This is a genomic window from Streptomyces sp. NPDC002845 (assembly GCF_053591955.1).
Genome location: NZ_JBSFUU010000083.1, coordinates 1 through 43,991, shown reverse-complemented (window position 1 = coordinate 43,991; position 43,991 = coordinate 1). Strand labels below are relative to the sequence as shown.

Sequence of the window (43,991 nt, the reverse complement as noted above, 5' to 3'; positions counted from 1 at the left end):
GAACGGTGGGGCCCTTCGACATCGTGCCCGGTGAGGCACTGGCGGAGGATACGAGATTCGAACTCGTGAGGGGTTGCCCCCAACACGCTTTCCAACTGGGGTGGTGGGGTGGTGGGGGTCGTTCACCTGCGTTCATGGGTGGCCGACCGCCTGCGCGGGGACGGTTCCGGGTCTCGCCTGAACGGCCGTGAACGGGGCTGAATGAGACGGAAACTGAGACGGGGCCCATCGGGCAACTTGGCGTGCGTGCGTCGGATGTCTCGGTCAAGGCTCGTGTTCGATGGTGCTGACGTCGACGTACTGCTGTACGGCATGACGTCCGCACCGGAGCAGCTCGTCCACGTTGCGTCCTGCAGATGTTGGTGCAGACCTGCCCGTCCTCCCATGACGCCGTCTGGAGCAGGGTGAGTTCTTCCTGTGAAACGCCTGCGGGCTCGCGTAGCTATTCGTAACCTTGAAGAGGGTTCCGATGCCTGGGGAGGCAGAGAGTGGCCAACAAGCTGACGCGTGAGCAGATCGACAAGCTCTACCCAAGCGCCGAAACACAGGAAAGGATCCTTCGGATCGACTTCCTGTCTGATCTTCTCGGATCATGCATTATTTCTGACGCTTACGAGGTTCCGGCCCGACTTACTGCCGCTATCAAGCTTTCTTCTGCCGGTGCGGGGTTGGTTTCACGCGTGCAGAGTAACGCCAATCCTCGCAACGAGTGCACTCTGTCTGCATTCCTGCAAGTCTCTTGGAACGAGCTCCTCATAGACCCAGATGAGACCAACCTTGAGTCCATTGAAAAGGCGATTTCAGACGAGATTAAGAAGGAGAGAATCCTCTTCCCTTACATTTATGGGCGGGAATTGTATGATAAAGCCTTCAGTGAGCTAAGGGACAACAATGACACCCTGACTCACAAGGACACGATGACTTTGCTAGCCGGAGCCCCCCAAGGTGTTTTCCAGTTGCATGATTACGTAACTGGCCCCTGGGGACTCGTCCGGTCCCGAGAAATCAGATACTGCCCACCCTCCGTTTGGGTTCCGCTTTATCACTGCGACGATCTCTCGTGTAAGAGGCTGCATAACGTCCTCCTTGAGACAGGGGCATCGAAAATCTCGAAAGTCCGCACTAAAATGCGAGAGGTGTTGTCCCGGCAAGATAGTGCGGAGAGCGAGTGGGAGGATTTCTTGCGCGACCAGATATCTGCTCACGTTAACCCCTTTTCGTGGAGGCATCCGGCAGGGTTTCCGAGCCTTATCGGCGACGCATTTTCTGCTGCGGAAATTCGTCTGATTCTGCATGACTTGCTCAACTCCACGCAAGGTAAGCTGCGGGCGTCGCTTTCTGGACTTGGGCAAGAGGTAAGAGAGGCTGAGAAGTTTACTGAAGGCCTTAATGAGGCTCAGATGCTCCAACTCATCCTCCTGTGCCGAGACGAGGAGATCATCGATTCACTCGATTCGCTCATCCTGTCTGGAGCCATCGTCATACCGCCCGCTGAAATCCGTAAGTCTCCCAGAGACATCAGGGCGACGGGATACTTTGACCTGGTGCCTGAGTGTGCAAGTGGAGGCGTTAGATTTCTCGGTAGCTCCTCGTTGGCTCTGCTTCGGAGCCGTCATCTGATCTCGAATCTGTTTGATCTAGGGAATCCGACTCAACGTGAGCGGCTTGAATGGCTGATCAGAGGGACGGACGGGGCATCTTTTCAGGAGCAACTGGACCAATTCGTATGTGGTGGTCCGCTTGATGGCGCTCTGGGGTCGCTGATCTTTGATAGTGGTGCAAACCTTAAAGCGGCGGAAAAGTTTGTTGGTATAGGCCCGCGCGCCAGGGAACGCCTATCGAACGAGGAGTCCCTGAGGCGAGCGATCACATGGCGGCTAGGCATTGATGGCCCGTCTGAATCTGACGTGTTGGTCGATTTCCGTCAGTATGGCACCAGGCTTAGGGAACTAGCCATGCGTACCCATACGTACGCGCCAGCCGATCAGGCGGACATTAGAGCGGTTGCCTCTAACTTCTTCGTTAAACTTGAGGGACTGCTTCAGGAGTACCTCAAGCTAGCTACCTGGTCGCTTCTGCGGGATCACTACGCGACATCAGGGTTCGTCTACTCTCCTGATGAGGCGGTCGCATTCACGATTCGGGAACTCAGTAGAGACCAGTCGGATGTTCATTTTTCTAATGACGGCAAATGGACATTGTTTCCCATGATTAGGGGATTCGATATTCTGGCTGATCGCTTGAGACTCTTGAAGTCTGATGAGGCTACACAGCGACCCGTGGGTGATTATCCCAAGGTTCTGCGGTCGGCCTCTCCCTACACGTTCCTCTTCAAGCACATCTATCCCTACCTTGACTTGGATCCGCTCGCTCGACCTCGCATCGTGGCGATGTTGGCTACCGCCTCGCATAAGCTGCATTCGGGCAAGGTAGATGAGATTCGAAATGTCTTGCAGCATACGAATCCTAAATTCCCAACTCAAGATGAAGTATTGGGTGCGATTAATGCTGCAGAAACAGTCCTTGCGGAGGCAGAAGAGGCCGGATTTATTCCGGTTGTTTCGCGCCTTCGTGAATCCCAGACTGACAGCTATGGTAGGCGCACTCTGACGCTGGGGACAGCAAACGGAAAGACGCTTCGTCTAGTTCGCCCCTCGTCCTATTACTTGACGGGCCTTCCTGTACTATCTGAGACTCAATACGTTCTCAGGTCGGCAATCTATGAGAATTCAAGCGAGGTGCTTCGTCTCTCTATCCGTGAGGATTCTGAATACACGAAGCGTTGGTCTGACTATCCTAAGCGTCGCGGTGCCAGTGGAAAGTCAGGTAAGAGCCATCTTGATGCCTAGGTTGGTGCCACGTGCGTGGAGCCGACCGCCCCAGCCACGACGTACCCCTTCTACGGCAAGCGGATGATTGCTGAGCGCGCGGCACGGGCGCTGGCCGGGCTGGAGCGGGGCGGAGACTGGAGCGCAGGCCCGGCCGGGGGCCGGGCCGCGCGCGGTGAGCGGAGCGAGCCGCCTTGAACCCGTAGAGAAAGTTGTAACTCAGTGGGTCTGTTCGGTCTGCTGGGGCTTGAAGTCGTGTATGCAGGCGGGGAGTTCGGCGCCCTGACGGTGTGCCAGTGGGAGGAAGAGCACTGGTCGGATCGTCCACGTGATGCGGGTGTGTCCGTGACTGACTGCCACTGTGCAGGGCTCGGCGCGCATGAGAGCTCTTCTCGTCTCGGCTCGTCCGTCGTGCAGCCACCCCCATGCCTCGTCGGAGGCGTCGGGGTCGAGTGCCGGTGTGATGGTGCGGAGTGCGATCGCTACCCATCTGTCTGCTTGGGGTGCTGAGTACGCGTCGAACGATGCTCGGAGCGCTGGCCGTTGCTGCTCGGTGAGGTCTTCTGTCCAGCACTCGCACCAGTAGCCCCAGCGTGGTTTGTTGATCAGCACGGGTGGTCTCCTCGGCGGGGGCCGGTGAACAGTTCCGCGGTGACCGTGTAGCCGCCGTGGCTGTCGTGGATCACGACCCGGTGGGCGAGCAGGCTGACCATGCCCAGGCCTCGCCCGTGCTCGGCGTCCTCGTCCTGGTGCTCGACCTTCGGGGCTGTGCCGGTGCCTCCGTCGTCCGTGACCGACAGGGCAACCACCTGGGGGGAGACCGCCAGGGCGAGGTGGAAGCTGCCGGAGTCCAGGCCGCTGGCGGTGTGGAGGATCGCGTTCGCGCTCAGCTCGCTGACGATGAGTTCGGCGTCTTCGGCCAGGGGCGAGCCGCGCAGGATGTCACGGGTCCAGCGGCGGGCCCGGCTGACCTCTTCGGGGAAACCTGGGCAAGTGAGCCCCCAGACCCGAGTCTTGCTCGTATACTCGTGCATACAAGTTACTTCGTGCTGGTGGCCGCCATGTGCAGCGGGTTCGGGCTAGACGAGTTTCACGCCGTCGTGGGCGCGGATGGCGGGCGGAGACGTCGCGTCGAGTGCGTCCAGGACGCGGATCGCGTATGCCTCGTCGGCGAGCTCGGAGACTTCCTCGCGGGTGGCCCAGCGCAGTGCGCGGGTCTCGTTCCCGGTGGTGGGCGTGCCGTCGGCGGCCTCGCAGCGGAAGACCAGCGAGACGATCAGGCCCGTCATGTTCTTGTAGACGCCGGTCAGGGTCGCCGGGAGTGCGATCTTGATGCCGGTCTCTTCGAGGACTTCGCGCTGGAGGGCCTCGGGGATGGTTTCCTCGCGTTCGAGGACTCCGCCCGGGGGTTCCCAGTGGCCGTTGTCCCGGCGCTTGATGAGGAGGGCGCGGCCCTGGTCGTCGACGATGACTCCGGCGACGCTCACGGAGTGCGGACGGTCGGTGCTCACGTTCCTCGGCCCTCTCGGCTGGCTAGGCTCTCCACCGTAGCAACAACAATCGCCCACTCGTCTAGATATCTAAAGGAGTACACGTGACCCCTCTCCGTTCCGGCATGCTCGGCGGTCTCGACCCCACGAGTGATCGTGCGGTCTTTCGGCAGATCGCTGACCAGCTGCGTGAGGCCATCGACCGTGGGCGGTTCAAGGAGGGCGAAAAGCTGCCCTCCGAGGCTGAGCTTGTCGAGCATTACGGGGTTTCCCGTATGACGGTCCGAAACTCCTTCTCCGTCCTCCAGGGGGAGGGCCTGGTGCATGCCGAGCACGGCAAGGGGGTGTTTGTGCGGCCCCGGCCGCCCGTGCGGCGGCTCGCTTCGGACCGGTTCGCCCGGCGGCACCGGGAGCAGGGGAAGTCCGCGTTCATCGTGGAGGCGGACGCGGCCGGCAGTCACCCCCAGGTCGACAGCCTGGAGGTCAAGGAGGAGAAGGCCAGTCCGGACGTCTCCGCCCGGCTCGGGTCGGTGCGGCGGGTGCTGGCTCGTCGTCGGCGGTATCTGCTGGACGGGCGGCCGGTCGAGTTCGCCACCTCCTACCTGCCCCTCGACATCGCGCGGGGCACTCCGATCGCCGAGCCCAACCCCGGGCCCGGCGGCATCTACGCCCGGCTTGAGGAACTGGGCCACCATCTCGACCACTTCGAGGAGGAGATCCGGGCCCGGATGCCCTCGCCTGCCGAGGTCAAGACGCTGCGGCTGGCTTCCGGTGTGCCCGTGATCCATCTCGTCCGGACGGCGTTCGACAGCGAGGGGCGGGCCGTGGAGGTCTGCGACACGGTGATGGCGGCGGACGCGTACGTGTTGTCGTACCAGCTCCCGGCGACGTGAGGGCGTGAGTAGCGGTGGTGCGCGGGGCTGGTTCTCCGAACTCGTACACCCCAACAGGCATACTCGTATAGACGAGTGGGCAAGTTGTGCGGCATGGTGGTCCGCGTGATCCCGGAAGTCGGGCTCGCGGATCGCATCTTGTCTAGACGAGTAGATAGGGAAACTTCCTTGCGTACCATCCGTGTTCAGACCTCCGCCGCGACGATCCTGCTCACCGAGGCTCCCGAGCCCAAGGTCCGGGACCGGCAGACGGGCGAGATCGCCAAGGACGCAGTCAGCGGTGAGGCACTGATGACGATCGGCGTCGTCTACATCGAGGACGGCGAGTCGTCCCTGATCAAGGTCACCGTTCCGGAGAGCGGCGTCTCCGAAGGGCTCGCCCTCGGCGCTCCCGTCTCGCTGCCGGGGCTCATCGCCCGGCCGTGGGAGAGCGTGTTCAACGGACAGCAGCGGCACGGCATCGCCTACCGCTCCGCCGCCGTGACTCCGGCCGCCTTCCCGGCCGCCATGGAGGCCACCGCCTGATGACCGACCTGACGACACTCCTGGAAGTGGGTGGTCCCCTCGCCGCACTCGGCGGCGGGGCCGCCTACACCCGGGCCCGACACCCCGGGGTCTACTGGTCCACGGTCGGCCTGCCAATATCCACGGCCCGGCTGCTCAGCTCGTACGGGTCGGTCATGGAGGCCTGCGGGCTGACCGTGGCGCCGTCCCGGCTGCGGGTGCTCGCGGTCAAGGCCACCACTCGGCGGGAGGTGCGGCCCGTACCGCCGCGCCGGGGCATCATCCGGCCCACCTCGACCGGGCTGCGGCTCCGTCTCCGGCTCGCTCCGGGGCAGGAACCCGCCGATGTCGCCGCCTCGGCCGAACGGCTGCGGCATGCCTGGGGCGTTCACGCCGTGTACGTCACGACCGTCAAGCCGGGCGTGGTCGAGCTGCGGTTGGTCGGCTTCGATGTGCTGCGGCGGGTGAGGATGCCCCGGAAGACCGGCGCCGGGTTTCTCAAGGTGCCGGTGGCGCTGCGGGAGGACGTCACGCCTTTCGTACGCGACTACCGCGCTGTTCCGCACCAACTCACCCTCGGCGCAACGTTGTCCGGCAAGTCCATGTACCTGCGGCATCTCGTTGCCGGACTCGCGCGGCAACCGGTCGCGCTGGTCGGCGTCGACTGCAAGAGGGGAGTGGAGTTGGCGCCGTTTGCGCCTCGGCTCTCGGCGCTCGCGACCGATTCGCAGCAAGCCGCCGAGTTGCTGCCTGTGCTCGTCAAGGAGATGGAGGACCGATACGACCTGATCAAGGACCGGCAGGGCATCGCTCCGGACACCCCGGACGAGGAGATCACCTCGGACATCTGGGGCCTGCCCGAGAGCGAACGCCCGGTGCCGATCGTGCTGTTCGTCGACGAGGTGGCCGAACTCTTCCTCATCGCCACGAAGAAGGACGAGGAACGGCGGGACGAGATGGTCACCCAGCTCATCCGGCTCGCCCAACTCGGCCGCGCTGCCGGGATCTACCTGGAGGTCTGCGGACAGCGCTTCGGCGCCGAGCTGGGCAAGGGCGCCACCATGCTCCGGGCCCAGCTCACCGGCCGGGTCTGCCACCGGGTGAACGACGAAGCCTCCGCCAAGATGGCGCTCGGCGACATCGCCCCCGAAGCGGTCGGCGCCGCCTGCTCCATCGCTCCCGAGCTGCCCGGCCTCGCCGTGGCCGGTGACACCTCCGGCGGCTGGTCCCGTATCCGGACGCCGTACCTGTCCCTCGGCGACGCCGCCGAGATCTGCCGGGAATCCGCAGACCTGGCGCCCGACCTCCCCGTGCTCAAGCCGTTTCGGCCCGACGGGCCCGTATGGCCCGTCGAGAACCCGGCCCCGGTCGTCCAGCCCCGCCCGGTGACCGACTGACACTCGCCCTGTCCCAACCCCGGTCGGCGTGACCGCCTCGTGCCAACTCCCTAGCCCTGCCATGCCTGAATCCGGAAGGAGCCGCATCATGCGCGCCCACCTGGCCCGTGTCGACGCGGTGCTCGTCCAAGCCGTCATCGCCGCCGCGCTGTCCTTCGCTCACCTGCACGACATCGCCTTGGCGGCCGGACAAGGCGGCTGGAAAGCGTGGGCCTACCCGATCAGCGTTGACCTGCTGCTCGTCGCCGCCTGGCGCCGACTGCGCCCCGGTACGGCGAAAGCGGCCGGGTGGTGCTGGTTCGTCATCGCCCTCGCCGCCTCCCTCGGGGCGAACGTCGCCACCGCCGGACTGCTCGACCTGGACCAGGTCCCGGCCTGGTTGCGCATCCTCGTCGCGGGCTGGCCGGCGGTCGCGTTCCTCGGCGGAACCCTCCTCGCCCACGGATCACCGAAGCCGACCGGGACTCCCGTGGAGTCCACCGAACCGACCCTGACGGACCAGGAGCCGGAACCAACCGCCGTAGAAGTCGAGCCGCCCTCCGGGGCCGCCGAACTGCCCGCCGCGGAGTCGGCCTCGCCTATGCCGTCCCCGGTACCGCCCGCCCTCGTCGCCCTCGCGCGCAAGGTCGCCGACGACCACCGCGCCCGCATCGGAACCGCCATCGACACCTCGACGCTTCGCGCCCGGCTCGGCGTCCCGATGCCGCTCGCCGAAGCAATCGCCGCTCACCTCACCCCGACAAGGAGCTGAACCATGCCCCTCTTCTGCATCAGCACTGCCGCCGACTACCTCGACGCGGCCCGACAGATGGCCGTGGCCGGTCGTACGGCACTGGCCCGGCTCCTTGCCGAAGAGGCCGCCGACCGCACCCAGGACCTCGACCAGGCCGCGCGCATCCTGCGTGAGTTCCCCGGCCCGAGCCTGCGACAGGAGGACTGATCGTGCCCGCCCCGAACCGCTTCCGCAACGTGATCCGCATCGGCCCCGTCCAGGTCGGCACGTCGTACGACGGCCGGGGTCGAGAGAAGCACACTGCCGCCTGTACGGCTCCGCGCTGCGGCTTCTCCGCCGACTACGACAGCCGGGCCGCCGCCGAGCTGGCCGCCCGTACCCACCGTTGCCCCGTCCGCTGAAAGGCCCCCGAAACCCGTGACCGTCAGCCTGCCGCTCGTCCTCGTCCTCGGCTTCTTCGCCTGGGGAGCGGTCAAGTTCCTCGGCGTCCGTACCTGGATCGTCGTCCTGATCGCCCTCTTCGGCTTCTGGCTCTCGCACACCTTCATGGCACCGGCCATCGAATCCGGCACGCGCTCCGGCGTGGACGTCATAAACGGCTCACATGACTAGACGAGTAGATAAGGAGAGCTTCGCCGTGTTCCTGCCCAAGTACCCCGACAGCCCGACGCCGCCGCCTGCGCATGTCCACACTCCGGCCGATCCGGCGCCCGTACGCCGCACCGGGCTCCCGCCCGTCTCGATCAGCACCGGAGCGGTCGCGGCCGTGGTCGCTGGTGGCGTGGTGCTTACCGCGCTCCTGGCCGCCGTTGCCGTCTCGGCCATCTCCGTGGCCATCGCCGCCGTGGTCCTGCGCTCCCTGATGCGCGACCAGCACCGCCGCTGAACAAGCGTCTACGACTCCCGGGGCGGCCCGACACCGCCAAGCATCGCTGCCCCGGGAGCCCATCCCTCCTGACCAAGCCAGCCAGCCCAGCCAGAAGGAGACAGCCATCTTCACCCGCACCACCCCGCCCCCGCTCCCGGAACTCGCAAGGCTCGCCCAGCACCCTGCCCGGTATCGTCCGGCAGCTCTCCGGGCTCGGCGGCTGCACCCACCCGATCCGCCTCGACGGCCACCGCACCGAGTACGACGTCGACACCCGCACCGGCGAGATCGGCGCCGTCCTCCACCACCTCGACTCGACCGACCTCCCGGCCGGACAACTCCTCGTCCGCTGCAACAACCGCCGCACGACACGCTGTGAGGCCTGCGCGGAGGTCTACCGCCGCGACACCTTCCACCTGATCACCTCCGGCCTGCGCGGTGGCAAGGGCGTCCCGGAACAGGTCGGCGCCCACCCGCGCGTCTTCGCCACCTTCACCGCGCCGAGCTTCGGCCCGGTCCACAACCGCCCTTCAAGCGGTCGCGCCTGCCGCTGCGGCGCCCGCCACGACCAGGACGACACCGAACTCGGCACCCCTCTCGACCCCGACACCTACGACTACGACGCGGCCGTCCTCTGGAACGCCCACGCCGGTCCGCTCTGGCGGCGCTTCTCGACCTACCTGCGCCGGGAGGTCGCCAAGCGCGCGGGCCTGTCCCAGCGGAAGTTCCGCGAGCACGCGCGCGTGTCCTTCGCCAAGGTCGCCGAGTACCAGAAGCGCGGCGCTGTCCACTTCCACGCGGTCATACGCATCGACGGCCCGACCGGCGGAGACACCCCGCCCCCGGCCTGGGCAACCGCCGAGCTGCTCACCGACGCCATCCGCACCGCCACCGCCAAGGTCCGCGTGGACGGCCCGGTCATCGACGGACGCGCCCACACCTTCACCTTCGGCCGCCAACTCGACGTCCGCACCATCCGCTCCGCCGACTTCAACGACGGCCAGGAACTCACCGAGCGGGCCGTAGCGGCGTACATCGCCAAGTACGCCACCAAGGGCGCCGAGACAGCCACGGGAGCTCTCGACCGGCCGCTGAAGTTCGCCGCCGAACTCGCCCAGCTCGACATCAGCGACCACGCCCGCCGCCTCATCCGAACCGCCTGGACCCTCGGCGCACGCAAGGACCTCGAACACCTCCGCCTACGCGCCTGGGCCCACATGCTCGGCTTCCGCGGCCACTTCTCCACCAAGTCCCGCCGCTACTCCACCACCCTCGGTGCCCTCCGCGACGCCCGCGCCGAATGGCGCCGCGCCCAAGCCGCGACGGTCAACGGCCCCGCCCCCGAGACGACGTACGTCCTCGCCCATTGGGTCTTCGCCGGAACCGGCCTCTCCGATGCCGAGACCTGGCTTGCCGAATCCCTCGAACCCGCCCCCGGAACGGAAGGAGAGTCCACCCATGCCTGAGCCGCGCGCAACGGTCACCGTCCTGGAGCCCGCCGACCCTTCAGCGGGCCTGCTGACCGTGGAGGAAGCCGCTCGTCGACTCCGCATCGGCCGTACGACGTGCTTCAAGCTCGTGCTGGCAGGAGAGATCGAGTCGGTGATGGTCGGCCGACTCCGCCGGGTCCCGCCCGAGGCGCTGCGCGCGTACGTGACCAAGCTTCGTCGTCGTCCCGCCTCCGTAGCGGCCTGAGGGGGGCGGACATGGCAGAGAAGAAGCAGGAGAAGCGCACTCGTCAGCCCAACGGGGCCTCGTCCATCTACCTCGGCAAGGACGGAAATGGCACGGCCGAGTGACCGTCGGCGTCCGCGACGACGGCAAGCCCGACCGCCGTCACATCGAGCGCAAGACGAGAGCCGAAGTGACTAAGGCCGTCCGCGAGATGGAACGGGCGCGCGACGCCAAGAAGCTCCGGAAACCGGGCAAGGGCTGGACCGTCCAAAGCTGGCTTGAGCACTGGATCGAGAACATCGCCAAGCCGTACGTCTCCGAGAACACGTACGACGGGTACGAGGTCGACGTCCGCGTACACCTCGTGCCCGGCCTCGGCGCTCACAAGCTCGACCGGTTGGAGCCCGAGCACCTTGAGCGCTTCTACCGGAAGATGCAGGAATCCGGGAGCGCGGCCGGTACCGCTCACCACGCGCACCGAACCATCCGGACCGCCCTCGGCGAGGCAGTACGGCGCGGCCATGTCCCCACCAACGTGGCCGAGATCGCCAAGGCTCCGCGTCTCGAAGAGGAGGACATCGAGCCGTACACGATCGAGGAGGTTCAGAGCCTCCTCGTCGAGGCGGCCAAGCTCCGCAACAGCGCACGGTGGGTCGTCGCCCTGGCGCTCGGGCTCCGGCAAGGGGAAGCGCTCGGCCTGCACTGGGAGGACGTCGACCTGGACGCCGGTTACGTCCGCATCCGCAAGAACCGGCTCCGGCTCAAGTACGCGCACGGCTGCGGAGACGACCCTTGCGGGCGGAAGGCGGGCTACTGCCCCCGGCGCGAGCAGATCCGCCGTGAGCACAAGTCCACCAAGTCCCGTGCCGGGCGGCGCACAGCCGGCTTGCCCGATCCGCTGATCAAGCTCCTCCGCCACCACCAGGACGAGCAGGAGAAGGAACGGATCGAGGCCGGTACCGACTGGGAGGACAAGGGATACGTCTTCGCCTCACCGAGCGGGGGACCTCTCAGCCCCAACACCGACTATCACGTCTGGAAGCGGCTCCTGAAGGACGCGGGCGTACGAGACGGCCGTCTCCATGACGTTCGCCACACCGCCGCGACCGTGCTCCTGATCCTCGGCGTCCCGGACGTCGTGATCGACTCGATCATGGGTTGGGAGCCCGGGGGAGCGGCCCGGATGCGCGCCCGGTACATGCACGTGACCGGGACCATGCTCCGCAAGGTCGCGCAGCAAGTCGGAGACGCGCTCTGGGAGCCGCCGGGGACCGACCGAGGCGCGGCCGACTGAGACGGAAAGTGAGACGGACAACGACGAAGGGCCCCACCGTTCGCGGTGGGGCCCTTCGACATCGTGCCCGGTGAGGCACTGGCGGAGGATACGAGATTCGAACTCGTGAGGGGTTGCCCCCAACACGCTTTCCAAGTCTCCGTCCGGAGGTTCGCGTGGGTTCGTGAGCGGCCCTGACCGGCGGCGGAGCTGCTTCGGGGAGGGCGTCCGGACGCTGCTGAACGGGGGTGAACGAGACCAAGACTGAGACCAGGCGATGGCCCGGATCCGCTGGCCGAGATGGTTGGAGAGCAGTTGCCGGAGCGCCGGGGCGGGCCGGTCCTGATCGCGCTCACGGACAGCATGGAGGAGGTCGGGCTGCGACCGGGGCTCGGGTTCGGCCGCTGGTCGTTCCCATCCGCACGGTCCGTAACGGGCGGCGACGGCGGTACTCGCCGTGCCACTCCGGGTGTTGCGGCGTGCGTCGAGGAAGGGTGATGGGCGGTCGAGGGGGACTGACAGATCCTCATCGCGGTGCTTATGATGCCGGGGATGAAGAAGAACTCCTCTTACGGATCGGGGGAATCGTTCGCGCAAGGTGAGTGCTGATGGCACATCACTTCGCGAACACGATTCCGCCCCACCTGCTGATGTGGCAGCGCGTGCGAGAGTACGCCGTGCCGCCGTCCATGATCGAGACCGCGACCGCACGGCGTGCGGCCGGTGATTGGGCGGGTGCCTGCGCCGCCGCCCGGGTCGACACCGATCTCGATCTGCGCGCCGTGCGCGACCGCCACGGCACCGAGTTCGTCACCCGCCTTCGTGCGGATCTGCGTCGGTTGGCGCCGGATCTGCTCCGTTGGCATATGCCTCGGATCGCTCCCGACGGACGGCTCCGGCCCGGCCTGACCATCTCCCTGAGCCGTTACCGGACTGGCGGCGCCACGCCGTTGCAGCTGGTGGTGCGGACACCGCCGGCCTGGGCGGACGCCGGACAGCGGATCTCCCTGGCCCTGTGGGAGGAGTCCGGGATCGGCACCCCGAGGCACCATCCGCACCCGCATCCCGACCGGCGTTTCCGGCTCGACCTGCACCGGCATCTCTGGGACTCCGGGCGGTGCGGCGAACTGGCGTGGCGGTGCGGTGCGGGCGGGGCGCCGTTCCTGGCGCCGACCGACCGAGCCTACGCGCTCGCCCGGCCGGACGTGCCAGACCTGCCCGATCGGTCCGCCGTCCACGACTGCTCGTGGGCGTTGGCACGGTGGGCCGCCGAGGCCGAGCTGCTGTTGAGGGCCGAGGGTCGCCCTCGCGGGGCCTTCACCGTGCGGCTCGGTGCGCGGAGCCGCGCCGTGCTCGAACTCGTCGCCCCCGACGACAGTCATGCCCCGACGTTCCGGCCGCTTCGGGAGGCGCTGCCTCCGCAGGAGGTCGCGGCGCTTCCGGTGCTGCCGGAGGCGGCGGCCCGGGTCCTTCCGGATCTGGAGCTGCTGCGGGCCGGGCTGGTCGCGTCCGATCGGCTGCATCCGCTCGTCGCCACAGCATTGGCGGTGGCTGCCTCGGTGGCGGCGGCCGACTCGGGACCGGCAGCCGGCCCTCGCCCCCAGCCCGGCGACCCGCACCGAGTGGAGTGCCGGGGCGAGATCCACCGGATCGCGCTGCGGGACGGGGTACTGGCGGCGATCGATCACGACCCGGCACAACTGCGCCGGGAGGAGCTGCTGGTGGCGCTCGGCGGGCCCGCGCTGCCCTGCCTGCGGGCAATCGACGCGGTGCACCGCGATCCGGAGGCACTGCCCGCGGTCCGGGAGCGGATCGGCCACGGTGATGTCGCCGGGGCGCTGAACGTGGTCGAGGGGCTGCTCGGTCCCGGTGCGGTCCTGCGCGACGGGCCGCTCCGGGAGGAGCTGGAGTCGGCTGCGGCCCGCCGCATCGACCACGGACTCTTCCGCTCGGGGCTGGTCGCCGTGCACCCCGCTGCCGGTGCGGTCGGGGGCGGGAACGCCTCCGGCTCGGGGCACGCGGAGCCGGGCCACCGGCCCCGGCTCGACCGCCGTACGCCTGCCGCAATGCGCCTCAAGCGGAGCAGCCGGGCACGGCCCCGTACCGGCCTGGCCTGATAACCGGGCGATCGCCTGACCGGCTGCCCCACCTATGTCCCGCGCTCGCACTGCGCGTTCCGCGCCGCACGACCCCACCACCTCCAGGACGGGCCGTCCCGTTCCGTTCCCTTATCCCACCCCAGGTGATGCCCATGACCTCCAGTACCCTCCTGCCCGCCCCGGTCCCGGCCGTCGGTGCGCCCGCATCCACCCCCGCCGGCGCATCCGCAACCGGCACCCAACTCGTCGTCGCCGAGGACCTCCTGGCCCTGCTGCGGACGACCACCACCGAGCCGCGCCCCGACGAGCAGCTCGAAGCCCTCACCCTGGCTGTCGCGGCCGACCTGCCCGTGCTGCTGTGGGGCGAGCCGGGCATCGGCAAGACCGCGGCCCTGACACAGCTCGCCGCCTCCCTCAACCTGCCGCTGACGACCGTGATCGCCAGCGTCCACGAGCCGACCGATTTCTCCGGGCTGCCCATCGTCGGCGACGACCCGACGGTGCAGGGGGTGCCGATGGCGCCGCCGCAGTGGGCCGTGGAACTCGTTCGGGCCGGGCGGGGATTGCTTTTCCTGGACGAACTCTCCACCGCCACCCCGGCCGTCCAGGCCGCGCTGCTCCGGGTCGTCCTGGAGCGGAGGGTTGGTGCGCTGCAACTGCCGCCGGGAGTACGGATCGTGGCCGCCGCCAATCCGCGCGCGTCGGCGGCGGACGGGTGGGAGCTGAGCCCGCCGCTGGCGAACCGGTTCGTGCATCTGAACTGGGTGCATGACCGGGAGGTGGTGGTGCGCGGGCTGGGCGGGATCTGGCCCCGGGCGGAGCTGCCCCCGCTGGTGCCGGAGCGGCTGCCGGAGGCGGTGGCTTACGCCCGGCGCGCAGTCTGCGGTTTCCTGGAAGCCCGGCCGACGCTGATCCACCGGCTGCCGAACACCGAGACGCGGCGCGGCGGTGCTTGGCCCTCGCCCCGGAGCTGGGAGGCCGCGTTGACCCTGCTGGCCTTCGGCACGGCGGCCTCCGCCTCCCGGGAGGTGATGGCGCTGCTGGTGAGGGGCGCGGTGGGGGACGGGCCAGGGCTCGAACTCCTCGCCCATCTGGACCGGATGGAACTGCCGGACCCGGAGTCGTTGCTGGCCGACCCGGCCTCCGCCAAGCTGCCGGCGCGGGGCGATCTGCGGCAGGCCGCGTTGGAGGCGGTGGTGGCCGCCGTAGGGGCACGGCCGCAGCGGGCGCGGTGGGAGGCGGGCTGGGCGGTGCTGGTCCGGGCGCTGGAGACCGGCGTCCCGGACCTGCTGGTCGCCCCAGCGACGGCGCTGGCCGCGCTGCGGCGTGACGACTGGGAGGTGCCGGAGGCGGTGGAGCGGCTGGCCGGGGTGATCGGTCTCGCCCGGCTGGCGGACCAGTCGGTGGGGCGGGCTGCGGCGGCCGACGCCGGGCGTACGACGGGGGCGCGCCGATGACGGGGGCCGCGAAGCGCCCGGGGCCGCACCCAGTGCCGCGCCCGATGTCCCGGCCCTCGCCGCCGCGCCCGGTGCGGGCCACCGTGCCGAGGCCGCCGGTCGGCTCCGGCTGGCCGTACGGCCGGCCCGGACTCCCTCTGGACATGGAGAAGTTGCTGGCCGCCCGGCTGCACGCGGTGAAGGTCCGCCCCTACCTGGCCGGCGCACTCTTCGCGCTGCACGTGGTGGAGGACCGGTCGGTGCCGACGATGGCGGTGGACGCGCATTGGCGCTGCTACGTCTCCCCCGGCTTCGTGGCACGCACCCCGGTGGAGGAACTGGCGGGCGTCTGGGTGCACGAGGTCTCCCACCTGCTCCGAGACCACCACGGGCGGGGCGAGCGGTATGCGCGGAAGCACGAGGAGTACGGGCCGGGCGAGAGGCTGCGGCGGAACATCGCCGCCGACTTCGAGATCAACGACGACATCTACGGCGACGGTCTGCCCCTGCCTGCCGGGGCGGTGCTGCCGTCGCTGCTGCGGCTGCCCGACGGGCTGCTGATGGAGGAGTACCTGCGGAGGGCGTCGATGTCCGGGCTCGCCGCGGACCTGGCCTGGCTGGACTGCGGCAGTGGGGCCGACGGGCAGGACCGGCCGTGGGAACTCGGACCCCACGGGGCACACGGGCTGAACAAGCAGCAGCGGGACGCGGTTCGCTTCCGGGTCGCCGAGGGGATCAAGGGCCGGCCGGGCGACGCTCCGGAGGGATGGCGCCGGTGGGCGGACGAGGCGTTCCACCCACCGCAGCCGTGGCGGCAGTTGCTGGGGGCGGCGGTCCGCTCCGCAGCGGGTGCGTCGGGAGTGGGCGAGGACCACAGCTACCGGCGTCCGTCCCGCCGATCGGCCGCTGTTCCCGGGGTGCTGCTGCCGAGCCTGCGCCGTATGCCGCCCCGGGTCTGCGTCGTGATCGACACCTCAGGTTCAGTGAGCGACGCCGAGTTGGGCAGCGCGCTGCTGGAGGTGGCGGCGATCTCGCAGGCGGTGGGCGGGCGGCGCGACCTGGTGTCGGTGATCTCCTGCGACGCGGCGGCCGGGGTCGCCGTCCCGCTCTGCCGCGCCGAGAACATCGAACTGGTCGGCGGCGGGGGAACGGATCTGCGCTCCGGTTTCGCCCGGGCGCTCCGCTCCCGGACCCGCCCGGACGTGATCGTCGCTCTGACGGACGGTCAGACGCCCTGGCCCTCCGCACAGCCACCCTGCCGCACCGTCGTCGGTCTCTTCCCCCGTCCAACGAGCGCGGTGGACGAGGAAAACCCCGACTACGCCCCGGACACCCCGCCGCACTGGGCCCGTGTCGTCACCATCAGCTGACAAAGCGCAGTGGCGCGGCACCACGACCGGGATGCTGTTCGTGCGGGCCCTCATCTGACCCTCTGCCAACGTCCTCCGCATCTCGGGGGAAGCTCAGAACTGTTCGTCTGTACGCAGCTGGCTGGCGTTGACTGAGGGGATCCCCAGCGCCTTCATTTCCGCGAGTCGACCGGTGATTGCTGCGGAGAAGTGACGCCAGTCCAACGCTTCCTCGGGCTCTCCAGGGCTGGGGTTGTCCCTGGAGGAGGTGATGTAGCAGGCTGTGTTGTAGAGCCCTTCGTCCAGGAGCCGCTTGCAGAAGATCGCGAAGCGGTCTTGGTAAGACGTGCCCTGCCAGATTTCCTCCGGAGGGTACGCGGGGTTTGAGGCCAACCGAACCGCGCTCCTGGACTTGGGGTGGTCTTCCATGATGAAGAAGTAGCCGAGCCAAGGCCGTGATCCGGGGTACCACTCCGTGAGGGCTGCACGTTGCAGGTCGATCGCGCTCCCCAGAGCTTCCTCGACCCGGTTGTTGTAGTTGTTCCCGAAGGAGGGGCCACCGAGAGCCTTGAGTTCGAAGGCGGCGATGAGGGTGTCTTCGTGGGCGACGACTATGTCCCACTTCTTCAATGGGCGGTAGTAGCCCGGAAGTTCGAGATCCTTGTCTACGCGGATCGCTTCCTTGGGGTACCCGGCGTCCAGGAAGAATTTAGCTATCAGACCGGCGATGCTGTCGAAGTGCTTACCGCCACGGACAGATCCCGCGGTGCCGGCGCCAACGGCATCCTTGATGGCTGACAGATCGTTCTGTGATGCTTTGGCGCCCCAGTACTGAGCGATGGCGTCCTCGAAGTCTTGGCGGGTGACCGTCAAGATCCGTTCCCTCCCTAGTCGGGCAGCTCGACGAGCCCGTAGACACGCAGGGCGGCCTCGGTGGCAGCCTGCACGTCGCGCTTGTCGAACGCTTCCGCCAAGGCGGCTTTGTCACTCTCGCTGATCGCTTCCGGATCGGGCACACGAATCTTGCGGAGGTACTGCGCCTGGAAACGGAGCGTTCCCCCTCGCATCTTGACCGCGTACGCCTCCACGAATGCTTCCGCGACCTTGGACAGCAGCAGGCCACCGAGTACCCGCATGTCCCAGACGTCCGAGACGATGAAGTACAGGTTGTGGTGAGGGTACAGCTGACCTTCATCCAGGACCGGATGGATCGTCAGCTTCATGTCCGGAAACAGCAGCTTGGGGCGTCGCGTCAGGCGGTGGTCGACCTTGTCAATCGTCTTGAACCAGCGCTTGGGCTGCTTGACCGCGATGTAGCGCTTCCGCAGAGCGGCCCCATGCTCCTTGAAGTACGCGGCGAGCCGCGGGTAGGCGGAGAGCTCGACCAAGTCACCTTCGGCCGTCCATGGGTTGACCAGGTAGGTACCGTTCCAGTCCAGGGTGCCGCTCGTGGTGTCGCGGACCATAGCCATGGGCAGCAGCCGTTCGCTCTCCACCAGGTCTTGGTCCCTCGTGAGGAAGACCTTGTCGGCGCCGGTGGCGATGCCGATACCGACACGGGTCCCGGTCTTGTCGTCCTCCAGCAGCTGGAAGCGCTCGGTGAGTTCCTCCAGAAGCGCCAGTCTGGCTGGCGAGGCGGCTGGCCACGAGTCCTCGTCCGGGAACCAGTGCGGCATGCGGGCGGCCTGGAACGCCGTGGTGGTGACCGACTCCGATGAGTCCTTCGCGTACCAGTCGGCGAACTCGCTGGCCTGCGTGCTGCCGAACGCCCGAGTGGTGTCCGCTGCCACCGCCTCGCCCTGGGACCGGTTCGAGATGATCGTGATCGCAGGGTAGGCAGAAACTTGGTCGTCGAAGGCGTCGACGTCATGCATGGCCAGAGCCACGTCCATGCTGAAGCTCTTGGTCACCAGCTGCCGGAGCAGGCGGCCGTACTGGTTGCGCATCCATCGGTCCGCGCAGATGAAGCCCAGCCGTCCTCCTGGACCTAGGCTTCGGAGCGCGACTTCGAAGAAGCCGACGTAGATGTCTGCACGGCCCCCCATGGTGGGGCATGCCTGACGGTAGACCGCCATTCTGTCGGCGGAGACGTCCTCCAGGCGGATGTAGGGCGGGTTGCCGACCACGTAGTCAGCGTGCTGGATTGCTTCGGGCTGAAGCAGGTAGTCACCCTGCTCGACCCAAGATGCCGCCACCTGCTGGGCTTCCGCCGATTGCCAGCCATCGTCGACCAGTTGCTTCTCGACAACTTCGCGGCTCCTTCGGACGTTGCGCTCAAGCAGATCGAGCGCGCTCACGGCTCCGCGTGCGTCACTGATGGGACGCTTCTGCTTGCGGCAGGATGCGCTAATCCGTGACGCCACTGCTCCCAAGAACGCTCCTGAGCCGCATGCCGGCTCAACGAGCTTGACGTCGCAGAGGTCCTTGTCCGGCGTGTATCCCACGAGGTCGAGGATCAGGTCCACAACCCAGCGGCGTGTGAACACCTCACCGTGCTCCACGGCCTCAGCGGGGACAGAGGGGAGGGAATGGAGGGCAGTGTCAAAGAACAGGGGAGTGGCCACGTCCTGACACTACTAGGGAGGATCTCGGCCACGAGAGTTATCCACAGGTCGGCCCGCATGCGCCGCCGCTATCAGCACCTGACCGACTGAGTCCGCAAGGACACGGCGGCCAAGGCCGGCGGGCGGCTTTGGCCCTGGGCTGGCGAGCCACCCGCCGCCTGATCCCACTGCTTGCAGGTGGACTATGCGGGTTCCGACTGTCAACGTTCGGAACCCGCACTCTGCGAAGCGCGCCCGTCGCACTCCGAACTCTGGGGCTTGGCGCCCTTGGCCATGAGCTTCTTATGCCTCTACGGTGAATGCCGCTTCGTACCCGTCGCCGATCTTGATGTCCTCATAAACGACGGTCTGACACAGCCGGTTCCATCGGTTGCCCAGTAGAACAGCAAGTCCCATCGGGCAGGCGAGGAAGAGGTGCATGCGCTGAACTCGGCGGGTGGAGCGGCGGAGGTGATCGCGGATGCCCACTGCCAAGGCGTTGGCGGCGGTGCTGCCGGGGACGGAGCCGTCGTTCGCTTTGCCACTCGGCGGGGCGAGGACGATGAGCTTACCGACCGGGAGGTCCTGTTCGCGTAGGTACTCCAGGACGTCACTGGTGATCTCCGTCGCGACCGCGATGGCGACAGCGATCTCGTCGCCTTGGCCAATCTCGTACTCAGCGACTTCTGGGACCAAAGCGGTCTCAAATGGGTCGTTGGTAGACCAGAGCTGGCTGCCGGCCCTCCCCCGCTGCAGCACTGCGAGGTCGGTCCTGGTGACCATGCGGAAGGTGGTACCAACCAGGAAGGCCGGTGCTAGACGGATGCTGCCCGTGACGGAGACAGCGGTCGTACCGGCGGGGAGGCGTCCAGGCGCGGCCTCAATGTCCGCCTGCAACTGGGCCCAGGTATTCGGCGACAAGGGCCGACGCTTGGTGTATTCGGAGTCGCTTTCGAAGCGTTCGACCCAGTCAATGGCGTGGTCGGCGTCCGGAGCCATCGGGTCTGGCTTGAGGGTGGCGATCGACAGGACGGCCCGAGCGGGGCCGGCCTTGAGGTCCAACTCGTCGACGGCGGTCTCGACCATTGCCAGCGTGAGTTCGCGCTGGCCGTTGCGGACCATCTTGGCGACCCATCCGGCCCCAGCCTCCAACGCCTGCTGATCGTTGTGCAGACCCGCGACGGCCATCAACAGCTGCAGATGCTCCTGATACTTGACCACGTTCACCGACAGGTCGAAGTGCAGAACCGACAGCAGGTCGAGGAGCTCGACCTCGGTCAGACCTGCTTCCTTGGCCCACCGGGTACGTGCCTTACCGCGATCCGACTTGTCTCCGCCGATGGCTGCCTTGGGCATCAGGAGCCCGGTGCGAGCATCGCAGACCTTCACCAGATCATCGGCAGGGTCGGCCGCCCGGTTGGTGACCAGGTGCAGTTCGACGCTGCGGCCGTCTGCGGTCAGTTGCTTCCACGTCCTGGCGATCTTCTTGAGAATCGACGGGCCGCCGCTGTCGGTGGGCTTGGTCAGGTATTCCGCATTGACCGGTGTGGCGCTGTCGACCGCGTACTTGACCTGCTTGTAGGTGTTCGGGGGGACATCGCGCAGCAGGACTACATCGTCGAGATTGCCGACGCCGTCAAGTTCGACGCCGACGGCGCGCACAGGGTTGTGCGAACGGGCGGCGTTCTCACGGAGGAGGGTCAGGCATGCCTCCCAGGCGACGAGCCATTGGTAGTAGTCGCCGGTGGTGCGGACGCTGGTGGGGCCGGGGGCGGGTAGGTGGGCCATCAGCGCTCCTCGGTGAAGACGGGGGTGGGCTCCAGATCCTCGGCAAGGGCGAGGAGGTCCTCGTCCATGACGGGTCGGTCGGGGAAGGCGCGGAAGACGGCTGCCGGGACCAGGCGCTGGGTGAGGTCGGAGAAGGTGTAGCCGGGGCGGTCCTCGGTAGGGCCGGTGAGCTCGACGACCTTGTGGATGGTCTCCGGTCGGATGCCGAGTCCGTCGAGCGCTTGGGTGAGGACCGCGTGGCGCTGCTCGTCGCCGGGGCGGGTGAAGGTGAATGTGGCCGCGGCGCGGCGCATGACGGCCGGGTCGAGAGCGCCGACCCGATTGGTGCACAGCACGATGACGACTGGGAGCGCGGCGCCGGCCAAGCTGTCGATGCCGGCCAAGAACGCGTCGACGCCGGCCCGATCCTCGTGGTGCATCTGCTGGGCCTCGCGGGACTGCACCAGGGCGTCGGCCTCATCGACGACGAGAATCTGCACTGCGCGTGCTCCCCCAGAGCCCGACGCGCGCTTGCCCACCGCGTGCATGTGGGTAAAGGCGTCTCCGATGAGGGAGGTCATCTCGCCGACCAGGCCGCTACCGCGGGTGGCGAGCTTGAGCCGGTACAGGTACACCGGCAGATCGAGCCAGTCGGCGAGGTCGCAGCCGAAAGATTCGGCCAGTGCGGACTTGCCGGAGCCGACGTCGCCGGCGAAAACGAACAGCGGCGCCCTATCTGCGAACAGGGCGAGAGCGGCGACGTTGCCGCCGTGGTACTGCGCGGCCCAGGACCGCAGTCGGCGCGGGTCCGCGAGGAGCGCGGCTTCTTTGCGTAGGCGCAGCTTCGTCTCGTCCAGGCCGACCAGACGGTCGTAGCGGGCGCGTCGAGTGGGCTCGGGCAACTCGATGACGGGGTGGAACAGGTCGTCCTGGCTGGTCACGTGCTCGTTCCTCCTGCGGATGGCGCTGGACTAGTAGGCGACGTAGACGTCGCGTGAGACGCCAGTGCCGTTGCGGGCGTAGCCGTGCCCCGTGGTGCTGGTGCTCGCGAGGGCGCTCGGGGCGGTGCTGGTCGTCCGGGAGATCGGCAGATCCTCCTTGACCTCGGCCTGCTGGCTGCTGGTCAAAAGCGCGAAGGAAGAGCTGTAGGTCAGGAAGCTGTGAAAGGTGTAGCCGGTGAGGCCGACCGGGTCCGGGAAGCTGCCCGGTCGGGAGTCGATGAGCTGGCCTCCGGCCGTGGCCTTATAGCGCAGGCGGAACTTCCAGGCGTTGGTGGCGGTGTCGCGGAAGCCGTAGTCGACGGTGTCGAGATAGCCGTCGCGCAGGAGCAGGGCGACCTCCTCGGCGAACTTCTCGATTCTCTCGAGGGAGGGCTCGCTGTAGAGGTTGTACAGCAGGCGCAGGTCGGCGGCGACTCTGCCTCCGACGTAGCGGGCATCGGTGATCGTGAACGAACCGGAAGCGGATCTGGAGTACGAGCCGGTCATGGTCACTCTCCCGGGAAGGTGGGGCCGAACAGCTCGCGCCAGAGGTCGAGCGCCTCACTCTTCGTGGTCGCGTAAGCGGCCGTCGTGAGGGTGTCGAGGGTGGTCTTGGCGTGGTTGACCAACCGCTGGCGGTCGAACTCGGCGTAGCCGCGAGCGACGTTGTTTTCTGGGTTGACCGCGTCCCAGACCTGGATAGGGTCTGTCGTCGAGCTCACCTCGTCGGCCGTGTAGTAGTCGGTGAAGACGATCGGTGTCTTCAGGCCGGTGCGGACGATGTAGGAGAGCACCTGCTCGATCGCCTGCGGATAGTCGTCGACCTGCAGCGGCTTTCCGTTCCAGCCGACGTCCCAGAGGTGCGCGACCAAGAGTTCAATCAGGAAGGACTTGCAGCGAAGCTGCGGATCGCCCTCCTTGCTCTCGCGGATCCACGCCTTCAGCAGGCGGATCAGCTCCCGGTAGCCGTCGCCGGCCTTCCCCTTGCGCTTTTCGATGAAGCGCAGGTGCAGCGTGACCGAGGTGAGTACCTTGATGCCGCCGCTGGTGACCAGGTAGCCCCGGTCGTCCGGCTCGCCGGTGTAGAGCACGGGCACCACGTCGATCTTCAAGCCGGAGCCCCGCATAGTGATGCCGACCGCGTGGTCGGAGGGCTTGAAGTCCTCTGCGACCTTCGTCTTGCCGTAGACCTCTTTGGAGCGCTCCTCCAGCCAGGCCAGTACCGTCGAGACGTCGATGTCGGGGTCACCGACGCGCAGGTACGCGGCGACATCCGCGTCAGACCCTGTGCCGCGCCTGCGACGGATCGCTGTGTGCTTGGCCGTGCTGCCGGACGCGCGGAGCTTCACCAGGTCGAAGTCCGGGTGGGCGGCGATGTAGTCCTCCAGTCGCTCCCGCAGGTAGTTCACCTGGCGGCGGCGCTCCTTCGCCTCCTCTTTCGGCACGTTCACTTTGTTCTTCGCGAATGCCTTGAGGACCTCGTGGTCGACGTAACTCTCCCCCGCCATAGCTGTTCACCCTTCACCCGAGGAGCCGATCGGTAGGAGAACAGGCTTAGCACGCACCACTGACAAACCCGGACGAAGTTGCGAGGCATGCCCAGGCGCCGATAGCGGACCGTCTGTCGGGTCCTCCGGCTACGCCCGCCACACGAACTGCAACCAAAACTGCAACCACGCACGACGAAGGGCCCCACTGCGAACGGTGGGGCCCTTCGACATCGTGCCCGGTGAGGCACTGGCGGAGGATACGAGATTCGAACTCGTGAGGGGTTGCCCCCAACACGCTTTCCAAGCGTGCGCCCTAGGCCTCTAGGCGAATCCTCCGCCGGAAACATTACATGACGTGGGGGAGTGCTAGCGAACTCGTTCGGGGCCGGGCGATCAGGTAGGCTGGGGCTCAGCCCCTCACGCGGCGCTATCTGACTGAATCCCCCAGGGCCGGAAGGCAGCAAGGGTAGGTTGGCTCTGGCGGGTGCGTGGGGGGTCTTCTGTGTGGAGGCCCGGGCGCCCGGGGCCGGGGTGGGTTCGTGGGCGGTCCCTGTTGTCAGTGGGCGCCTATAACCTCGTATGCGTGTCGTCTCTCGCGCTGTACCGCCGTTATCGCCCGGAGTCGTTCGCCGAGGTCATCGGGCAGGAGCATGTCACTGACCCGCTGCAGCAGGCGCTGCGGAACAACCGGGTCAATCACGCGTACCTGTTCAGCGGTCCGCGTGGGTGCGGGAAGACCACGAGTGCGCGGATCCTGGCGCGGTGTCTGAACTGCGAGCAGGGGCCTACGCCGACGCCGTGCGGGGAGTGCCAGTCGTGCCGGGATCTGGCGCGGAACGGGCCGGGGTCCATTGACGTCATCGAGATCGACGCCGCTTCGCACGGTGGTGTCGATGATGCTCGTGAGCTGCGGGAGAAGGCCTTCTTCGGACCGGCCGGCAGTCGGTACAAGATCTACATCATCGACGAGGCCCACATGGTCACGTCGGCCGGCTTCAACGCGCTGCTGAAGGTCGTGGAGGAGCCGCCGGAGCACCTCAAGTTCATCTTCGCGACGACCGAGCCCGAGAAGGTCATCGGGACCATTCGGTCGCGTACCCACCACTATCCGTTCCGGCTCGTACCGCCGGGGACGCTGCGGGACTACCTCGGCGAGGTGTGTGCCAAGGAGCAGATTCCTGTCGAGGAGGGCGTTCTTCCGCTTGTTGTGCGGGCGGGCGCCGGGTCCGTGCGTGACTCCATGTCCGTCATGGATCAGCTGCTGGCGGGGGCTGCCGCGGACGGTGTGACGTATGCCATGGCCACTTCGCTGCTGGGGTATACGGACGGGTCGCTGCTCGATTCCGTCGTTGAGGCGTTCGCGGCTGGGGACGGGGCTGCCGCGTTCGAAGTCGTGGATCGGGTTATTGAGGGCGGTAATGATCCTCGGCGGTTCGTTGCCGATCTGCTGGAGCGGTTGCGGGATCTTGTGATCCTTGCCGCTGTGCCTGACGCGGCGGAGAAGGGGCTCATTGACGCGCCTGCCGACGTGGTGGAGCGGATGCAGGCCCAGGCCGGTGTTTTCGGTGCCGCCGAGTTGAGCCGGGCCGCCGATCTCGTCAATGAAGGACTGACGGAGATGCGGGGGGCCAATGCGCCGCGGTTGCAGCTCGAGTTGATCTGCGCGCGCGTGATGCTGCCTGCGGCTTACGGCGATGAGCGGTCCGTCATGGCCCGGCTGGATCGGCTGGAGCGGGGGGTCAACTTCTCGGGGGGTGGGGCCGGGCCTGCCATGGGGTACGTGCCTGGGCCCGATGTGCACGGGGGGGCTGGCGGGGGCGCGGTTCATAGCGGTCCCGGTGGTCCAGCTGGTTCAGGTGGTTCGGGTGGTTCGGGTGGTTCGGGTGATCAGGCAAGTCAACCTGGTCCGGCTGTTCCGCCCGGTCCCGCTATTCCGCCGGGAGGTGGGGCCGCTGCGGCTCGGGCTGCCGTGCGGGGGGCTGGCGAACAGGGGGCGGGGGCTCCGCCTGTCGGTTCGCCGGCCGGTACCTCGGCGGGTGCGGTTCCCAGCGCCCCAGCGCCTGTTGCTCCCCCGGCTGCCTCCGCTGCTTCTGCGCCCCCTCCTTCTCCTTCTGAGCCTCCGGCTGCCGCCACGCCCGGTGCCTGGCCTACCGCTACCGCTGCGGGGAGCGGGCGGCGGCCCGGGGGGTGGCCCACCGCGGCGGCCCCGGGCGGGGGGCAGCCGCCCGCGGCATCGGCGCCGCCGGCCGCGCCTTCCCCTGCGGCTCCTGCCCCTGCCCCTGCCCCTGCCCCTTCCGCTCCCGGCCCGGGGGGCGGCGGGCTCGACCCCCGCATGCTCTGGCCGAACATCCTGGAGGCGGTGAAGAACCGCCGCCGGTTCACGTGGATTCTGCTCAGCCAGAACGCGCAGGTGGCCGGGTTCGACGGCACGACCCTGCAGATCGGCTTCGTCAACGCCGGGGCGCGGGACAACTTCGCCGGCAGCGGCAGCGAGGATGTGCTGCGGCAGGCGTTGGTCGAGCAGTTCAACGTGCACTGGAAGATCGAGGCGATCGTCGACGCGTCGGGGGCTTCGGGAACATCCGGGGGGTCTGTGCCCTCGCCGTCCGCCTCCGGCGGGGGGTACGGCGGCTCCGGTGGGTACGGGGGTACCCCGGCCCCGCCGCCGCGTCCGGCCGCGCCTCAGCCGACGGCCCCCGCACCGCGTCAGGCAGCCCCGGCGTCGGCGGCCCCAGCGGCAGCCGCACCGACGCCCGCAGCGCCGCCTGCCGCTCCGACCCCGGCTCCGCCTCCGGAGAACCCGCAGCACTCGCAACAGTCGCAGCGCCCGCCCATCTCCCCCGAGGACGACATCCCCGAGGACGACGATCCCGACCTCAACGAGTCCGCCCTCTCCGGCCACGAGCTGATCGTGCGGGAGCTGGGGGCGACGGTGGTGGAGGAGTTCACCAACGAGTAGGAGGGGTTCACCGAGGATTGGGTCCCCGGAGGCCCCGGACCAGGCCCACGCCCGCCCTGGGCCAGCCCCGCAGCAGCCCCACATCCGCCCCCGTTCGGACGATCCCACAAGCCCCCACTCCACCCCCTTCGGCGGCCCCCACAAAGCCCGCCCTCCCCGCCGGTTAGGCTGACCCCGTGAAGGTCCTCGTCATCGGTAACGGCGCCCGCGAACACGCCCTGTGCCGCTCCCTGTCCCTCGACCCCGACGTCACCGCCCTGCACTGTGCCCCCGGCAACGCGGGCATCGCGGAGGTGGCCGAGCTGCACCGGGTCGACGCGCTCGACGGTGCGGCCGTGGCCGCGCTGGCCACGGAGCTCGGGGCCGGTCTGGTGGTCGTGGGGCCGGAGGCTCCGCTGGTCGCCGGGGTGGCCGACGCCGTGCGCGCGGCCGGGATCCCGTGCTTCGGGCCCTCCAAGGAGGCGGCGCAGCTGGAGGGTTCCAAGGCGTTCGCCAAGGACGTGATGGCGGCGGCGGAGGTGCCCACGGCGCGGTCGTACGTCTGCACGACACCCGCCGAGGTCGACGAGGCGCTGGACGCGTTCGGCGCGCCGTACGTCGTGAAGGACGACGGTCTCGCGGCCGGTAAGGGCGTCGTCGTCACCGGTGACATCGAGCAGGCCACGGCGCATGCGAACGCCTGCGACCGCGTCGTCATCGAGGAGTTCCTCGACGGCCCCGAGGTCTCGCTCTTCGCGATCACCGACGGCGAGACCGTACTGCCGTTGCAGCCCGCACAGGACTTCAAGCGCGCCCTCGACAACGACGAGGGCCCCAACACCGGCGGCATGGGCGCGTACTCCCCGCTGCCCTGGGCCGACCCCAAGCTGGTCGACGAGGTGCTGCAGACCGTACTGCAGCCGACCGTGGACGAGATGCGCCGCCGGGGTACGCCGTTCTCCGGTCTGCTGTACGCGGGACTGGCGATCACCAGCCGTGGTGTACGGGTGATCGAGTTCAACGCCCGCTTCGGCGACCCCGAGACCCAGGTCGTCCTCGCCCGCCTGAAGACCCCGCTCGCGGGTGTGCTGCTCGCGGCCGCCCAGGGCACCCTGGCCCACCTCGAACCCCTGCGCTGGAGTGACGACGCGGCCGTCACCGTGGTCGTGGCCTCGCACAACTACCCCGCCACCCCGCGCACCGGCGACCCGATCACCGGGCTCGACGAGATCGCGGCCCAGGACGCCCCGCACGCGTACGTCCTGCACGCCGGGACGAAGCGCGACGGGGACGCGGTGGTGAGCGCGGGCGGCCGGGTGCTGTCGGTCACAGCCATCGGCGCGGATCTGGCCGAGGCGCGCGAGCTGGCGTACACGGCGGTGGGCCGCATCCGGCTGGAGGGCTCGCAGCACCGCACGGACATCGCGGCGAAGGCGGCGGCAGGAGCGTAAGGGCTACGTCGGCCCCGCAACCCGACGGTTCACCACAAACATCCGATTACGGGTGACTGACTGCGGAATGTCACCCGTGGGTAGAAACCCCAGGCCCCGGATCTCCCAGAGTTCGCAGATTTCCCAGAACTCTCGGAGACCCGGGGCCTCATCCTTGCCCAGCGTCATCCACCTCTCCCCAAAGCCATTCCATCGAGTGACCGCTGCTCCATCCGGCTGACGAGGGACGGGGCCCCAACTAGGGTGCGGCGCAAGCGTTCCGGCACTTGGCCCACCGGCATTGCGATGTCAGTGGTGGGTGCCACAGTGGGGGAGTGAGCAACGCCAGGGCATCTGGCGACGATCACCGTGACGGAGTCCGTTGTGACGGAGTCCGCCGTGGGATGCGTCGCCGAGGGAACGGTAGGGGGTGACACCGGTCGTGAGCGGTATGGGTGTGGAGGTGGGCGCGCAGGGCGCGCGTTCCCGGGCTCTCGCCGTGCTGCGCATCCGCAGCAGGGCGCTGGCCGTCGCCCTGCTGCCCGCGGCCGTCGCCGTCGTCCTGCTCGTGGGCGGGACCACCAGGCATCTCACCGGCGGCGGCTGGTCGGTGGCCCGCTGGATCGTCACCGGTGTCGCCGCCGTCGTCCTTCTCGCCGCCGCGGGCATCGCGCTCGTCGTCGCCCGCGCCCGGCCCGCCATGAGCCCCACGGTCCCGATCGCCGAGGAGTCGGCGCCCGACCTGTACCGCCTGGTCCGCGACCTGGCCGACCGGCTCGACGTCCCCGCCCCCTCCGCCATAGCGCTCACCCCCGACTGCGACAGCTGGCTGGAGGACCGCACGCACCGGTCCCACGGTCCTCCTTCCTCGAACGCACGGTTCCTTCCGCGGGTTCTGGGCCTGGGCCGGGCCCGAGGGGCACCTGTCGGTGGCGATACGAGCAGGAAGACGCCCCCGGAGCCCGAGGGCGGTCCCGTGGGCGGCCCCGAGGGCGGTGCGGACGCGGTCGGCGTACGGGGGACGACGGGGCTGTCGTCGCCGCTGCGGCACCGCACGCCCGCCGCGCCCGTGCTCGTGATCGGCTCACCGTTCCTGTGGTGGATGCGGGTGGGCGAGCTGCGGGCGGTCCTCGCCCCGGTCGTCGCCGGTACGGGACCGTCGGCGCACCCGGACATAGCCGCGGCCCGCCGTTTCGTACGAGGGCTGGACGCGGCCGTGGCCGTGACGGCGGAGCCCGTGCGGGGACGCCTGTCGCGCGGGGCCACCCATGCCGTGTCCCGTACGGTGCTGGCCGGCGTCGGCTGGGTGGCCCGGCTGTTGCTGCGCAGTTGCCGGGGGCACGCGGCGGAGATGGAGCGGGGAGTGGCGGCCGCGGCGGCCGAGCGTGCACAGGCTGTGGATTACGGTCTGCGGATCGTCGCCCAGGAACAGGTCGGCCTGGCCTACGCGGGCTGGGACCGTCTGCTCACGCGTGTCGCCCTGCCCGCCTGGCGGATGGGTCGCTGGCCGTCCCGTCTGGACGCGGGCGTCGTCGCCGCCCTGACCGAGCTCTCGCGCCGTGACCGCCTCGCCGAGGGCTTCGCCTCCCGTCTCGGCGAACGCCCCGCCTGCGACCTCCTCGAAGAGCCCGGCGCGGTCGACGAGGCCGCCTCCCTGCTCGCCGCCCGCCTCTTCCACGGCGGCCCCGCCGAGCCCGGCCCCGACTGGGCCCCGGTCGACTGGAACGAGTACCCGGACGAGGTCGTCGACCGCAAATGGCGCACGGACGCGGCCCGCCTCCACCGGGTCCTGGACGCCCTCGGAGTACGGCACACTCCGGATCCGGTCGTGGCCGCAGCCGGGGGGCCGACCTTGGCGCGGGTGATGGACCACTTGACGGTTCAGGGGGGTGGCGGGGACGGAGGCGGGGTCGCCGGTGGCCCTTGGGGCGAGGAGAGCACCACGAGCACCGCCGACGAGGCCAACGCCGACTCCGGCCCCAGCCCGGCGAGGGGCTTGAACCCCGCTGAGGAGGGCAGCCCCGGCCGCAGGTCTGCCGACGGCTACGAGTCGGCCGGGGCGTACGAGTCCGACCCCGCTAGGGAGTCCGCGCGTGGCGGCGAGCCCGGGCGTGGCGGCGAGCCTGGGCGTGGCGGCGAGCCCGGGCGTGGCGGCGAGCCCGCGCGAGGCGGGGAGCCCACCCGTGCCAGCGAGCAAGGCCGTGTGAGCGAGTCCGCCCGCGCCTACGAGTCCGACCCCGCCAGGAAGCAAGGCCGCGCCAGCGCTCCTGGCCGCGCCGACGAACAGGGCCATGACGACGATTCCGCCCGCGCCGACGATCAAGACCGCGCCAGCGGGTCGGCCCGCGCCCACGAGCCCCACCCCGTCGGCGAACCTGGCCGCGCCGCCGACGAGTCCGACGTCGTTGAGCAGCCTGCCCACGGCGCTGGGGCTGACCGCGCCGACCGGCCCGCCCTCGGTGCTGAGTCTGGCCGTCTCGATCGGCCCGCCCTTGGTGCTGAGCCTGACCGCGTTGAGCAGCCTGCCCACGGCGCTGGGGCTGACCGCGTCGACCGGCCCGCCCTCGGTGCTGAGTCCGACTGTCTCGACCGGTTCGCCCCCGGCCCTGTGCCCCACCACCTCGACCAGCCCGCCCCCGGCGACGACACCGACCCACGCGCCGAGGTCGGCCTCGGCAGTGAGCGCACCGCTGCCCTGGCCGCGGGGCTGACCGCCGAGCTGGCCCGTGAGGAAGCGGCGGCACCCGCAGCCGTAGCGCCCCACCCGGGAGCCGCGGAGCCCCAAGGCCCGGACCGAGCTCTCTGGGACGACGGCTTGTTGCCGCTCTTCCCCCTGCAACCCCCGCGTACCGGCCGCGAACTCCTCACCGACCACGTCACCGCGATGGTGTGCTGCGCCGCGATGGACACGGCCGGCGCGACCCCGGGGCTCGACTGGCTCGACGGCCCCTCGCTCCTCATCAACGGCGAACGAGCGGCCGACCTCGCCCCCCGGGTTCTCACCCTCGTGGAAGACGGCGATCCCGCCCCCCTCCGCGACTGGCTCCGACACCTCGGCATACGCGCCGAAAAACCGGTCCGCCTGGTCTGACCTGCACCGGCGCTCCACCAACGACCGGAGCATCACGCTCCGTTCACGTCAATTAGCGACGAACGGTGACGGACTGCGTGCGTAATGTGATGTGCTGGGACCGATCGCGCACATAGCAAGGGCTTGTCCGACAGAACGCGAGCCCCACGGCAAGAGCCGAAGCAGCACCACGGGGGAACGAGGGAGGGGAACAGGTATGGGGTCTGAGCAGATCCGCCGCTGGGAGTCGGGCGCACTCGCGCACGCCGTGACGGATCCCTTCGGCCAGGGCCCCGTCCCCTGGCTGCGCGGCAGCGAGACGTACTTCGACGACACCGGACAGGTCGTCCCCTGGTACGTGGACCCGGCCGAGGCCCAGCCCCACCCCCGCCCCACCGAAGGCGCGACCAAGGGCCCCCACATCCCCGCCCCCCGAGCCGGAGGCCCCCGCTCGGCCGACGACGTCCGCTGCCAGATCAAGGGTTTCACCGCCACCGGCGCAGCGGCCCCCGGCGAGTCCATCGACTTCCACATCACCGTGGACCCGCCGCAGGAGTTCGGCGTCGACATCTACCGCATCGGCCACTACGCGGGCGACGGCGCCGCCAAGATCACCACCAGCCCCCGCCTCTCCGGCATCGTGCAGCCCCCGCCGCTCACCGCCGACCGCACGGTCTCCTGCCACCACTGGTGGCTGTCCTGGCGCCTGCAGGTCCCGAGTTACTGGCAGCCCGGCGCGTACGTCGCCGTCCTCACCACCGCCGACGGCTACCGCTCCCACGTGCCGTTCACGATCCGCGACGACCACCCGGCGGACCTGCTGGTCCTGCTCCCGGACATCACCTGGCAGGCGTACAACCTCTACCCGGAGGACGGCCGCACCGGCGCCAGCCTCTACCACGCCTGGGACGAGGAAGGCCGTCTCCTCGGCGAGGCGGAGGCCGCGACAACGGTCTCCTTCGACCGCCCGTACGCCGGCGCCGGCCTCCCCCTCCACGTCGGCCACGCCTACGACTTCATCCGCTGGGCCGAGCGCTACGGCTACGACCTCGCTTACGCCGACACCCGCGACCTGCACGCCGGCCGCGTCGACCCCAGCCGCTACCGGGGCCTGGTCTTCCCCGGCCACGACGAGTACTGGTCGACCCAGATGCGCCGCACCACCGAGCTGGCCCGCGACCACGGCACGTCCCTGGTCTTCCTCTCCGCCAACACCATGTACTGGCAGGTGGAGTTGGGCCCCTCCCCGTCCGGCGTCCCCGACCGCCTCCTCACCTGCCGAAAACGCCGCGGGCCGGGGAAACCCGCCCTCTGGCGTGAAATCGACCGCCCCGAGCAGCAGCTGATCGGCATCCAGTACGCGGGCCGGGTCCCCGACCCCCACCCCCTGATCGTGCGCAACGCCGACCACTGGCTGTGGGAGGCGACCGGCGCCCACGAGGGCGACGAGCTCGAAGGCCTGGTCGCGGGCGAGGCCGACCGCTACTTCCCGCGCACCCCGCTCCCCAGGCACGACGGCCGCATCCTGCTCGCGCACTCCCCGTACCGGGACGGCGAGCGCACCCTCCGTCACCAGGAGACCTCCCTCTACCGGGCCCCCTCCGGCGCCTGGGTCTTCGCAGCCGGAACCTTCGCCTGGTCCCCGGCCCTGGACCGCCCCGGCCACGTCGACACTCGTGTCCAGCGAGCCACCGCAAACCTCCTGGACCGCATCTGCAAACGCGACTGACCCGGCCCAGGACCACCCCATACCAGGGCTGCTCCTCCCCATACGGGAGAATCGAGTCACCCTTACAGAACCACGGGGAGGAACCGTGTCCGGATTCGTCGAAAAGCCCGAGCCCGTGCAGGTCTCGGGTCTGGTGCATCTGCACACCGGCAAGGTGCGCGACCTGTACCAGAACGATGCGGGCGACCTCGTGATGGTCGCCAGCAACCGTACGTCCGCGTACGACTGGGTGCTGCCGACCGAGATCCCCGACAAGGGGCGCATCCTCACGCAGCTCTCCCTCTGGTGGTTCGACCAGCTCGCCGACCTGGTCCCGAACCACGTCCTGAGCACCGACCTCCCGCCGGGCGCCCCCGCCGACTGGGAGGGCCGCACGCTGGTCTGCAAGTCCCTGCGCATGGTCCAGGTGGAGTGCGTCGCCCGCGGCTATCTCACCGGTTCGGGCCTCGCCGAGTACCAGGAGACCCGCACCGTCTGCGGCCTCGCCCTCCCTGAGGGCCTCGTCGACGGTTCGGAACTCCCCGCCCCGATCTTCACCCCGGCCACCAAGGCCGCGGTCGGCGAGCACGACGAGAACGTCTCGTACGAGGAGGTCGCCCGCCAGGTCGGCCCCGACACCGCGGCCCGGCTGCGTCAGGTGACCCTCGCCGTCTACAGCCGCGCCCGCGACATCGCCCGCGACCGGGGCATCATCCTCGCGGACACCAAGTTCGAGTTCGGCTTCGAGGACGACGAGCTGGTCCTCGCCGACGAGGTCCTCACCCCGGACTCCTCCCGCTTCTGGCCCGCCGACCAGTGGGAGCCCGGCCACGCCCAGCCGTCCTTCGACAAGCAGTTCGTACGCGACTGGCTCACCTCCCCCGACTCCGGCTGGAACCGCGCCTCCGAACAGCCCCCGCCGCCCCTGCCCCCGGAGATCGTGGACGCGACCCGCGCGAAGTACATGGAGGCATACGAGCGCCTTACGGGCACGGCCTGGTCGTAGCCGTACGACGCCGACCGGGCCCGAAGCCGTACGACGGCGACCGGCCCTGGCCGCGAACGACCGGGCCCGGAGCCGAACAAAGGCAAACGGGCCCGGCGGCGACGAACGAAAACAAACGGGCCCGGCGGCGAGAAGACAAACGGCCCCGGCGGCGAATGACCGGGACCGGGCCCGGCAGCCGGACAGCAGGCGGCACACACGCCGAAGGCCCCGGTCGATCCCGACCGGGGCCTTCGTGAACCGAGCGGACGACGAGGCTCGAACTCGCGACCTCAACCTTGGCAAGGTTGCGCTCTACCAACTGAGCTACGTCCGCACTGCGCCGTGGCGCGAGAGCAACTATACCCAACCCCGCTCACGCGCGAGACGCACAGCCGCGTGCCGGTTCTCCGCCCCGAGCTTGGAGACGGCTGAGGACAGATAGTTCCGTACGGTCCCCTGCGACAGCGCGGCCCGCTCGGCGATCTCCGCGACGGGCGCCCCGTCGGCGGCGAATTCGAGCACCTCGGCCTCCCGCGCGGTCAGCGGCGAGTCCCCGGCGGAGATCGCGTCGGCGGCCAACTCGGGATCCACGTAACGGTTTCCCGCGTGCACCGTACGAATGATCTCCGCGAGCCGCTGCGCGCTGACGGTCTTCGGGACGAACCCGCGCACACCTGCCTCAAGCGCTCGCTTCAGATGCCCCGGCCGCCCATGACTGGTCACGATCAGCACCTGGCAGCCGGGCAGCTCGGACCGCAGCGATGTGGCGACCTTCACACCGTCCGCCCCCGGCATCTGAAGATCCAGGACGGCCACGTCGGGTTCGTGCGCCCGTGCCATCGCCAGCGCCTCCGGCCCGGTGGCCGCCTCGGCGACGATCACGAGGTCGTCCTCCAGCGCGAGCAGCGCCGCGAGCGCGCCCCGGATGAGGTGCTCGTCGTCGGCGAGCAGAAGGCGCACGGCCGTCATGACGTGGCCCCCCGCCCGGCCCCCGCGAGCTCCGCTGCCGCCAACGGCACCCGCACCTCCACCCGGAACACATCACTGTCGACCGGCCCCGCCTCCAACGTCCCGTCCACCGCCGCCAGCCGCTCCCTCAGCCCGGCAAGCCCGGAACCGCCAGCGGAAGAGCCGCCGAGCCCGCCGCCGGAAGAGCCGCCGAACCCGGCGCCGGAAGAGCCGCCGAGCCCGCCGCCGGAAGAGCCGCCGAACCCGGCGCCGGAAGAGTCTCCCGACGCGCCGCCGAACCCTCCCCTGGAGGCTCCGCCGAGCCCGCCGCCGGAAGAGCCCCCCGACGCGCCACCGAACCCACCCCCGGAACCTCCGGCCATCCGCACCCCGTCGTTCTCCACCGTGAGTACCACCCGCCCCTCTGTCACCCGCAGTGCCACCCCACAGCGGCTGGCGTCCCCGTGCCGCAGCACGTTCGTCGTCGCCTCCCGTACCACCCAGCCGAGCGCCGACTGCACCTCGACCGGCAGCCCCTCGCAGGAGCCGGTCACCTCGCAGTCGATCCCGGCGGCGGTCAACACCCCCTGAGCACCGGCGAGTTCCCCGCTCAGGTCGGCTTCGCGATATCCCCGCACGACATCCCGCATCTCCCGCTGAGAGTCCTGCGCGATGCGCTGCACCTCGATCATCTGCTCCACGGCCTCGGGGCGTTCGCGCCGGGCCAGCTGTACGGCCAGTTCGCTCTTCAACGCGATCACGGCCAGGTTCCGGCCCATCACGTCGTGCAGGTCGCGTCCGAACCGCAGCCGTTCCTCGGCGACGGCAAGGCGGGTACGGGTCTCACGGGCCTCGTCGAGTTCGTAGACGGCCTTGAGGAGCCAGACGGAGAAGACGGAGGTGAAGGCGAGGAAGCCCGCCCCGACCAGTACCCCGAACGCGGTGGCCAGCGCGGCGGGAAGGGAGGCGCCCAGTGGCAGCGCCGTGGCCCCGCCGCCCACCGCGAAGCCGCCCACCAGCATCAGCACACGCCACCGGTCACGGATGCCGAGCGCGATGATGCCCACACCGAAGGCCAGCACCCCGCCGAAGAGCGCGCCCGCCGCGGCGTCGGCATCGGAGTCGGCCGGGCTGTGGTGCGCGACGAGCAGCGCGCCGATCGCGATCAGCGCCGAGACCACGCCGAGCGTCCACAGCAGCCGCAGGGGCTGCTCATGGCTCCCGCGCACCCAGTCGAGCGCCCGGGACACGGTCACAGAGCAGAGCGCGGCGTGCGCGCACACCAACACGAGCAGCCAGCCGCCGAGCGGGCCCCCCACCTCGCCGAAGGCCGCCAGTCCGATCGCCGCGACTTCGATCACGGCGAAGAAGTGGAACGACCACCGCGTATACGTCTCGACCTTCGCCGGCGTGCTCTTCCCCCGCCACCAGGCCCCCGGCCCCCGCATCTTCCCGTCCCCCTGTGCGTCGCTGTACGTCGGTCAGCGCCGTGGTTCCCAGCGGAACCACCGCTGTACAGCAAACACCGCGACCACCGTCCAGGCCAGCGCGATGGCGACCGCGCCCAGGGCCTCGTACGCGGACAGGTCGCCGGTCCAGGCGCCGCGTATCAGGGTGATCACGGGGGAGAGCGGCAGCAGTTCGCAGACGGAGGCGAGACGGTCGGGCAGCACTTCGAGCGGTACGGCGATGCCCGAGCCGAGCAGGGAGACGAACATCACCGGCAGGCTGGTGACCTGGGCGCTCTCGGCGGTTCGGCTGAAGGCGGCGGTGACCGCGGCCAGCGCGGCGCACAGCACGACCCCCAACAGGACGCCCACCACGGCGAGATGGGGTGCGGGCGGTGCCCCGATGTCGAGCAGGACGGTGCAGCCGATGGCCAGCAGCACGCACTGCGCGAGCCCGATGCCCACGGCCGGCAGCGAGGCGCCGACGAGGATCTCCTGATCGCGCAGCTCACCGGTGCGCAGCCGTTTCAGGACGAGCTCCTCACGGCGTACGACGTAGACGCTGGTGAGCGCGGCGTACACCGCGAACAGCAGAGAGAAGCCGATGGCGGCGGGCAGGATGACCGTGCCGACGGTGAGCCCCGCGTCCTCAAGGTCCATCTCGTCGGTCGCCGAGCGCACGCTGAGCGGCAGCAGCAGCGGCACGACGACCGCCGTGACGAGCGTGGCCTTGCTGCGTCCCAGCAGGGTCAGTTCGGCGCGGGCGAGGGCGGCCATCCGGCCGGTGACCGTCGTCGTACCCACAACCGTCGCCGTACCCACAGGCGCCGTCGTACCCACACGCGTAGGTGTGCTCATACGGCTACGACCTCCCCCTTCTCCGTCTCGGCGGCCGTCTCCCGGGCGATCCGCAGGAACGCCTCCTCCAGCGAGGCCGACCGCACTTCGAGCCCGCGCAGCTCGACCCGCGCCCGGTCGGCCCACAGCAGCAGCCCGGTGGCGGCCCGCTGGAGCTCGTTGGTGCGCAGCCGTACCGTGCGGCCGTCCTCCTCGTGCCCCGTGACGCCCAGCCCGGCGAGCGGCGGCAGGTCGCCCAGGAAGTAGCCCTCGGGCAGCTCGAAGGAGATGTGGGACGGCTGGGAGGCGGTGACCTCGGCCGGGGTGCCGGTGACCGCGATACGGCCCTCGTGGAGGATCGCCAGCCGGTCGGCCAGGCCCTCCGCCTCCTCCAGGTAATGCGTGGTGAGCAGCACCGTCGTGCCCCCGGCGCGCAGCTCGCGCACCAGCTCCCAGGTCTCCTGGCGGCCTTCGGCGTCGAGCCCGGTCGTCGGCTCGTCGAGGAAGAGGACCTCGGGGCGCCCGAGGAGCGCGAGCGCCAGGTCCAGGCGCCGCTTCTCACCCCCGGACAACTGCTTCACCCGAACGCCGGACCGCCGCCCCAGCCCGACGATCTCCAGGGCCTCCCCGATGGGCCGCGCCCCGCTCGTGCACCCCGCCCACATCCGTACCGTCTCCGCGACGGTCAGCTCGGAGGGGAAGCCGCCCTCCTGCAGCATCACGCCGATCCGCGGCCGCACGGCCGCCCTCTCCGCGTACGGGTCGTGCCCGAGCACCCGCACCCGCCCGCCGGCCGGTACCGCGAGCCCCTCCAGCAGTTCCACCGTCGATGTCTTGCCCGCGCCGTTCGTGCCCAGGAGCGCGAAGAGTTCCCCCTGGCCCACGGAGAACGTGATCCCCCGTACGGCCTCGAAACCGCCCCCGTACACGCGTCGCAGGTCAGTGACCTCAATCACGTGCCTGTTGGTGTTCATGGATTCAGCATCCCGGCGATCAGGGCCCGGCAGCAGTGCGCCCTGTCATCACTCCGCATGACAAATGTCAGACCAAGCACCCAAAGCAAGTACCCGGACCAAGCACCCAAAGTCAGCACCCAGGGCACCCAAGGGCAAGCCCAAAGCAGGCACTCAGAGCAAGCGCCCAAAACCAATAGGCCGTGCCCGAACACGACGAAGGCCCCGGTCTTTCGACCAGGGCCTTCATTCCCGAGCGGACGACGAGGCTCGAACTCGCGACCTCAACCTTGGCAAGGTTGCGCTCTACCAACTGAGCTACGTCCGCAATGCCTCCGACCGGCTCCCACCGATCGGCACGAACACCAGCCTACCTGATCCACAAGAGTGGTCCGTACGACTGTGCAGAGCGGGTGACAGGAATTGCACACTGCGCCTTCCCCCTGGAAGGGGGATGTTCTACTACTGAACTACACCCGCGTAACTCCGTGAGGTGGGCCTTTCGGCCTCGCCCCTCGGCGTGCTCCAGACTCTAGCTGACCAGGAGGGGTGCAGCGCAAGTCGGTTGTCCCGAGGGGCGGGTGACCGGTCGTCGGCCGACGGCGGGGTGACCGGGACCCGGCCGACGCTCACCGTGCCGCGGCGAACTACCGGCCGGCGCTCATCGCGCTGCGGCGAACGCCTCGTAGACCCTCTTGGGGATCCGCCCGCGCGCCGGCACGTCCATCTTGTTGGCCTGGGCCCAGGCCCGGACGGCCGACGGGTCGGGGGCGACCTCCGTCTGCCGGTACGCCTTGCCGGACCTCGACCGCTTGCGCCCGGCCTCCATGAACGGCGCGAGGGCCTTGCGCAGTTCCTTGGCGTTGGCTTCGTTCAGGTCGATCTCGTACGACCTGCCGTCCAGCCCGAAGGCGATCGTTTCCGCCGCTTCCGAGCCGTCGATGTCGTCAAAGAGAGTGACCACGACACGCTGCGCCACGAATATCGGTCCCTTCGTGCGACGTCTCGGCGATGCGAGCACCTTCCAGGACGCGCTGATACGGCATGTGCGTATGTGCGTCATGGAGATGTCGTAGGGGCCAGACGTCGGCTGTCCGGCTGAAATGGGGGTATTGGGCAAAGTATCGGCTATTGCCAATTCATTTGTACAGTGCCTGGCATTGCATTGTGAAGCCCGACTAAAACCTTCCGCGTGTCCGCCGCGCAATAGGTACCCGGGATCTTTCCAAGATGTTTCCTCCGAGGGGCCTGTTCGATACCGTATCGTGACAGTGCTCACGTGTAATCTCTGTGGTTTCCTACGAATCTACCCGTGTAGATTTTTTGTGCGGGTAGTCTGAAGGAACCTGCTCAGCACCACACACCGGGAGTGCCAGTGGCACGCGTCGTAGTCGACGTCATGCTCAAGCCGGAGATCCTCGACCCCCAGGGCCAGGCGGTGCAGCGCGCGCTGCCGCGTCTCGGTTTCGAGGGCGTCTCCGACGTACGTCAGGGAAAGCGATTCGAACTGGAAGTGGACGGGCCGGTCGACGACACCGCGCTCGCCCGCATCCATGAACTGGCGGAATCCTTCCTCGCCAACACCGTGATCGAAGACTTCACCGTCAAGGTGGAGGAAGTCGCGGAGGTCGGAAAGTGACCGCTCGTATTGGCGTCGTCACTTTCCCGGGAAGCCTCGACGACCGGGACACCCAGCGCGCGATCAAGTACGCGGGTGCCGAACCCGTCGCTCTCTGGCACAAGGACAAGGACCTCAAGCAGGTCGACGCCGTGGTGCTGCCCGGCGGTTTCAGTTACGGCGACTATCTGCGCGCCGGAGCAATCTCCCGCTTCTCGCCGGTGATGGAGCCCGTCATCGAGCAGGCGAAGTCGGGAATGCCGGTCCTCGGCATCTGCAACGGCTTCCAGATCCTCACCGAGGCCCACCTCCTCCCCGGCGCGATGCTCGGCAACAACCACCTGCACTTCATCTGCCGCGACCAGAAGCTGCGGGTGGAGAACGCGGACACCGCCTGGACGACCGACTACACGTCCGGGCAGGAGATCCACATCCCGCTGAAGAACATGGACGGGCGGTACGTCGCCGACGAGCGCACCCTCGACATGCTGGAGGCCGAGGGCCGGGTCGCGTTCCGTTACCTCGCCCGCGGCGCAGCCGCTGATGGATACGGCAATCCCAACGGCTCCCTCCGTGACATCGCCGGCATCACCAACGAGGCCGGCAACGTCGTAGGCCTGATGCCGCACCCGGAGCACGCCGTCGAGCCCCTCATCGGCACCGGCCGCACCGACGGCCTCCCCTTCTTCACCTCGATCCTCAAGAAGCTGGTCAACGCATGAGCCGGACGCCTCTGGACACGGTCGAGCACGCGGCCGCGACCCCCGACGTCGAGCTGCCCTGGGCCGAACTCGGCCTGAAGAAGGACGAGTACGAGCGGGTCGTGGAGATCCTCGGCCGCCGGCCCACCGGTGCCGAACTCGCCATGTACTCGGTCATGTGGTCCGAGCACTGCTCGTACAAGAGCAGCAAGGTCCATCTTCGCCAGTTCGGCGAGAAGGCGCCCCAGAGCGATGCGCTGCTGGTGGGCATCGGTGAGAACGCCGGTGTCGTGGACGTCGGCCAGGGCTACGCCGTGACCTTCAAGGTCGAGTCGCACAACCACCCGTCGTACGTCGAGCCCTACCAGGGCGCGGCGACCGGCGTCGGCGGCATCGTGCGCGACATCATCGCGATGGGCGCGCGGCCGGTCGCGGTCGTGGACCCCCTCCGCTTCGGTGCTGCCGACCACCCGGACACCAAGCGCGTCCTCCCGGGCGTCGTCGCGGGCATCGGCGGCTACGGCAACTGCCTCGGCCTGCCCAACATCGGCGGCGAGGTCGTCTTCGACTCCTGCTACCAGGGCAACCCGCTGGTCAACGCCGGTGCCATCGGCGTCATGCGGCACGAGGACATCCACCTCGCGAAGGCGTCCGGCGCGGGCAACAAGGTCATCCTGTACGGGGCCCGGACCGGCGGTGACGGCATCGGCGGCGCGTCCATCCTGGCCTCCGAGACCTTCGACGACGCCAAGCCGAGCAAGCGCCCCGCCGTCCAGGTCGGCGACCCCTTCCAGGAGAAGCTGCTCATCGAGTGCACGCTCGAAGCCTTCGCCGAGAAGCTGGTCGTCGGCATCCAGGACCTCGGCGCGGCGGGCCTGTCCTGCGCCACGTCCGAGCTGGCCTCCAACGGCTCCGGCGGCATGCGCGTCACCCTCGACGACGTACCTCTCCGCGACTCCACTCTCTCCCCCGAGGAAATCCTCATGAGCGAGTCGCAGGAACGCATGTGCGCGGTCGTCGAGCCGGAGAAGGTCGACCGGTTCCTGGAGATCTGCGCGAAGTGGGACGTCATCGCAACCGTCATCGGTGAGGTGACCGACGGCGACCGCCTGGAGATCTACTGGCACGGCGGCAAGATCGTCGACGTCGACCCGCGCACCGTGGCGCACGAGGGCCCGGTCTACGAGCGCCCCTACGCCCGCCCGTCCTGGCAGGACGAGCTCCAGGCGGACGACGCGAACAAGCTGCCGCGCCCGGCGACGAGCGAGGAACTGCGCGAGCAGGTCATGAAGTTGGTCGGCTCCCCGAACCAGGCCTCCAAGTCCTGGATCACCAGCCAGTACGACCACTTCGTACAGGGCAACACGGTGCTGGCCCAGCCCGAGGACTCCGGCATGATCCGCGTCGACGAGGCGAGCGGCCTCGGCGTCGCCATCGCCACGGACGGCAACGGCCGGTACGCGAAGCTCGACCCGTACGCGGGCGCGCAGCTCGCGCTGGCGGAGGCGTACCGGAACGTCGCCACGACCGGTGCCAAGCCGCTCGCCGTCTCCGACTGCCTGAACTTCGGCTCGCCCGAGGACCCGGCGGTGATGTGGCAGTTCGCGGAGGCGGTACGTGGTCTCGCGGACGCCTGCCAGCAGCTCGGCACCCCGGTCACGGGCGGCAACGTCTCCCTCTACAACCAGACGGGCGAGGCCGCCATCCACCCGACCCCGGTGGTCGCGGTCCTCGGTGTCATCGACGACGTGGCCCGGCGCACGCCGGTCGCCTTCCAGGAGGAGGGGCAGCTGCTCTACCTCCTCGGCGAGACACGTGAGGAGTTCGGCGGTTCGGCCTGGTCGCAGGTCGTCCACGACCACCTGGGCGGGCTGCCGCCCCAGGTGGACCTGGAGCGTGAGCGGCTGCTCGCCGAGATCCTGATCTCCGCCTCCCGCGACGGCATGATCGACTCCGCGCACGACCTGTCCGACGGCGGTCTGATCCAGGCCGTGGTCGAGTCCGCGCTCCTTGGCGGCAAGGGCGCGCGTCTGGTCGTACCGGACGGGCTGGACGCCTTCACCTTCCTCTTCTCGGAGTCGGCGGGGCGTGCGGTCGTCGCCGTGCCGCGCTCGGAGGAGGTCCGCTTCAACGACATGTGCGGGGCGCGGGGGCTTCCCGTCACCCGCATCGGCGTCGTGGACGGTGACTCGGTGGAGGTGCAGGGCGAGTTCAAGCTGTCGCTGGAGGAGCTGCGGAAGGCCCACGAGGAGACGATTCCGGCGCTGCTCGCGTAAGGCTCTTCGGCTGTACGCAGATGGAGGTCCCGTCCTGTGGAGGGCGGGACCTCTTCGTGTCGTGGTGTGCCCGGCATGGGCGATTGCTTACGGCAGGGTCCTCTCCCCGGACGGCGGTCAGGGCCGAAGCAAGCGGCTCGTACGGCTTCTCAGCGTCGAGCTGGAAGCGGTTGACGTGACCCGTCTCATGTCGGGCGGTGCATCACTGTGAGAGGAGGTGGACCCCGGAAGCAGCTCTCCTCCGGGGTCCGTTCGCCGCGTCGGGTCAGCGGATGGCCATGCCGAAGGCCTTGCCCGTGAGGGGCAGGCCGTTCAGGCCGGGCTGATAGGTCGTCACGGTCGCGCCCGTGCCGCCCATGGCGTTCGACCAGGGCAGGCCGTGGACGGCGCCGCGCTCGGCGGGGCCGTGCGGCAGGCCGATCCACAGGTGGGTGCCGGTGGCGTTCAGGTAGTTGCCCACGAGTTGCGATGCGCCGGGGGTGCCGGGCAGGCCGCGTGCGTTGCCCGCCTCGATCCAGTGGTCGGAGTCGCCCGGCGTGCCCAGGAGCGAGAAGGTCTGCACGACGCCCGCGTCGGTGGCTGTGCCGATGTCCTTGCCGGGTACGCCGACCGCCAGCAGCATGGTCGAGGCTGTGCTCGTCGTGTCCGGCGCGGTGTTCGTGGCGGTGACCCGGGCGCCGAACCGGTCGTCGGCCTGCGAGGCCCCGTTCACGCTGGCGACACCCTGATGGATGGTGGCCAGCTGGCTCACCGTGCCGGCCGCGGTCACCCGGACCGTGGTCACCTGCCCCGCGTCCTTGAAGGAGGTCGATCCGACCCAGAGGGTCTCACCGGGCGTACCGATGGCGAGGATCGAGTCGGTCGCTGCGGTGGCGCCGGAGGGACGGTACGCGACCATCGAGAGCGACTCGCCGAACCGGTCGCCGGCCTCGGCCGCGTCGCTGATGCCGGCAGTGTCCTGGTCAATGCTGGCCACGGGGGCGGGGATGCCGTCCGCGCTCAGCTTGTGGTCCATGATCGCCACCATGCCGGCGTCCGCGCTGGTGCCGGCGGCCTCGCCCGGGGCGCCGATTGCGATGTGGTTCGGCGAAGCTGTGACAGAGGCACCGAACTGGTCGCCGCCCTCGATGACACCCACCACACCCGGATCATCCTGGTGGATATCGACGTTGGTGGTACCGCGCAGGTAGTAGACCAGGCCCGCGTCCACGTGGCCCTTCAGGTTCTTGCCGGGCGTGCCGATCACCAGATACGGCTCACCGGCGGCGGTGTGACCGGCGGCCAGGCCGGCGCCCATCCGGTCGCCGGCCGCCGACGGCCTCTCCTTGATGGCACCCGAGCCGGTGCCCTGCTGGAGGTTGAACCCCGCCTTGCCTTGGCCCAGGCCGTTCCGGGAGCCGTACAGGACGGTCACCAGACCGCCGTCCACCACGGTGCCGATGTCCTCGGAGGGGACGCCCACGACCAGGTCGGTGCAGCCGTCCTCGTCCCAGTCGACGACGGCCAGTTCCTCGCCGAACCCGTCACCCGCCTCGGCTCCGGTCGGCACATAGTCGACGTCCTGGTGGAGCGCCACGGTGCCCTTGTCACCGCCGTAGACGACCCGTACCAGGCCGGCCCCCGACTTGCTGTTCACGACCGCCGTGGGGTCGCCGACGGCGATGTCCTCGACGGCGTCGCAGTTGAAGTCGGTGATGCGGGGCGCGCCGGTCTTGTCGTTCACCCAGGAGGTCAGGTCGTCGACGCGGGCGG

General features: G+C 69.2%; 38 protein-coding genes, 4 tRNA genes, 1 other RNA gene and 1 pseudogene. 25 read left to right on the top strand and 19 right to left on the bottom strand.

Going from position 1 to position 43,991, the window contains the following annotated elements:
* Positions 1-488 precede the first annotated feature (488 nt).
* Together ACWD3C_RS39285 and ACWD3C_RS39280 are read left to right on the top strand one after the other, a co-directional pair.
* Positions 489-2,849 (top strand): hypothetical protein, encoded by a 2,361-nt coding sequence (locus ACWD3C_RS39285; RefSeq protein ID WP_451151890.1) that lies wholly within the window; start codon positions 489-491, stop codon positions 2,847-2,849.
* A 15-nt stretch (positions 2,850-2,864) separates the two neighbouring features.
* On the top strand, positions 2,865-3,026 hold the full coding sequence (locus ACWD3C_RS39280) for a hypothetical protein (protein ID WP_451151888.1): 162 nt from the start codon (positions 2,865-2,867) through the stop codon (positions 3,024-3,026).
* Between the two features lie 21 nt (positions 3,027-3,047).
* On the opposite strand, the gene ACWD3C_RS39275 is transcribed toward ACWD3C_RS39280, so the two are convergent.
* Genes ACWD3C_RS39275 through ACWD3C_RS39265 form a run of 3 tightly spaced genes read right to left on the bottom strand, consistent with a single transcriptional unit; the run spans position 3,048 to position 4,315 of the window.
* Positions 3,048-3,440: a hypothetical protein gene (locus ACWD3C_RS39275; RefSeq protein ID WP_451151886.1), complete on the bottom strand. Its 393-nt coding sequence runs from the start codon at positions 3,438-3,440 to the stop codon at positions 3,048-3,050.
* Positions 3,434-3,862, bottom strand: a complete 429-nt coding sequence (locus tag ACWD3C_RS39270; RefSeq protein ID WP_451151884.1) for an ATP-binding protein — start codon at positions 3,860-3,862, stop codon at positions 3,434-3,436. The genes ACWD3C_RS39275 and ACWD3C_RS39270 overlap by 7 nt, the downstream gene beginning before the upstream one ends.
* A gap of 45 nt (positions 3,863-3,907) precedes the next feature.
* Entirely contained in the window at positions 3,908-4,315 is a 408-nt protein-coding gene (locus ACWD3C_RS39265; protein WP_451151898.1) for an NUDIX hydrolase, read from the bottom strand.
* 107 nt (positions 4,316-4,422) lie between these two features.
* Here ACWD3C_RS39265 and ACWD3C_RS39260 point away from each other — a divergent pair, with 107 nt between their 5' ends.
* The 14 genes and pseudogenes from ACWD3C_RS39260 to ACWD3C_RS39195 all read left to right on the top strand — a co-directional run bounded on the left by ACWD3C_RS39260 (position 4,423) and on the right by ACWD3C_RS39195 (position 16,565).
* Positions 4,423-5,211, top strand: coding sequence for a GntR family transcriptional regulator (locus tag ACWD3C_RS39260; RefSeq protein WP_451151882.1), 789 nt, complete (start codon positions 4,423-4,425; stop codon positions 5,209-5,211).
* Positions 5,212-5,379: 168 nt separating this feature from the next.
* Positions 5,380-5,736: an SCO3933 family regulatory protein gene (locus tag ACWD3C_RS39255; RefSeq protein ID WP_451151880.1), complete on the top strand. Its 357-nt coding sequence runs from the start codon at positions 5,380-5,382 to the stop codon at positions 5,734-5,736.
* Positions 5,736-7,112 carry an FtsK/SpoIIIE domain-containing protein gene (locus ACWD3C_RS39250; protein WP_451151878.1) on the top strand — a complete coding sequence of 459 codons (1,377 nt, stop codon included), beginning with the start codon at positions 5,736-5,738 and terminating at the stop codon, positions 7,110-7,112. Before ACWD3C_RS39255 ends, ACWD3C_RS39250 begins: the two co-directional genes overlap by 1 nt.
* 88 nt (positions 7,113-7,200) lie before the next feature.
* Entirely contained in the window at positions 7,201-7,863 is a 663-nt protein-coding gene (locus ACWD3C_RS39245) for a DUF2637 domain-containing protein (protein ID WP_451151876.1), read from the top strand.
* A gap of 3 nt (positions 7,864-7,866) precedes the next feature.
* The gene (locus tag ACWD3C_RS39240) at positions 7,867-8,052 is read left to right on the top strand and encodes a hypothetical protein (RefSeq protein ID WP_451151874.1); all 186 of its coding nucleotides are present in this window, start codon (positions 7,867-7,869) and stop codon (positions 8,050-8,052) included.
* A gap of 2 nt (positions 8,053-8,054) precedes the next feature.
* On the top strand, positions 8,055-8,246 hold the full coding sequence (locus ACWD3C_RS39235; protein ID WP_451151872.1) for a mobile element transfer protein: 192 nt from the start codon (positions 8,055-8,057) through the stop codon (positions 8,244-8,246).
* Positions 8,247-8,262: 16 nt separating this feature from the next.
* Positions 8,263-8,457, top strand: a complete 195-nt coding sequence (locus ACWD3C_RS39230; protein WP_451151870.1) for a hypothetical protein — start codon at positions 8,263-8,265, stop codon at positions 8,455-8,457.
* A 25-nt stretch (positions 8,458-8,482) separates the two neighbouring features.
* Positions 8,483-8,731 carry a SpdD protein gene (locus ACWD3C_RS39225; RefSeq protein WP_451151868.1) on the top strand — a complete coding sequence of 83 codons (249 nt, stop codon included), beginning with the start codon at positions 8,483-8,485 and terminating at the stop codon, positions 8,729-8,731.
* Positions 8,732-8,895: 164 nt separating this feature from the next.
* Positions 8,896-10,179 carry a replication initiator gene (locus ACWD3C_RS39220; protein WP_451151896.1) on the top strand — a complete coding sequence of 428 codons (1,284 nt, stop codon included), beginning with the start codon at positions 8,896-8,898 and terminating at the stop codon, positions 10,177-10,179.
* Positions 10,172-10,408 carry an excisionase family DNA-binding protein gene (locus tag ACWD3C_RS39215; RefSeq protein WP_451151866.1) on the top strand — a complete coding sequence of 79 codons (237 nt, stop codon included), beginning with the start codon at positions 10,172-10,174 and terminating at the stop codon, positions 10,406-10,408. Before ACWD3C_RS39220 ends, ACWD3C_RS39215 begins: the two co-directional genes overlap by 8 nt.
* Before the next feature lie 11 nt (positions 10,409-10,419).
* Positions 10,420-11,681 (top strand): annotated as a pseudogene (locus tag ACWD3C_RS39210) (tyrosine-type recombinase/integrase).
* A gap of 587 nt (positions 11,682-12,268) precedes the next feature.
* The gene (locus ACWD3C_RS39205) at positions 12,269-13,777 is read left to right on the top strand and encodes a hypothetical protein (protein ID WP_451151864.1); all 1,509 of its coding nucleotides are present in this window, start codon (positions 12,269-12,271) and stop codon (positions 13,775-13,777) included.
* Between the two features lie 134 nt (positions 13,778-13,911).
* Positions 13,912-15,216 carry an AAA family ATPase gene (locus ACWD3C_RS39200; protein ID WP_451151862.1) on the top strand — a complete coding sequence of 435 codons (1,305 nt, stop codon included), beginning with the start codon at positions 13,912-13,914 and terminating at the stop codon, positions 15,214-15,216.
* A gap of 143 nt (positions 15,217-15,359) precedes the next feature.
* Positions 15,360-16,565 (top strand): vWA domain-containing protein, encoded by a 1,206-nt coding sequence (locus ACWD3C_RS39195; RefSeq protein WP_451151894.1) that lies wholly within the window; start codon positions 15,360-15,362, stop codon positions 16,563-16,565.
* 93 nt (positions 16,566-16,658) lie between these two features.
* Here the strand turns inward: ACWD3C_RS39195 and ACWD3C_RS39190 are convergent, their stop codons facing one another.
* From ACWD3C_RS39190 to ACWD3C_RS39160, 7 genes are all read right to left on the bottom strand, one after another.
* Positions 16,659-17,417 (bottom strand): PaeR7I family type II restriction endonuclease, encoded by a 759-nt coding sequence (locus ACWD3C_RS39190; protein WP_451151860.1) that lies wholly within the window; start codon positions 17,415-17,417, stop codon positions 16,659-16,661.
* 14 nt (positions 17,418-17,431) lie between these two features.
* Complete coding sequence (locus ACWD3C_RS39185; RefSeq protein ID WP_451151858.1) at positions 17,432-19,108, bottom strand: Eco57I restriction-modification methylase domain-containing protein; 1,677 nt, start codon at positions 19,106-19,108, stop codon at positions 17,432-17,434.
* A gap of 282 nt (positions 19,109-19,390) precedes the next feature.
* Positions 19,391-20,875, bottom strand: coding sequence for an SAVED domain-containing protein (locus ACWD3C_RS39180; protein WP_451151856.1), 1,485 nt, complete (start codon positions 20,873-20,875; stop codon positions 19,391-19,393).
* Entirely contained in the window at positions 20,875-21,795 is a 921-nt protein-coding gene (locus ACWD3C_RS39175) for an AAA family ATPase (RefSeq protein WP_451151854.1), read from the bottom strand. The genes ACWD3C_RS39180 and ACWD3C_RS39175 overlap by 1 nt, the downstream gene beginning before the upstream one ends.
* A 30-nt stretch (positions 21,796-21,825) precedes the next feature.
* Entirely contained in the window at positions 21,826-22,341 is a 516-nt protein-coding gene (locus ACWD3C_RS39170) for an HORMA-1 domain-containing protein (RefSeq protein WP_451151852.1), read from the bottom strand.
* Between the two features lie 2 nt (positions 22,342-22,343).
* Positions 22,344-23,342, bottom strand: coding sequence for a CBASS oligonucleotide cyclase (locus ACWD3C_RS39165; RefSeq protein ID WP_451151850.1), 999 nt, complete (start codon positions 23,340-23,342; stop codon positions 22,344-22,346).
* Positions 23,343-23,572: 230 nt separating this feature from the next.
* Positions 23,573-23,660 (bottom strand) — tRNA-Ser (locus ACWD3C_RS39160).
* Between the two features lie 72 nt (positions 23,661-23,732).
* Here ACWD3C_RS39160 and ffs point away from each other — a divergent pair.
* The 6 genes from ffs to ACWD3C_RS39130 all read left to right on the top strand — a co-directional run bounded on the left by ffs (position 23,733) and on the right by ACWD3C_RS39130 (position 33,476).
* An RNA gene (gene ffs / locus ACWD3C_RS39155) (signal recognition particle sRNA small type) lies at positions 23,733-23,828 on the top strand.
* 79 nt (positions 23,829-23,907) lie between these two features.
* A complete protein-coding gene (locus ACWD3C_RS39150; protein WP_451151848.1) occupies positions 23,908-26,283 on the top strand; it encodes a DNA polymerase III subunit gamma and tau in 2,376 nt (791 codons plus the stop codon).
* Positions 26,284-26,459: 176 nt separating this feature from the next.
* Entirely contained in the window at positions 26,460-27,713 is a 1,254-nt protein-coding gene (purD, locus tag ACWD3C_RS39145; protein WP_451151846.1) for a phosphoribosylamine--glycine ligase, read from the top strand.
* A 430-nt stretch (positions 27,714-28,143) separates the two neighbouring features.
* A complete protein-coding gene (locus ACWD3C_RS39140) occupies positions 28,144-30,783 on the top strand; it encodes a hypothetical protein (protein WP_451151892.1) in 2,640 nt (879 codons plus the stop codon).
* Positions 30,784-30,979: 196 nt separating this feature from the next.
* Complete coding sequence (locus ACWD3C_RS39135; RefSeq protein ID WP_451151844.1) at positions 30,980-32,491, top strand: N,N-dimethylformamidase beta subunit family domain-containing protein; 1,512 nt, start codon at positions 30,980-30,982, stop codon at positions 32,489-32,491.
* Positions 32,492-32,576: 85 nt separating this feature from the next.
* Positions 32,577-33,476, top strand: a complete 900-nt coding sequence (locus ACWD3C_RS39130; protein ID WP_451151842.1) for a phosphoribosylaminoimidazolesuccinocarboxamide synthase — start codon at positions 32,577-32,579, stop codon at positions 33,474-33,476.
* A 243-nt stretch (positions 33,477-33,719) separates the two neighbouring features.
* Here the strand turns inward: ACWD3C_RS39130 and ACWD3C_RS39125 are convergent.
* From ACWD3C_RS39125 to ACWD3C_RS39090, 8 genes are all read right to left on the bottom strand, one after another.
* A tRNA-Gly gene (locus tag ACWD3C_RS39125) sits at positions 33,720-33,792 on the bottom strand.
* A gap of 23 nt (positions 33,793-33,815) precedes the next feature.
* Positions 33,816-34,427, bottom strand: coding sequence for a response regulator (locus tag ACWD3C_RS39120; protein WP_451151840.1), 612 nt, complete (start codon positions 34,425-34,427; stop codon positions 33,816-33,818).
* On the bottom strand, positions 34,424-35,854 hold the full coding sequence (locus tag ACWD3C_RS39115) for a sensor histidine kinase (RefSeq protein ID WP_451151838.1): 1,431 nt from the start codon (positions 35,852-35,854) through the stop codon (positions 34,424-34,426). Before ACWD3C_RS39115 ends, ACWD3C_RS39120 begins: the two co-directional genes overlap by 4 nt.
* Positions 35,855-35,887: 33 nt before the next feature.
* The gene (locus ACWD3C_RS39110; RefSeq protein WP_451151836.1) at positions 35,888-36,712 is read right to left on the bottom strand and encodes an ABC transporter permease; all 825 of its coding nucleotides are present in this window, start codon (positions 36,710-36,712) and stop codon (positions 35,888-35,890) included.
* Positions 36,709-37,665, bottom strand: a complete 957-nt coding sequence (locus tag ACWD3C_RS39105; RefSeq protein ID WP_451151834.1) for an ABC transporter ATP-binding protein — start codon at positions 37,663-37,665, stop codon at positions 36,709-36,711. The genes ACWD3C_RS39110 and ACWD3C_RS39105 overlap by 4 nt, the downstream gene beginning before the upstream one ends.
* A gap of 234 nt (positions 37,666-37,899) precedes the next feature.
* Positions 37,900-37,972, bottom strand: a tRNA-Gly gene (locus ACWD3C_RS39100).
* A gap of 80 nt (positions 37,973-38,052) precedes the next feature.
* A tRNA-Gly gene (locus ACWD3C_RS39095) sits at positions 38,053-38,124 on the bottom strand.
* Positions 38,125-38,305: 181 nt separating this feature from the next.
* Positions 38,306-38,623 carry a histone-like nucleoid-structuring protein Lsr2 gene (locus ACWD3C_RS39090; protein ID WP_451151832.1) on the bottom strand — a complete coding sequence of 106 codons (318 nt, stop codon included), beginning with the start codon at positions 38,621-38,623 and terminating at the stop codon, positions 38,306-38,308.
* Positions 38,624-39,019: 396 nt separating this feature from the next.
* On the opposite strand from ACWD3C_RS39090, the gene purS reads away from it, so the two are divergent.
* Genes purS through purL form a run of 3 tightly spaced genes read left to right on the top strand, consistent with a single transcriptional unit; the run spans position 39,020 to position 42,239 of the window.
* Positions 39,020-39,283: a phosphoribosylformylglycinamidine synthase subunit PurS gene (gene purS / locus ACWD3C_RS39085; RefSeq protein ID WP_451151830.1), complete on the top strand. Its 264-nt coding sequence runs from the start codon at positions 39,020-39,022 to the stop codon at positions 39,281-39,283.
* Positions 39,280-39,984: a phosphoribosylformylglycinamidine synthase subunit PurQ gene (gene purQ / locus ACWD3C_RS39080; RefSeq protein ID WP_451151828.1), complete on the top strand. Its 705-nt coding sequence runs from the start codon at positions 39,280-39,282 to the stop codon at positions 39,982-39,984. Before purS ends, purQ begins: the two co-directional genes overlap by 4 nt.
* Positions 39,981-42,239, top strand: coding sequence for a phosphoribosylformylglycinamidine synthase subunit PurL (gene purL / locus ACWD3C_RS39075; RefSeq protein WP_451151826.1), 2,259 nt, complete (start codon positions 39,981-39,983; stop codon positions 42,237-42,239). The genes purQ and purL overlap by 4 nt, the downstream gene beginning before the upstream one ends.
* 265 nt (positions 42,240-42,504) lie before the next feature.
* Here the strand turns inward: purL and ACWD3C_RS39070 are convergent.
* Positions 42,505-43,991 (bottom strand): esterase (locus ACWD3C_RS39070; protein WP_451151824.1); only part of this gene is annotated, 1,487 nt, incomplete at its 5' end.

Coding starts and splice junctions, on each gene's coding strand:
- ACWD3C_RS39195 (WP_451151894.1), top strand. CDS start 15,360: ATGGAGAAGTTGCTGGCCGCCCGGCTGCACGCGGTGAAGGTCCGCCCC.
- ACWD3C_RS39115 (WP_451151838.1), bottom strand. CDS start 35,854: ATGCGGGGGCCGGGGGCCTGGTGGCGGGGGAAGAGCACGCCGGCGAAG.
- ACWD3C_RS39105 (WP_451151834.1), bottom strand. CDS start 37,665: ATGAACACCAACAGGCACGTGATTGAGGTCACTGACCTGCGACGCGTG.
- ACWD3C_RS39170 (WP_451151852.1), bottom strand. CDS start 22,341: ATGACCGGCTCGTACTCCAGATCCGCTTCCGGTTCGTTCACGATCACC.
- ACWD3C_RS39120 (WP_451151840.1), bottom strand. CDS start 34,427: ATGACGGCCGTGCGCCTTCTGCTCGCCGACGACGAGCACCTCATCCGG.
- ACWD3C_RS39135 (WP_451151844.1), top strand. CDS start 30,980: ATGGGGTCTGAGCAGATCCGCCGCTGGGAGTCGGGCGCACTCGCGCAC.
- ACWD3C_RS39165 (WP_451151850.1), bottom strand. CDS start 23,342: ATGGCGGGGGAGAGTTACGTCGACCACGAGGTCCTCAAGGCATTCGCG.
- ACWD3C_RS39250 (WP_451151878.1), top strand. CDS start 5,736: ATGACCGACCTGACGACACTCCTGGAAGTGGGTGGTCCCCTCGCCGCA.
- ACWD3C_RS39140 (WP_451151892.1), top strand. CDS start 28,144: ATGGGTGTGGAGGTGGGCGCGCAGGGCGCGCGTTCCCGGGCTCTCGCC.
- ACWD3C_RS39270 (WP_451151884.1), bottom strand. CDS start 3,862: ATGCACGAGTATACGAGCAAGACTCGGGTCTGGGGGCTCACTTGCCCA.
- ACWD3C_RS39200 (WP_451151862.1), top strand. CDS start 13,912: ATGACCTCCAGTACCCTCCTGCCCGCCCCGGTCCCGGCCGTCGGTGCG.
- ACWD3C_RS39215 (WP_451151866.1), top strand. CDS start 10,172: ATGCCTGAGCCGCGCGCAACGGTCACCGTCCTGGAGCCCGCCGACCCT.
- ACWD3C_RS39205 (WP_451151864.1), top strand. CDS start 12,269: ATGGCACATCACTTCGCGAACACGATTCCGCCCCACCTGCTGATGTGG.
- purL (WP_451151826.1), top strand. CDS start 39,981: ATGAGCCGGACGCCTCTGGACACGGTCGAGCACGCGGCCGCGACCCCC.
- ACWD3C_RS39180 (WP_451151856.1), bottom strand. CDS start 20,875: ATGGCCCACCTACCCGCCCCCGGCCCCACCAGCGTCCGCACCACCGGC.
- ACWD3C_RS39245 (WP_451151876.1), top strand. CDS start 7,201: ATGCGCGCCCACCTGGCCCGTGTCGACGCGGTGCTCGTCCAAGCCGTC.
- ACWD3C_RS39110 (WP_451151836.1), bottom strand. CDS start 36,712: ATGAGCACACCTACGCGTGTGGGTACGACGGCGCCTGTGGGTACGGCG.
- ACWD3C_RS39240 (WP_451151874.1), top strand. CDS start 7,867: ATGCCCCTCTTCTGCATCAGCACTGCCGCCGACTACCTCGACGCGGCC.